Origin of the sequence: Terribacillus sp. 7520-G, assembly GCF_002271665.1 — a bacterium.
Lineage (GTDB): Bacteria > Bacillota > Bacilli > Bacillales > Amphibacillaceae > Terribacillus.
The window spans coordinates 115343-173013 of sequence record NZ_NQFP01000001.1 but is presented as its reverse complement, the minus strand read 5'-3'; the positions used below and the strand labels follow the sequence as shown (position 1 = coordinate 173013).

Annotated in this window: 64 protein-coding genes (2 of these 64 running past the window's edge); 54 read left to right on the top strand and 10 right to left on the bottom strand. The window is 47.6% G+C overall.

All coding sequences use genetic code 11. From position 1 onward, the window contains the following. On the bottom strand, positions 1-646 hold the 5' end (the start) of the coding sequence (gene ligD / locus CHH53_RS00825; RefSeq protein WP_095214224.1) for a DNA ligase D. It extends 1139 nt beyond the left edge of the window; 646 of the gene's 1785 nt are visible here — the first part of the coding sequence; it begins with the start codon at positions 644-646; the stop codon falls past the left edge of the window. Between the two features lie 96 nt (positions 647-742). On the opposite strand from ligD, the gene ku reads away from it, so the two are divergent. Both ku and CHH53_RS00815 read left to right on the top strand, forming a co-directional pair. Further along, complete coding sequence (gene ku / locus CHH53_RS00820) at positions 743-1591, top strand: non-homologous end joining protein Ku (RefSeq protein ID WP_095214223.1); 849 nt, start codon at positions 743-745, stop codon at positions 1589-1591. A 148-nt stretch (positions 1592-1739) separates the two neighbouring features. After that, complete coding sequence (locus CHH53_RS00815; RefSeq protein ID WP_095214222.1) at positions 1740-2705, top strand: acyltransferase family protein; 966 nt, start codon at positions 1740-1742, stop codon at positions 2703-2705. Between the two features lie 31 nt (positions 2706-2736). On the opposite strand, the gene CHH53_RS00810 is transcribed toward CHH53_RS00815, so the two are convergent. Further along, positions 2737-3474 carry a helix-turn-helix domain-containing protein gene (locus CHH53_RS00810; protein WP_095214221.1) on the bottom strand — a complete coding sequence of 246 codons (738 nt, stop codon included), beginning with the start codon at positions 3472-3474 and terminating at the stop codon, positions 2737-2739. 224 nt (positions 3475-3698) lie between these two features. On the opposite strand from CHH53_RS00810, the gene CHH53_RS00805 reads away from it, so the two are divergent. The 7 genes from CHH53_RS00805 (at position 3699) to CHH53_RS00785 (ending at position 8568) form a co-directional block, all read left to right on the top strand. Further along, positions 3699-5348 carry an ABC1 kinase family protein gene (locus CHH53_RS00805; protein WP_095214220.1) on the top strand — a complete coding sequence of 550 codons (1650 nt, stop codon included), beginning with the start codon at positions 3699-3701 and terminating at the stop codon, positions 5346-5348. Positions 5349-5350: 2 nt separating this feature from the next. Next, positions 5351-5656 carry a phasin family protein gene (locus CHH53_RS00800; RefSeq protein ID WP_095214219.1) on the top strand — a complete coding sequence of 102 codons (306 nt, stop codon included), beginning with the start codon at positions 5351-5353 and terminating at the stop codon, positions 5654-5656. A gap of 114 nt (positions 5657-5770) precedes the next feature. Beyond that, positions 5771-5911: a hypothetical protein gene (locus tag CHH53_RS17215; protein ID WP_158221440.1), complete on the top strand. Its 141-nt coding sequence runs from the start codon at positions 5771-5773 to the stop codon at positions 5909-5911. 446 nt (positions 5912-6357) lie between these two features. Then, positions 6358-7419 (top strand): tetratricopeptide repeat protein, encoded by a 1062-nt coding sequence (locus tag CHH53_RS00795; RefSeq protein WP_095214218.1) that lies wholly within the window; start codon positions 6358-6360, stop codon positions 7417-7419. Between the two features lie 14 nt (positions 7420-7433). Continuing rightward, complete coding sequence (locus tag CHH53_RS17210) at positions 7434-7571, top strand: hypothetical protein (RefSeq protein ID WP_158221439.1); 138 nt, start codon at positions 7434-7436, stop codon at positions 7569-7571. A 313-nt stretch (positions 7572-7884) separates the two neighbouring features. Continuing rightward, positions 7885-8181: a YwdI family protein gene (locus CHH53_RS00790; protein WP_095214217.1), complete on the top strand. Its 297-nt coding sequence runs from the start codon at positions 7885-7887 to the stop codon at positions 8179-8181. Between the two features lie 18 nt (positions 8182-8199). After that, positions 8200-8568 carry a DUF423 domain-containing protein gene (locus CHH53_RS00785; protein ID WP_095214216.1) on the top strand — a complete coding sequence of 123 codons (369 nt, stop codon included), beginning with the start codon at positions 8200-8202 and terminating at the stop codon, positions 8566-8568. Between the two features lie 28 nt (positions 8569-8596). Here the strand turns inward: CHH53_RS00785 and gerQ are convergent, their stop codons facing one another. Both gerQ and hemQ read right to left on the bottom strand, forming a co-directional pair. Beyond that, the gene (gene gerQ, locus CHH53_RS00780) at positions 8597-9085 is read right to left on the bottom strand and encodes a spore coat protein GerQ (protein ID WP_095214215.1); all 489 of its coding nucleotides are present in this window, start codon (positions 9083-9085) and stop codon (positions 8597-8599) included. Between the two features lie 256 nt (positions 9086-9341). Then, on the bottom strand, positions 9342-10088 hold the full coding sequence (gene hemQ / locus CHH53_RS00775) for a hydrogen peroxide-dependent heme synthase (RefSeq protein WP_095214214.1): 747 nt from the start codon (positions 10086-10088) through the stop codon (positions 9342-9344). A gap of 260 nt (positions 10089-10348) precedes the next feature. Here hemQ and pta point away from each other — a divergent pair, with 260 nt between their 5' ends. Together pta and ytvA are read left to right on the top strand one after the other, a co-directional pair. Next, on the top strand, positions 10349-11323 hold the full coding sequence (gene pta / locus CHH53_RS00770) for a phosphate acetyltransferase (RefSeq protein ID WP_095214213.1): 975 nt from the start codon (positions 10349-10351) through the stop codon (positions 11321-11323). A 114-nt stretch (positions 11324-11437) separates the two neighbouring features. Beyond that, positions 11438-12238, top strand: a complete 801-nt coding sequence (gene ytvA / locus CHH53_RS00765; protein ID WP_233134732.1) for a YtvA family blue-light photoreceptor — start codon at positions 11438-11440, stop codon at positions 12236-12238. 23 nt (positions 12239-12261) lie between these two features. On the opposite strand, the gene CHH53_RS00760 is transcribed toward ytvA, so the two are convergent. Continuing rightward, the gene (locus CHH53_RS00760) at positions 12262-13086 is read right to left on the bottom strand and encodes a lipoate--protein ligase family protein (RefSeq protein WP_233134731.1); all 825 of its coding nucleotides are present in this window, start codon (positions 13084-13086) and stop codon (positions 12262-12264) included. 182 nt (positions 13087-13268) lie between these two features. On the opposite strand from CHH53_RS00760, the gene CHH53_RS00755 reads away from it, so the two are divergent. The 3 genes from CHH53_RS00755 to CHH53_RS00745 all read left to right on the top strand — a co-directional run bounded on the left by CHH53_RS00755 (position 13269) and on the right by CHH53_RS00745 (position 15756). Further along, entirely contained in the window at positions 13269-14564 is a 1296-nt protein-coding gene (locus CHH53_RS00755) for an HD domain-containing protein (RefSeq protein ID WP_095214210.1), read from the top strand. A 12-nt stretch (positions 14565-14576) separates the two neighbouring features. Continuing rightward, positions 14577-15080, top strand: a complete 504-nt coding sequence (locus CHH53_RS00750; protein WP_095214209.1) for a YwgA family protein — start codon at positions 14577-14579, stop codon at positions 15078-15080. A 175-nt stretch (positions 15081-15255) separates the two neighbouring features. Beyond that, positions 15256-15756: a YwhD family protein gene (locus CHH53_RS00745; protein WP_095214208.1), complete on the top strand. Its 501-nt coding sequence runs from the start codon at positions 15256-15258 to the stop codon at positions 15754-15756. 42 nt (positions 15757-15798) lie between these two features. On the opposite strand, the gene CHH53_RS00740 is transcribed toward CHH53_RS00745, so the two are convergent. Continuing rightward, entirely contained in the window at positions 15799-17832 is a 2034-nt protein-coding gene (locus CHH53_RS00740; protein WP_095214207.1) for a transglycosylase domain-containing protein, read from the bottom strand. A gap of 183 nt (positions 17833-18015) precedes the next feature. Between CHH53_RS00740 and speE the strand changes: the two genes are divergently transcribed. The 3 genes from speE to argS are packed head-to-tail and all read left to right on the top strand — an operon-like array spanning position 18016 to position 21008. Then, complete coding sequence (gene speE, locus CHH53_RS00735) at positions 18016-18843, top strand: polyamine aminopropyltransferase (RefSeq protein WP_095214206.1); 828 nt, start codon at positions 18016-18018, stop codon at positions 18841-18843. Positions 18844-18900: 57 nt separating this feature from the next. Then, positions 18901-19341 (top strand): YwiB family protein, encoded by a 441-nt coding sequence (locus CHH53_RS00730; protein ID WP_095214205.1) that lies wholly within the window; start codon positions 18901-18903, stop codon positions 19339-19341. After that, positions 19338-21008 carry an arginine--tRNA ligase gene (argS, locus tag CHH53_RS00725; RefSeq protein ID WP_095214204.1) on the top strand — a complete coding sequence of 557 codons (1671 nt, stop codon included), beginning with the start codon at positions 19338-19340 and terminating at the stop codon, positions 21006-21008. Before CHH53_RS00730 ends, argS begins: the two co-directional genes overlap by 4 nt. 37 nt (positions 21009-21045) lie before the next feature. Here argS and CHH53_RS00720 read toward each other — a convergent pair whose 3' ends face one another. Next, entirely contained in the window at positions 21046-22233 is a 1188-nt protein-coding gene (locus CHH53_RS00720) for a phospholipase D-like domain-containing protein (protein WP_095214203.1), read from the bottom strand. Positions 22234-22503: 270 nt separating this feature from the next. On the opposite strand from CHH53_RS00720, the gene rsgA reads away from it, so the two are divergent. The 15 genes from rsgA to CHH53_RS00645 all read left to right on the top strand — a co-directional run bounded on the left by rsgA (position 22504) and on the right by CHH53_RS00645 (position 36999). Next, the gene (rsgA, locus tag CHH53_RS00715; RefSeq protein WP_095214202.1) at positions 22504-23562 is read left to right on the top strand and encodes a ribosome small subunit-dependent GTPase A; all 1059 of its coding nucleotides are present in this window, start codon (positions 22504-22506) and stop codon (positions 23560-23562) included. A gap of 110 nt (positions 23563-23672) precedes the next feature. Then, entirely contained in the window at positions 23673-24194 is a 522-nt protein-coding gene (rpoE, locus tag CHH53_RS00710) for a DNA-directed RNA polymerase subunit delta (protein WP_095214201.1), read from the top strand. Between the two features lie 180 nt (positions 24195-24374). Then, on the top strand, positions 24375-25982 hold the full coding sequence (locus tag CHH53_RS00705) for a CTP synthase (RefSeq protein ID WP_095214200.1): 1608 nt from the start codon (positions 24375-24377) through the stop codon (positions 25980-25982). 143 nt (positions 25983-26125) lie between these two features. Then, positions 26126-26503 (top strand): response regulator, encoded by a 378-nt coding sequence (locus tag CHH53_RS00700; RefSeq protein WP_158221438.1) that lies wholly within the window; start codon positions 26126-26128, stop codon positions 26501-26503. A 123-nt stretch (positions 26504-26626) separates the two neighbouring features. Next, the gene (locus tag CHH53_RS00695; RefSeq protein ID WP_095214198.1) at positions 26627-27490 is read left to right on the top strand and encodes a class II fructose-bisphosphate aldolase; all 864 of its coding nucleotides are present in this window, start codon (positions 26627-26629) and stop codon (positions 27488-27490) included. A gap of 383 nt (positions 27491-27873) precedes the next feature. Further along, positions 27874-28485 (top strand): fructose-6-phosphate aldolase, encoded by a 612-nt coding sequence (gene fsa, locus CHH53_RS00690; protein WP_095214197.1) that lies wholly within the window; start codon positions 27874-27876, stop codon positions 28483-28485. Between the two features lie 92 nt (positions 28486-28577). Beyond that, on the top strand, positions 28578-29864 hold the full coding sequence (locus CHH53_RS00685; protein WP_095214196.1) for a UDP-N-acetylglucosamine 1-carboxyvinyltransferase: 1287 nt from the start codon (positions 28578-28580) through the stop codon (positions 29862-29864). A 449-nt stretch (positions 29865-30313) separates the two neighbouring features. Then, entirely contained in the window at positions 30314-31600 is a 1287-nt protein-coding gene (gene rho, locus CHH53_RS00680; RefSeq protein WP_095214195.1) for a transcription termination factor Rho, read from the top strand. Between the two features lie 133 nt (positions 31601-31733). Next, positions 31734-31979 (top strand): type B 50S ribosomal protein L31, encoded by a 246-nt coding sequence (locus CHH53_RS00675; RefSeq protein WP_095214194.1) that lies wholly within the window; start codon positions 31734-31736, stop codon positions 31977-31979. A 184-nt stretch (positions 31980-32163) separates the two neighbouring features. Further along, on the top strand, positions 32164-32736 hold the full coding sequence (locus CHH53_RS00670) for a thymidine kinase (protein ID WP_095214193.1): 573 nt from the start codon (positions 32164-32166) through the stop codon (positions 32734-32736). Between the two features lie 63 nt (positions 32737-32799). Next, positions 32800-33870 (top strand): peptide chain release factor 1, encoded by a 1071-nt coding sequence (prfA, locus tag CHH53_RS00665; protein WP_095214192.1) that lies wholly within the window; start codon positions 32800-32802, stop codon positions 33868-33870. Continuing rightward, positions 33851-34732, top strand: a complete 882-nt coding sequence (prmC, locus tag CHH53_RS00660) for a peptide chain release factor N(5)-glutamine methyltransferase (RefSeq protein WP_233134730.1) — start codon at positions 33851-33853, stop codon at positions 34730-34732. Before prfA ends, prmC begins: the two co-directional genes overlap by 20 nt. Before the next feature lie 119 nt (positions 34733-34851). Further along, a complete protein-coding gene (spoIIR, locus tag CHH53_RS00655; RefSeq protein ID WP_095214191.1) occupies positions 34852-35478 on the top strand; it encodes a stage II sporulation protein R in 627 nt (208 codons plus the stop codon). Positions 35479-35541: 63 nt separating this feature from the next. Beyond that, positions 35542-35910: a hypothetical protein gene (locus tag CHH53_RS00650; protein ID WP_095214190.1), complete on the top strand. Its 369-nt coding sequence runs from the start codon at positions 35542-35544 to the stop codon at positions 35908-35910. Between the two features lie 72 nt (positions 35911-35982). Then, positions 35983-36999, top strand: coding sequence for an L-threonylcarbamoyladenylate synthase (locus CHH53_RS00645; protein ID WP_095214317.1), 1017 nt, complete (start codon positions 35983-35985; stop codon positions 36997-36999). A gap of 37 nt (positions 37000-37036) precedes the next feature. Here the strand turns inward: CHH53_RS00645 and CHH53_RS00640 are convergent, their stop codons facing one another. Continuing rightward, a complete protein-coding gene (locus CHH53_RS00640) occupies positions 37037-37231 on the bottom strand; it encodes a hypothetical protein (protein ID WP_095214189.1) in 195 nt (64 codons plus the stop codon). Positions 37232-37358: 127 nt separating this feature from the next. Here CHH53_RS00640 and CHH53_RS00635 point away from each other — a divergent pair, with 127 nt between their 5' ends. From CHH53_RS00635 to CHH53_RS00615, 5 genes are read left to right on the top strand one after another with little or no spacing between them, the layout of a single operon-like run. Then, positions 37359-37964, top strand: coding sequence for a low molecular weight protein arginine phosphatase (locus CHH53_RS00635; RefSeq protein WP_095214188.1), 606 nt, complete (start codon positions 37359-37361; stop codon positions 37962-37964). Between the two features lie 49 nt (positions 37965-38013). Continuing rightward, the gene (locus CHH53_RS00630; protein ID WP_158221437.1) at positions 38014-39390 is read left to right on the top strand and encodes a methyl-accepting chemotaxis protein; all 1377 of its coding nucleotides are present in this window, start codon (positions 38014-38016) and stop codon (positions 39388-39390) included. Continuing rightward, positions 39344-39784: a ribose 5-phosphate isomerase B gene (rpiB, locus tag CHH53_RS00625; protein WP_095214186.1), complete on the top strand. Its 441-nt coding sequence runs from the start codon at positions 39344-39346 to the stop codon at positions 39782-39784. Before CHH53_RS00630 ends, rpiB begins: the two co-directional genes overlap by 47 nt. A gap of 14 nt (positions 39785-39798) precedes the next feature. Then, positions 39799-40338, top strand: a complete 540-nt coding sequence (locus tag CHH53_RS00620) for a TIGR01440 family protein (protein WP_198946005.1) — start codon at positions 39799-39801, stop codon at positions 40336-40338. Positions 40339-40384: 46 nt separating this feature from the next. After that, complete coding sequence (locus CHH53_RS00615; RefSeq protein ID WP_095214184.1) at positions 40385-41620, top strand: serine hydroxymethyltransferase; 1236 nt, start codon at positions 40385-40387, stop codon at positions 41618-41620. A gap of 95 nt (positions 41621-41715) precedes the next feature. Here the strand turns inward: CHH53_RS00615 and CHH53_RS00610 are convergent, their stop codons facing one another. Both CHH53_RS00610 and CHH53_RS17205 read right to left on the bottom strand, forming a co-directional pair. Beyond that, on the bottom strand, positions 41716-41925 hold the full coding sequence (locus CHH53_RS00610) for a hypothetical protein (protein WP_143594445.1): 210 nt from the start codon (positions 41923-41925) through the stop codon (positions 41716-41718). Positions 41926-42162: 237 nt separating this feature from the next. Beyond that, the gene (locus tag CHH53_RS17205) at positions 42163-42333 is read right to left on the bottom strand and encodes a hypothetical protein (protein WP_158221436.1); all 171 of its coding nucleotides are present in this window, start codon (positions 42331-42333) and stop codon (positions 42163-42165) included. A 65-nt stretch (positions 42334-42398) separates the two neighbouring features. On the opposite strand from CHH53_RS17205, the gene upp reads away from it, so the two are divergent. From upp to CHH53_RS00525, 17 genes are all read left to right on the top strand, one after another. Beyond that, positions 42399-43028 (top strand): uracil phosphoribosyltransferase, encoded by a 630-nt coding sequence (gene upp, locus CHH53_RS00605; RefSeq protein WP_095214182.1) that lies wholly within the window; start codon positions 42399-42401, stop codon positions 43026-43028. Beyond that, complete coding sequence (wecB, locus tag CHH53_RS00600) at positions 43015-44169, top strand: non-hydrolyzing UDP-N-acetylglucosamine 2-epimerase (RefSeq protein WP_095214181.1); 1155 nt, start codon at positions 43015-43017, stop codon at positions 44167-44169. The genes upp and wecB overlap by 14 nt, the downstream gene beginning before the upstream one ends. A 67-nt stretch (positions 44170-44236) precedes the next feature. After that, positions 44237-46420 carry a S8 family serine peptidase gene (locus CHH53_RS00595; RefSeq protein ID WP_095214180.1) on the top strand — a complete coding sequence of 728 codons (2184 nt, stop codon included), beginning with the start codon at positions 44237-44239 and terminating at the stop codon, positions 46418-46420. A 440-nt stretch (positions 46421-46860) separates the two neighbouring features. Further along, a complete protein-coding gene (locus CHH53_RS00590) occupies positions 46861-47238 on the top strand; it encodes an ATP synthase subunit I (protein WP_369819850.1) in 378 nt (125 codons plus the stop codon). 21 nt (positions 47239-47259) lie between these two features. Continuing rightward, positions 47260-47988 (top strand): F0F1 ATP synthase subunit A, encoded by a 729-nt coding sequence (atpB, locus tag CHH53_RS00585; protein ID WP_095214178.1) that lies wholly within the window; start codon positions 47260-47262, stop codon positions 47986-47988. 34 nt (positions 47989-48022) lie between these two features. Next, positions 48023-48229 (top strand): F0F1 ATP synthase subunit C, encoded by a 207-nt coding sequence (atpE, locus tag CHH53_RS00580; RefSeq protein ID WP_095214177.1) that lies wholly within the window; start codon positions 48023-48025, stop codon positions 48227-48229. A gap of 128 nt (positions 48230-48357) precedes the next feature. Then, positions 48358-48867, top strand: a complete 510-nt coding sequence (atpF, locus tag CHH53_RS00575) for a F0F1 ATP synthase subunit B (protein WP_369819849.1) — start codon at positions 48358-48360, stop codon at positions 48865-48867. A 3-nt stretch (positions 48868-48870) separates the two neighbouring features. Then, positions 48871-49416: a F0F1 ATP synthase subunit delta gene (locus tag CHH53_RS00570; protein ID WP_095214176.1), complete on the top strand. Its 546-nt coding sequence runs from the start codon at positions 48871-48873 to the stop codon at positions 49414-49416. A gap of 18 nt (positions 49417-49434) precedes the next feature. Next, complete coding sequence (atpA, locus tag CHH53_RS00565) at positions 49435-50940, top strand: F0F1 ATP synthase subunit alpha (protein WP_095214175.1); 1506 nt, start codon at positions 49435-49437, stop codon at positions 50938-50940. 61 nt (positions 50941-51001) lie between these two features. Further along, complete coding sequence (gene atpG, locus CHH53_RS00560; protein ID WP_095214174.1) at positions 51002-51868, top strand: ATP synthase F1 subunit gamma; 867 nt, start codon at positions 51002-51004, stop codon at positions 51866-51868. 23 nt (positions 51869-51891) lie between these two features. After that, a complete protein-coding gene (gene atpD, locus CHH53_RS00555; RefSeq protein WP_095214173.1) occupies positions 51892-53286 on the top strand; it encodes a F0F1 ATP synthase subunit beta in 1395 nt (464 codons plus the stop codon). Positions 53287-53324: 38 nt separating this feature from the next. Then, entirely contained in the window at positions 53325-53729 is a 405-nt protein-coding gene (locus CHH53_RS00550; RefSeq protein WP_143594444.1) for a F0F1 ATP synthase subunit epsilon, read from the top strand. A 190-nt stretch (positions 53730-53919) separates the two neighbouring features. Next, positions 53920-54153: a DUF1146 family protein gene (locus tag CHH53_RS00545; RefSeq protein WP_095214171.1), complete on the top strand. Its 234-nt coding sequence runs from the start codon at positions 53920-53922 to the stop codon at positions 54151-54153. A gap of 76 nt (positions 54154-54229) precedes the next feature. After that, a complete protein-coding gene (locus CHH53_RS00540) occupies positions 54230-54937 on the top strand; it encodes a YwmB family TATA-box binding protein (RefSeq protein ID WP_095214170.1) in 708 nt (235 codons plus the stop codon). Between the two features lie 33 nt (positions 54938-54970). After that, the gene (gene murA, locus CHH53_RS00535) at positions 54971-56281 is read left to right on the top strand and encodes a UDP-N-acetylglucosamine 1-carboxyvinyltransferase (RefSeq protein ID WP_095214169.1); all 1311 of its coding nucleotides are present in this window, start codon (positions 54971-54973) and stop codon (positions 56279-56281) included. A gap of 165 nt (positions 56282-56446) precedes the next feature. Then, complete coding sequence (locus CHH53_RS00530) at positions 56447-57271, top strand: M55 family metallopeptidase (protein ID WP_095214168.1); 825 nt, start codon at positions 56447-56449, stop codon at positions 57269-57271. Between the two features lie 13 nt (positions 57272-57284). Then, positions 57285-57671, top strand: partial view of an ABC transporter permease gene (locus CHH53_RS00525; RefSeq protein WP_095214167.1) — the start only. Its footprint extends 549 nt past the window's final position; the window shows 387 of its 936 coding nt (coding positions 1-387); it begins with the start codon at positions 57285-57287; its stop codon lies beyond the right edge, outside the window.

Here is a 57671-nt window from a genome sequence, read left to right as displayed (position 1 = left end):
TTTCTTTATCGTATGCTGTCAGCACTGCTGTGATCGTGCGCCAATTCTTTATTTTGTACCAATCGTGATGCTGTTTGCCTGCCTTATAAGTACTGGAAGAGCGCTTGGCGATGATGCCTTCCCCTTGATGCAGGATGACAGATTCCAAAAGCGTCCCAGGTTCTGAATGATAAGCTACATATTTTACAGCTGCCGGCTGTCCTTCGAATGAATGGATGAGTTCTTGCAGTGCTTGCTTGCGCGAAGTGAGCCGCCGTCTTTCCTGCTTTTTGCCGGCATCGATAAGTAAATCGAAAGCCATCAGCACAGCAGGGCGTGCAGCTGCAATCCGTTCGATTCGATCGGCTGATTTCAACCGTCCGCGAGTTTGCAGCAAACCAAAGTCCCCGCTCAATATGTTTTTCGGTACGATTAATTCCCCATCGATTGTGAAAGGGATATGTGCATCCACTGCATGCCTTTGCTGTTCGCAGTAGGTGATGATCTCCGGGAATTGGGCGGTCAAATCGATGCCATTTTTGCTTGTCAGCGTCACGCTGTCCTTGGTGACGTTCAGTACAGCCCGGAAACCGTCATATTTGACTTCATATATCCAGTCTTCCCCGACAGGATAGGTATCCTGATAGATCGGTTTCATTACCTCCATTGATATTCTCTCCTTTTTCTCTAGTTTGAGAGCATTCTGCCGGAATTAAACATAGAACAGACGTACAAACTAGGCTAAAAAGGAGTGAAGAGTTCAATGCATACGATGTGGAAGGGAACAATCAGCTTCGGACTTGTGAATATTCCAGTGAAAATGCATGCTGCCACGGAAAATAAAGACGTGAAGTTGCGGCAGCTGCATAAAGAGTGCAATACACCGGTCAAATATGAGAAAGTATGTCCGCATTGTGAGAAGGAACTGCAGGCAGAAGATATTGTCAAAGCCTATGAATACACGAAAAATAAATTCGTCGTACTTGATGAAGAAGAATTGCAGGCATTACAAAAGGAGCAGGAAGACAAAGCGGTGGAAATCGTTGACTTTGTCAGCTTGGAGGAAATAGATCCCATTTATTTCGAACGCTGCTATTACCTGTCTCCGAATGAAGGAGGGACCAAGGCGTACAGTTTATTGCGAAAGGCACTGGAAGAGACGGGCAAAATAGGGGTAGCCTCGATGATCATCCGTTCCAAGCAGCAGCTCGCCGTCATCCGGGTATATCAGAATGTGCTGGTCGTTGAGACGATTCATTATCCGGATGAGGTGCGGAGTGTGGCTGATGTGCCGAATATCCCGGCGGAAGACAGCATTGCCGAAAAAGAGCTCACAACAGCCAAGCTGCTCATCGAACAGCTTACAGCTACCTTCGATCCGGACAAATATAATGATGAATATCGTGAGGCCTTGCTCGATCTCATTCAGGCAAAACGCGATCATGAAGACGTTCATATCCCGACAGCGAAGAAACAGCCGAGCAATGTCACCAATCTGATGGATGCCCTGCAGGCATCACTGGATAAAGCGAAGAAGGATAAACCAGCCGCCAAGAAGACGACAAGGCGAAAAACTTCGGCACGGGCAAAAAAGAAGCCTGAAGCTGGATAATCTTTCCCGTCATTTTACGCTTGTATTTCGTAGATGACAGTCTTTTGACAGCTAGCTAACAAGTCGATGAAGAATGGGCATAAGCTATAGCGTTTCTGCTGTTTGCTCCTTACGATGGAAGGAATACATCCTAGAAGGAAGCGATAGTATGGAACGAAAACGCGATGCGCATTTTGATAATGCAAGACTGCTTATGATTACCTTTGTCGTGTTCGGACACTTGATACAGCCTTATCAGGACATGTTATTCCTGCAAATGAGCTATACATGGATATATACCTTTCATATGCCTGTTTTCATCTTCCTGGCTGGATTTTTTGCCAAGGGGGCCGCGAACAGGGCCGCCATCGAAAAGCTGGCGAAAAAGCTCCTGTTGCCGTTTCTTTTCTTTCAATTCATTTACACGATTTATTACTTTACCATCGGAAAAGAAAATTGGCTGGAGTCCATCCTTGTGCCGCAGTGGGCACTATGGTTTTTGCTGAGCTTGTTCTGCTGGCATATGCTGCTTATTCCATTCAAGAAAATCAAGCCAGCGCTGGGAATTCCACTGGCTGTTTTCATTGGCTTGCTGGCAGGATATATTGATGAGATCGGAGCAGCATTAAGCCTCTCCCGAACATTTGTATTCTTCCCATTTTTCTTGATTGGGTATTGGGTGACAAAAGAGCAGCTGCACGTACTGCGACATACGCCGATTCGAATAGGGGCGGCAGTGCTGCTCCTGGCTGCAGCTGTCATGCTGTATCTGTACCCTGACCTACCGACAGATTGGCTGCTTGGATCGAAATCCTATGCCATGCTTGGTGCTGGCGGAAGCGGCGGAGTGATCCGTTTGTTTATTTATCTTGTGTCGGCGTTGATGATGCTGAGCATTCTGACGCTGGTGCCCGATAAAGAGATGCCTTTTACAAAGTATGGGCAGCGGACATTGTATGTTTATCTGCTGCATGGTTTCTTCATCCAGTGGATCCGTGTGGACGATGTATTCGAAGTGAGCAATGGCATGGATATTGCAGGACTCCTGATAGTCACTGTCGGTATCGTACTTGTCCTTTCCCAGCGCTGGATGCTGCGTTTATGGAAACCATTGATCGAGTTGAAAAGCCCATGAAAAAGCTGCACAGGATGACCTGTGCAGCTTTTTAAATTGGACGAGAGTCGCGAAATTGCTTTGGCGTCATTGATGTATAGTACTTGAATTGAGCTGTAAAGTAGCTTTGGTTGCAGAAGTTGAATTTTTTGGCTAAGTCAGCAATGGATTGATTCGTATGAAGCAAGAAATATTTGGATTCCTCGATCTTTTTCTGGTTGATGAACTGTACCGTGGATACGCCGACTTCTTTTTTGAATAGATGGGAAAGATAGCTCGGGTTCACTTTGCAGTGGGAGCTGATAGCCTGTAAGCTCAGATCCTCCAGAATATGCGATTGTATGTACGCAATCGCTTCATTGATGATATTGGAGTATTGCGTCGCGCGGCTTTTGTTCAAGCCTTCGATGAAACGGACGAGCATATCATATTCCAAATCGGAAAGCTCCTGCTCTGTCTGGCAATTTTCGATTTCCAGCATGTAGGTCATATTCAGAGTGGAAGCTACCTCCTGTGAAGCACCGCCGCGCAGGATGGCACGTGTGTATAAGGTGCAGATGCTGATCAATTGGTTCTTGGCGGATCGCAGCGGTTGAAAGGCATACTTCGGGCGTTCAGAAGTGGACAGGCTTTCAATGATCGATAATGCCTCGTTCAAATCTCCATTCTGTACAGCATCCATCAGCTGGTTTTCCAGCAGGTAGGAAGGGTATAAAAACTGTTTGTTTGACTTCATATCTTCAGAGGGACGTTTCTCAGGCAGAACAGCATTTTTAGATATGGTAGACATACTATACCTCCGTTAAGGAATATTGGTTTTATCATCAGTCTTATATATCAATATTGTAAGCGTTTTCCGATAAAAAATAAACTGTTTTAATAAAAAATATTTATAAAACGGTTATTTTAACATTTTTCGACACGTTGGCAGGTTAATAGACAAGCAGGAGAAAGACTAGCTATAATGGGAATAGCAAGAAAGAAGGCAATTGTCTGAAAAAAAGAGGTGTGCACATGCGTGTCAGATCCACTCGGCGTATTCTGCCTATTGTTTGGATGGTCATCCGGTTCATGCTGCAGATTTATTGGTTTTATTTCCTGCATAGCCGTGTATGGGATGAACAGGATAAACAGGAATGGGAAGCATTGCTGACGAAGCAGGCGAGGGAGTATCGGAAGACGGCCGAAAAGAAGGGCGGGTTGCTGGTCAAGTTAGGGCAGTTTCTCAGTTCGCGCGCAGATTTACTGCCCAAGGTATTCATCCGGGAAATGGAAGGACTTGTGGATAAAGTAAGGCCGATGCCGTTTGCCTATTCGGAAGCAATATTACGAGAAGAACTTGGCAGCCATTATGAGTCAGAGATCAGGGATCTGAATCCTCACCCGATAGCTTCTGCTTCTATCGGCGATGTGTATGAGGCACGCCTGAAGAATGGAAAAAAGATAGCTGTGAAAGTCCAGCGTCATAATGCCAGGCAGATTTTTCACATGGACTTCAAAGCGCTTCGGATCATTTTCTTCCTGCTCCGAAAGTTCACTAGTATCGGCAAAAAATCGGATATGAAGGCGTTGTATGCCGAAATCGTGACAATCATCAGCAGGGAATTGGACTTTCGGAAAGAACTGGAGCATGCGGATTATTTCAAGAAACGCTACAAAGGGAATACGGAGATCAACATGCCGAATTATTATCCAGAGCTCTGCACCGGAAGAGTGCTGGTGATGGACTGGATAGAGGGCAGGAAGGTGACGGACACCGACTATCTTGATGCACAGAAGATTCCGCGTGAGCAAGTGGCCAGGGCGCTTTTTCAGTTCTTCGCCGATCAGTTCCTCAACAGCGGGATGTTCCATGCGGATCCCCATGCAGGCAATATCATGGTACAGCCGGACGGGAAGATCGTACTGCTCGATTTCGGTATGGTCGGGGAAATCAGGGCAACGGATACCGACTATTTAAGGGAAGCCATACAAGGGGTGGTTCTGGATGATTATGAAGCGGTCATCCAGGCGCTTTACAAAATGGAATTCCTGCTCCCTTCCGCCGATTCCGAGAAGGTGAAGCGGATCATCCGGAAGACGGTGGATTTATACAAAGGCGGACAGCTTGATGTAGGGGACACGGACTCCTTCCTTCAATTGATGGAAGAGCTGCAGGTGATCGTGAAGGAACAGCCGATCCAGCTGCCGGCCGATTTTGCTTTCCTTGGCCGGGCAGTTTCCCTGGCAATTGGCCTGGTGGCCATCATTTATCCGCAGGCAGATTTGGTAGAATGGGGAAAACCTGTCATCCTCCGCTGGATGAGAGGATCGAAAAAACATAGTTCCATCTATACTGGTATCCTGACAAATTCGCTCCGACCCTTCTTATCCATGCCGCGGGCACTCGTTGATTGGCTGACGGACGGGGAGAAGCAGCGGAGCTGGGAGCGGGATAAGCAGAAGAACCAGTTGATGCACCAATTTTACTTCTTTTATACGGTGCTGCTGCTCACCCTGACAGCAGGCTCTGCATACATTGGCATTCATGGAATCATCCAGCATACATTAGGGCTGATCCTCGTCGGATTCATACTGACGTTCCTGTTTTTTGGGTTAAGCTTAATTCTTTTCATCAAGCATGTTCTGCTGCTTAGATCCATAAATAAGACTAGGAGGTTGTGAAAATGGCAGATTTATTACGTAAAGGATTTCTCTTAGGTGTAGGTGCTGCTTTGGCTGGAAAAGAGAAGTTGGATGCCAAATTGAAAGAGCTGGTGGAAAAAGGAGAGATTACGCCGCAGCAAGCGAAGGATTTGATTCAGCGCTTTGTTGAAAAGGGAGAAGCAAAATCCAATGAATGGAACGAGAAAAACCAGGAGAATATGCAAAAGAAAGCAAGTGAGCTGGGACTTGCGACGAAAGCGGATGTCGATGCCCTGAAGCAGCGAATCAGCCATTTGGAGCTTCGGCTGCACAATAAGGAAGATTAAGGGATTATGGGTTAAAAGATTAATTTGTCGTGAATATTTTGAAAATTTGTTGTCAAGCTTTCCTTTCTCTATTAGAATGATGGAAGAGGCTATAATCAGAGGAGGTAATTAGCAATGATCAGCTTTTTATCTTTAGTCGACCAAGTGGAGCAAGAATTGAAACGCCCTTCCACAGCCACGGAGTATGATTTTCTGAAATGGATGCATGAACAATATGTCGCCGAACAATTGGATATACTGAAGCAAGCGCAGTAACAGAACCACACCCCGCCAAATTTGGCGGGCTTTTTTATTTACCGGGAGCGCATGCTTATATGACCAAGAAGTTCATGTATGTACCGAAGGAAAGAAATAGCAGGATGAAATATTGGAATTCTGGTGAGGGAATTGACGAGAGGCGAGGGAGTTGTCGGTTTATATTTAGATGGAGCCGGCTATGGGACCGGCTTTTTATTATTGTGGTGAGTCTTGCATGTGTCACGAACCTTTCTGTGTTCAGGGGAAGCAGCACTGCTGCGGGAGTTTGTTTCATAGGCTGGCAAATCAAATAGAATGGAAAAATGATGAAATCTGACGGATTTTGTGAAACTCTGAGAGAATTCCAGGCATTTTAACGGCTCGTGTTCCCCTTGTATTCCCAATATATCATTTTCAAATAAATGGTAAAATGAAAGGGAATAGAGAAGGAAGGAGGTGAGGAATTGGATCGTACTATATTTTCTGAATCAAGTACGTTTCCAGAGCTGTTAGATACTTTTCATGTAAGCATTAAATTAGAAAAGAAGCATGCTGCGGAAAAAATGCTGCGAGAGATCCAGGAGCAGCGAAAAAGCATTCATGATCCAAACCTATTGATCAAATCCGCTCTGATGGAAATTAGATTCTCTTTGCTGGCTGGGGAGACGGAGCGAGCTGAAACGATGTTTGCTGATTTCGAGAACGCCAAAAAAGAGTTAAATGATGAAAATGCTTTTTATTATCATTGCTTCAAGGGTCATCTATTCTATGAAAAAGGCCATCTTCAACATGCGATCATTGCATATGAAAAAGCTGCAGAATATTTGGAGGAACTTTCGAATACTGCAGAGAAACCAGACTTTTATTATAAGCTGGCCAACGCATACTATCATGCCTATATCACTTCGCTTTCCGTTATCAATGCAACCTTGGCCATCCAGGAAGCCCAGGAGCAGAAACAGGATTATGTGCTTGCTAAAAGTAAACTGCTGCAAGGGTTGAATTACCTGGAATGGAAGGACTATGAGGGAGCAGAAGCACTTTTGCATGAAGCCTTGTCATATCGGCAGCAGGACACAGGCAGCGAGTTTAATCTGGTGTATATGATAAATCATAACCTAGGCTTGGTTTATTTAAGGAAAGGATTGCCGGATACAGCTGTCCATTACTTTAAAAGAGCGATCGAGGACCAGGAAAGCAGTCATTATATGAAAAGTCTTTATTACCTGGCCGAAGCGTTGTTTTACGCTGGTCGGAATGAAGAAGCATTGCGCTACTTTGATATAGGATTCTCCATCAGCAAGCGGGAAAATAACGAGCTTTATAAATGGATCTTTGCCATGCTGCATAAAAAGTTCATCGACAGGAGCAGCTTTGAAGGAGTTTGGCAGCAAGGAATCGAATATTTCATTACAAAAAATGACAAATTCAATGTAAAATATTATTCAGAGCGGTTCGTCGAATATTTTTTCAAGAAAGGCGAACACGTAAAAGCCAGCTATTATTATAGATTGGCCATAAAATAAAAGGAGTGGGGAAAATGAAGAAGAAAATCTTTGTTGGCACACTACTGGCAGCGATAATTGCAGGAGGATTTTTCGGCTTACAAGATAGCGGGCAGCACCAAGCGGAAAGACAAGGCGTCACTCCTAGTTCAAGTTATTTCGATCAATTATAAAAAAACTGTCCGATGCCAGGATAACTGTATTTTATGGCCAACACTCCATGTGTTGGTTTTCTTTATGTTTCAACCTCCAATATAGGAGCGTTCCTCGGTACACGCTGCTTCTGTCCATTCATCGAAATTTAATATGGATGATTCTGCTTTTGGATCATCCCACTTCATTTCCGCAGCCGCTCATTTATGTATAAGCTATGAACAGAATACTGTTTTTTGAAGAAAAAGAACATACGTTCCTTTTCAGGTGTTAAATTTTTTGATCTATATCTGTTATAATGCATGTAGCAGTGAAATGAGGGAGGTGTTCGGCTTGTTAAGTGAAGAAACAGTGCTGCGGCATATGAAAGAGGAACTGGAACAGGCCTTGGCCAATGGGGATGTCCAGAAGCAGCGGGAGCATGTTCGGGCGGTTCGTTCGATGTGCGATTTGTTTTTGCAAAGTGAACGATCCGAAAAGAAGGAGATGCCTAAACAGACTGAATCCCAATCGGGACCGTCCGCGGCGGAATGGGCAGCGATGACAGGGGAATGGCCGGTCCAGCAGCCCAGGAAGGCATTTGAAGATGATGATGATGAATCGAACGGCAAGTCCTTGTTCGATTTTTGATATAAAGGAGCAGAAAAAATGAAAGCATTACTTATAATCGGAGCGATCAGTGGTTTCCTTACGGTGGCACTTGGAGCATTCGGGGCACACGGATTGGAAGGAAAGCTCTCGGAAAAGGCAATCGCTACATGGGAAAAAGCGGTTCTATATCAGATGTTCCACACATTGGCGCTGGTCGGGGCAGCGTTGCTGCTTCAGAAAATCCAAGCAGGCAGTTTGGTGACGGCCGGCGGTTTCTTCATCGCAGGTATCCTATTGTTTTCGGGAACACTTTATATTTACGCGGTCAGCGGAATCACGGCATTTGCCTTGATCACACCAGTGGGCGGGGTGGCATTCCTGATCGGCTGGGTGCTGCTCGGTTATTCTGCAATCAAATATCTATAAAGAAAAACCTCTGCAGCTGCAGAGGTTTTTATCGCGGAGGGTAATTTGCCAAGCCGCCTGGATTTCCATAAGGGTAGTTATAATTGAGCGGTTCATCGAATGTGACATAATCGAGATACACCATCAATAACAGATAGCGGCGGTTGGTCTCGGGATCGCGCAAGATAAGGTGGTCACGTCCGGCAGCTTCGATTGTGCCTTTGAAGATCTTTGCATTCCAGCGGTCGTTGTTTTCGAATGTCATATAGACAGTAGCCAGCTTGCCGCGATTCAGACGCAATATGTTCTCGATATAGGACTGCTCAACCGGAAGGCTGGGTCCGCCCCCGCCCGGGCCGCCGCCTTGTACTTGTGAGGGTGCTTGCTGTTGCTGCTGGGGATAAAACGGCTGGTTTTGCTGGCGAGTCGGGTAACTGTAATTCGGGACTTGCGAATAGGTATAAGCCTGATTCTGTTCCTGGAATTGCGGAGTGCTCGGCGTCTGATTCTCTTGATTCGGGTTCTTACTCATATTCATTCCCCTTTCCTATATCCTTTGACTTGAAGACACTCGGGCAGCTGATGGTCCGGGAAGCAGAGTCGATACGTTCTGCCGAACATATTGACAAATTCCGGCTTAAGGAGGCGGGGGCTCTCCATCCCTGTACTCCTTAACCGCCATCGGCTTACCTCATGCAAAGGAACTCATGCCTGTTCTTTGACATGATATGTGATCGGAAAGCGGGGTAGAACCAAGGAAATAAAAAAAGCCGGACCATTTGGTCCAGCTTTCATCAAACATGGAAGTAGGAGGATGCTGCTTCTTTTGTCAGGATATTTCCGAAATAGAAGTCGCCGAATTCGCCATAGCGTGCGCTTACTTCATCGAATCGCATTTCGTAAACCAGCTTCTTGATTGGCAGCGGGTCGTGGGCAAATAGTGTAACGCCCCACTCCCAATCGTCGAATCCGAAGGAACCCGTGATGATCTGTTTGATTTGACCAGCATATTTACGGCCGGTTTTGCTGTGCTCATACATAAGTTTGGCACGTGCATCTTTTTCAAGTGAATACCAGTTGTCTTCATTCATCCGGCGTTTATCCATCGGGTAGAAGCACATATAATCCCAGCGAGGCAGGATGGGTTTCAAACGAGCCTGTACTTCCGGCTTTTGTTCGATGTCGACGCCAGGCTTGCTCATATATTTGGAGAGTTCAACGACCGATAAGTAAGAAAAGCTCTTTGTCATGTAAGAGGCTAACTTCGTTTTGTCGAATGTTGTTTCTATCTCCTGTAATTCATCCATTGTCGGCCGCAGGATCATGAACATCAAGTCTGCTTTGTGACCTATTATTTTGTAGGCAAGCTGACTGCCTTTATTTGCTTCTTCTACTTGTTCCATTGTCGAAAGCCAGTCCTGGAATTCCCCGATCGCCGCTTTACGCTCATCTTCGGATGCCAGTTTCCAGCTTGTCCAATCCATTACCCGGAAATCATGCAGGCAATACCAGCCGTCCATGGTTTCTACTGCTTCTGCCATGCCTAAACACTCCTTTTTCGTTCACATTCTTTGTATAGTGTAACACAAACGACATAAGACCATGCTTGTCGTTGCTTGCTAATCCCATCTCTATTATAACAACTGCCCTGCATGTCAGACGCGTATACTTTGACAGAAATGGGAACATCTAAGATGGTGATTATTTTAATTAAAAAAATCGGCGCAGCCTTATATGACTTTAAAAGTAAAACAAAAAGATTTACTATAGAAAAGCAGACATATTCTAGGAGGGTTTTAGGATGAGTGATTTATTTCAAACATTGCGGGAAAAAGTGACAGGACAGAATAAACGTATCGTCTTGCCGGAAGGATCGGATGAACGTATTTTGGAAGCGGCAGGAAAACTTGCGGAAGAGGGGATCATTGCACCGATTTTAATTGGCAATAAAGAGCAAGTGGAACAAAAAGCCAAGGAGCTGTCTATCGATCTTCATGGAGCAGCAATCATCGATCCCGATGCTTACGAGAAATTCGATGAGCTTGTGACAGCGTTCGTGGAACGCCGCAAAGGCAAAGCGACGGAAGAAGATGCAAAGAAATTACTAAAAGACGAAAACTACTTCGGTACGATGCTTGTTTATACAGGCGAAGCCGATGGGCTTGTGAGCGGAGCGGCACACTCCACTGCTGATACAGTGCGTCCAGCATTGCAAATCATCAAAACGAAGCCAGGATACAAAAAGACTTCTGGTGCATTCGTAATGGTAAGGGAAGATGAGCGTTATGTTTTCGGTGACTGTGCCATCAACATCGCACCTGACAGCCAGGATCTTGCAGAAATTGCTGTAGCAAGTGCTGAAACAGCAGCTATGTTCGGAATTGATCCGAAAGTTGCTTTGCTGAGCTTCTCGACTAAAGGCTCCGCTAAATCTCCCGAAACAGAGAAAGTAGCAGATGCATTGACGATTGCGAAAGAGAAAAACCCTGATCTTGTCATAGATGGCGAATTCCAATTCGATGCGGCCTTCGTTCCGTCCGTAGCTGCGAAAAAAGCTCCGGATGCTGTGCTGAAAGGTGACGCGAATGTATTCGTATTCCCAAGTCTTGAAGCAGGTAACATCGGTTACAAAATTGCACAGCGTCTTGGTAACTTCGATGCTGTGGGTCCGATCCTGCAAGGGCTGAATGCACCAGTGAATGACCTATCCCGTGGCTGTAATGCAGATGATGTGTACAAACTTACATTGATTACAGCTGCCCAGTCCGTAGAATAAGCATGACCCAGGAGACGTCTTTCTAAAAAAGGCGTCTTTTTCTTTGTTTGTTTTGTCTTTGCTGTCCAACTATAGTAGAATTGCCTTGTTTATATGCAAAAGGAGTGAGTATTGTTGGGCAAGGATATCCGCTATTCATCCGAAGTAACAGATCAGTTTGTGAAGCATGCCATCGATTACGTAGGAGCTGGAGTGGTAATCACAGACCCCTCACTTCCTGATAATCCGATCATTTATACGAACAAAGGATTCGAAGAACTCACCGGTTATCCCTCTGAAGACATAATCGGCCAAAATTGCCGATTCCTTCAAGGGGAAGATTCGGATAAGGAGGATGTCACCATCGTCCGGAACGCGGTTGAAAATGAAGAAACCGTCGTGGTTGAGTTGAAGAATTACCGGAAGGACGGAGAAATGTTCTGGAATGAGCTCGCTATTTATCCGATTTTTCTGGAAAGTGAGCAGAAGACATTTTTCGTCGGCGTCCAAAAAGATGTGACAGATCGGAAGAAAAATGAAGAACTGGTATCACATTATCTGGAAGAGGTATCCCGCTTATCCACACCTATTGTCCCCATCACGGATACGACCTCCATTCTGCCGCTGATTGGAGATGTCGATGATCACAGGCTGAATCAGATATTGGAACGAGTAGGCGAGCATGTCCAGCAGTCGGGAGAGCAGAATTTCCTTCTGGATCTGCAAGGCATCAGCCGCTTCCATAGCGCTGTCCATCATGGTGTGCTGCAGCTTCATCAGCTGCTGGATATGATGGGCACACGCTTGATCATTACAGGCTTCCATCCGAAGATGGCGATGGAAAGTGTGCGACAGGCAGATTTCAGTGATCAAAGCATCAAGTTCTTTTCGACCGTGAAACAGGCACTATCCTTTTTAGAGAGAGAAAACCGCTGAGCCGATAACCGGTCAGCGGTTTTTCATTGGAATTTTTCATTGCGCGTGCGCATCAGTTTCATCCGATCCTGCTGCAGTCCGATTTCCCGCTCTGTCATTTCGCTGGCAGGAATGATCTGCGTGATGGAAGCGAGTCCATCGGCGATTCGCTTGCAAACCTGCTCGCTTGTAAGCGGGATATGGAGTAATTCTTCCAATGATGCCATCGTTTCCGGCACTACTTCAGGAAATGAAAACCGGGTTTTTGCATCCTTTTTTGCCTTTTCATAAAAGCCGCGGACGATTTCAGCACGTGCGGCACCACTTCCATCGACGCATAAGTAAATTTGTACAGCAGAACCATCTTTGACACGGCGCTGGGAAATGCCGGCGAATTTCCGGCCATCTATGCTCAAATCATAAGTTCCGGGACAATAAGAACCTACGACCTCGAAGGCTTCGATTTTGTCTGTAAGATCACGGAATATATATTGGATGAAGGAAACCATTGCTTGATAACCATCATGGATTCCTATATGTTTGGCATCTGGAAAGATGAAGGACAGATTGACAACGCCCTGATCAAGCAAAACAGCGAGACCGCCAGAGTTCCGTACAACGGCTTTGTAGCCTTGTTCCCGTAAATAAGCCACTCCCTCTTCTATATAAGGGAGACGGGAATCCGGAATGCCAAGCATAATCGTGCGATCATGGATCCAAAGCCTTGCGGTTGGCGGCGCCAGATTCTCCCCGACAGAAATAGCCAGTGCATCATCAATTGCGAAGGAGGCCATGGCCTGCTCCGGCCCATCCTCACCGGAATGATCGATGATGCGGAATTCAGGTGCTCCGAGTAATGTATGCAACACGTAAAACGCGCTCCTTTTCAGCGATATGGCATAAAAACGCCAATACATAGTATAGCAAAAACAGGGTAGACAAGAAACGAGTAAAAATTACAATTGGTTATTTACGGGGGACCCGATATTTTATAAACTGAATCTATTGGACATAAAGTCGAGACAGATTGACATAAAGTGAGGCAGAGGAAATGGCATATCGAGACGAAAAGCTAGATGAAGAAAAAGTTTTCAAAGATCCTGTGCATCGCTATGTGCATGTCCGCGACCGGGTGATATGGGATTTGATAGCGACGCCTGAATTTCAGCGGCTTCGCAGGATCAAGCAGCTTGGGACCTCTTATATGACGTTTCATGGCGCCGAACACAGCCGTTTTAATCATTCTTTGGGCGTATATGAGATCGTCAGGCGGATCGTGAATAATTTTGAGAATCGGAAGAACTGGAAAAAGGAGCAGCGGCTGCTGCTGCTCTGTGCCGCCTTGCTTCACGATCTCGGGCATGGACCATATTCCCATTCCTTCGAGAAGGTTTTCGGATTGGATCATGAGGAGTTCACCCGCAAGATCATTCTTGGTGATACTGGTGTCAACCACGTGCTGCGAAAAGTGAGCACGAACTTCCCGAAAAAAGTAGCCGAGGTGATCAATAAGACATATGGCGACAAATTGATCGTCAGTATCATCTCCAGCCAAATCGATGCGGACAGGATGGACTATCTGCAGCGCGATGCCTATTTCACTGGTGTCAGCTATGGTCATTTCGATATGGAGCGTATACTCCGGGTGATGCGGCCGCGTGAGGATCAAGTCGTCATCAAGGAATCCGGCATGCACGCGGTGGAGGATTATATCATGAGCCGTTATCAGATGTATTGGCAAGTTTACTTCCACCCAGTGACACGAAGTGCGGAGGTCATCCTGACAAAAATCCTGCACCGGGCAAAGGCACTATATCAGAGCGATTATACTTTCAAGCTGCGCCCGCAGCATTTCATTTCTTTGTTTGATGGGAACGTCACACTGGAGGATTACATACGGCTCGATGAGAATGTTACGTCTTTCTATTTTCAGGCATGGCTTGAAGAAGACGATGATATACTCCGGGACTTATGTGAAAGATTCCTGAATCGCAGGCTCTTCAAGTATATCGAGTTCAATCCTCTCCTGCATGTGAAAGAGATGGTGGAGCTGTCCAAGCTCTTCAGTGAAGTCGGCATCGATCCCGAATATTATCTCATTGATGATTCTTCATCGGATCTGCCATATGATTTCTACCGTCCGGGCGAGGAAGAGGAGCGGCTTCCTATTCACTTGCAGCTGCCAAATGGGAAACTGAAGGAATTATCACGTCAATCGGATATTGTTGAAGCGATTTCGGGTAAGAAACGAACAGACCATAAACTATACTTCCCGCAGGATATCTTGGAAGCCCTGCCGGATGACAGCAAACAGAAACAGCGGATCTATGAGATTTTATTTCAATGAGGAGGAGCAGCTATGCTAGCCAACCACGCAAATCTACTGCAATTCTTTTCTTCCGTGGAAGAAGTGGTAGGAAGAAAAAAATTACAGAAGATGATTTACATACTGAAGAAAAATGGGATTCCGTTCGGTGAAAAATATGAATTCCATTTATTCGGTCCCTATTCAGAGGAATTATCCCTGCGTGTGGATGAATTGAGCAACCTTGGTCTGATCAGCGAGACGAAAGAAGATAAAAGCAGCTATATCCAATACCGGTACACCATTACGGAAGAAGGGCAGCAATTCCTTACACATTATGAAAATCAATTCCCGGACTATCAGGAGGCTGTGCGGCTGCTGAAGGATAAAAGCTCCCGATTCCTTGAATTGGTTTCCACGATGCTTTATTTCGAGGAGCTGCCGCAGGAGGAAGTGGAAGAAAAGGTACGGACTGTGAAGAAAAAACAAAATTATACGGATGAAGAGATGGGTGACGCTTGGGAATTCATCGCTTCATTGAGAAAGCTGCAAGCATGAGAAAAAGCGGGGGATCCAAAGTGATCCTTCGTTTTTTTAATGATAGCAGCCGTGGTACGATCAGCTGCGGACGCAGTGCCATCCAATGCCTTTCGCTTCCATGATAAAACAATAGAATTGAAGTGATATTCCGGCACATGCTACTATAGAGACAAAAGTCGAGGGAGCGGTTAAGGTGGAAAAGAAAAAGAATAATGCTTTCACGATCATGAAAGATGATTCAACGGATGGTCATGGCGGTTATGGCGTAGGGTCCATCAGTTTGGAAAATATGAGTCCAGTCATTGTCGATCCGAATGAGAAGACAGCATATGTCGATATGGCTGCAATGCATGCCCGCAGCCAGGTGGAGCGCCGGGTTCGTTTCCAGCATGAGAAAGACAAGGTGCCGGATGGAAAGCTGTATTGGATTGTCTGGGTGACAGTGCAAAATGGCGGGGATGGCCCATATTATCATGGGGCCGCAGCAAGTGAGATTCTCGTCGACCGTCCGAATCGGATTGCCTACAAATCGATGCCGGAGCATGTGAAGCATATGGAGCAATCCTTGAAAGGTATGTATGTGCTGGAGCATATGGATGATTTATCGAAGGGATTGCTGCTGGATTTCCTTAAGGAATATAAACCGGAATTCTGGGATCGGACACCGCAAGAGCTTAGTGAGCAATTGCAATAATAAAAAAGCCGCTGTCTCTCAAAAGGCAGCGGCTTCTTTGTGTCAGAACAGCCAATCGAACCAGCGCTTTCGCCTGGTCGGAGGCGCTTCCTGCTTTGGTGTCAGCGGATTTTCATCCAAATCGGGATGGCAGTACAGCTTTGGTTCTGTACCTCTTACAAAATAGGTGAACCGGCGTTTTTCGCAGTAGGAAGTGGCAAGAAGCCCCGAATCGGGATCAACGAACACGCCGCGCACACCAGCTGGCGGGCGGAACGCTTTGATCGGTACACCCTCATGGGCAGCTTCCATGAAGCCGGCCCAAATTTCCTTGCTGTAGCCCAATTCCTTCACTTTCTCCATCGGGCGGTTGTCGTCATAACCTGTCCAGACTGCTGTGACCAAGTCAGGACTGAATCCGACCATCCAGCTATCGGTGGCCGTCGTTCCGGATTTTCCGGCATAAGGCCTGCTCAGCTGATCCTTGATGCCTGCGCCTGTGACACGCATATAGCTGCTGAGTGAATCATCGAACATGCCTGTCATCAAGTCCGTGAGCACAAAAAGCCTCTTCTTATCCAAGCTGCTTTTCATCTTCGGCTGCTGATGGGAATAGATTATCTTTCCGTTACGGTCGACGATTTTCTCGATTGTATAACCCTCTATCGGTTTGCCGCCATTGGCGATCCGGCTGTAGGCAACTCCCATCTCTTCGACCGATACAGGTGAAGTCCCAAGGGCGAGAGAGGGGACTGCCTGCAAATCACTTGTGATGCCAAGCTTCCTGGCATCTGCTGCAACCTTTTCTGCGCCGACGATCAAGTTCGTCTTCACTGCGTAGATGTTATCCGACATCGCGATTGCTTCTGCCATCGTGATATCATCATTGGCATAATAGCCATGATAATTGCCTGGCGCATATTCTCCTCCGTTTGGAAGCTTGAAGGTCGTCTCTTCACTTTTTAATTGTGTCATTGGTGTAAAACCATTTTTCAAAGCTGTGTAATAGACAAAAGGTTTGAATGCAGAGCCAGGCATCCGCTTGGAAGTAGTGGCACGGTTATAGGTGCTGGTTTTATAATTGGTTCCGCCGACCATGGCCGTGATGGCTCCTGAATGCGGATTCATGGCAATTGCACCAGCCTCAAGCTCCGTATCTGCCGGAATGGTATCGGCTATTTGCATTTCCAGCTGCAGCTGCTGTTCAGGATCCATCGTTGTATGGACATGGTATCCGGCAGATACAGCTTCATCCTCCTCCATTCCAAGCACATCGGCTAATTCAGCCGTGATATAATCCTGGAAATAACCGGCACGCCTAATGGTATCCCGTTCCTGTTCTGTCGAGAGCGACACAGCAGGAAGAGTATCGGGCTCCGTGATGTAGCCTTCTTCCTGCATCAATCCGTAAATATATTCCTGCCGTTCATCAGCGAGTTCTTTATTCTGAAAAGGAGAGTAATAGGAGGGACCTTTCGGAATGCCTGCAAGCAGGGCCGCCTCAGCTGCTGTCAGGCTGCCGGGATCCTTATCCATATAATAATCACTGGCAGCCTGGATGCCATACATCCCATGGCCGTAATAAATCGTATTCAGGTAGCCTTCCAATATCTCCTCCTTCGAATAGAACATCTCCAGCCGGATACTGTATATGGCTTCCTTGAATTTTCGTGTCCACGTCTTATCATTGGTCAAATAGAGATTCTTGGCGTATTGCTGGGTGATGGTGCTGCCCCCTTCCACCTTGGCCCCTGCCCTGATATCCTGCAAAGCAGCCGCGAATATTCGTTTCCAGGCGAAGCCATGATGCTTGTAGAAGTTCTTGTCTTCTGCCAGGATGGTTGCATGAATCAAATGGGGAGAGACTTCCTCCAAGGATACCCAGCGCTTCGGTGTGTTGCCGTACTGTTCGCCGAGAATCGTATCATCATTTGCATAGAATGTCGTGCTCCATTTATTTGTCATCGGCGGCGGCCCCATCAGATAGCAGATGAGGAGCAGACCGCCAATGGCAGTCAATGTCCCTCCAAGGAAAAATGCCGCCAGTCTTTTCGGCCGGAGCCACTTCTGCCAGCGTGCTGTCGGAATCCGAATCAAATCTATCGCCCGCTTCCTTCATGGTGTCAAATACAGTATCGGCTTACAGTAGGATAATAAACGTCATAAAGGGTTGCTTTTTTTCGGATTTTCTCTATAATTTGATTGTTTAAAGCTATAAAAATGACCAACACTAGTTGCGAGATGATATAGGATTCTACACATAAGGAGTAATGACATCCAATGGAACTATGGTATACAGAAAAACAGACAGACAGCTTTGGCATCACGGCAAAAGTGAAGCGTTCCCTGCATAGCGAACAGACTGATTTTCAGAAACTGGACATGCTGGAAACGGAAGAATGGGGGAATATGCTGACTTTGGACGGGATGGTCATGACTACGGAACGCGATGAGTTCGTCTATCACGAGATGGTGGCGCATGTTCCGCTGTTTACGCATCCCAACCCGGAAAACGTACTGATCGTGGGCGGAGGAGACGGCGGTGTCATCCGCGAAGTGCTCAAGCATGACAAAGTGAAGAAAGCGACACTTGTCGATATCGATGGCAAGGTCATCGAGTATTCGAAAAAGTTCTTGCCTTCCATCGCTGGCAAGATGGATGATCCGCGTGCGGATGTCCGTGTCGGTGACGGTTTCATGCATATTGCCGAGAGTGAGAATGCCTATGATGTCATTATGGTCGATTCGACAGAACCAGTGGGACCAGCAGTGAATCTATTCACAAAAGGCTTCTATGCGGGGATTGCAAAAGCGCTGAAAGAAGATGGTTTGTTCGTTGCACAGACAGATAACCCATGGTTCAAAGCGGATTTGATTTCCCAGGTATATAAGGACGTGAAGGAAATCTTCCCGGTGACGGAGCTGTACACGGCGAATATCCCTACTTATCCGAGCGGTTTGTGGACGTTCACGATGGGAAGTAAAGTCCATCATCCGAAAAAAGTGGATACAGAGCATCTCCAGCCTATCGAGACGAAGTATTACACACCTGAATTGCATCAGGCTGCTTTTGTCCTGCCGAAATTCGTACAGGATCTATTGAAATAAAACCAGAGAGACGCTTCCGGAGGGAGCGTTTTTCTTGCTGAAAGGGAGGAAGCTGCAATGCATCGGACGAAGATACCGGTATGGATCGAAATGAATACGGCAATAACGGAGGAAGACGAAACCGAACACACGACGTTGCGGGCAGCGGGTACCTATTCCGAAAAAGGCGGATTGACGGTCGTCAGTTTTACGGAGGAATCACAAGAGGTCGGGGATACGAAGACGATGATCACGATTTCATCGGATAAAGTGAGCATCAAACGTTCAGGCGGCTTTGATATGAAGCAAGTTTTCGTAAAGAATCAGCCGACAGAGAATGTATACCGCCATCCTTATGGTACAATGCATATGGAAACAAGCACGCACGCGATGACGTTCTCGCCGCTGATGGCTGACAGTCCGGCAGAACTTACGTTAAGCTATACAGTGACGCTCAATCAGGTGCAGTCCAGGAAGCATGCACTGACGTTGCGTGTGCAGGAGGAGAGTAACGGATGAATATCGTACAACAAACAGAACAAAAATTGAAAACGGCAATCCAGGATGCGGTTTTGAAGGCGGGCTTGGCTGATAAAGAAACAATTCCTGCCATCATTTTAGAGCAGCCGAAGGATAAGGCGCATGGCGACTACGCTACCAATATCGCGATGCAGCTTGCCCGCGTTGCGAAGAAAGCACCTCGAGCCATTGCCGAGGATTTGCAGGATAACTTCGATTACGATCAAGCACCTGTGGAAAAGATTGAAATTGCAGGACCAGGATTCATTAACTTCTTTATGCGGAATGACTATCTAGGTGAGCTTGTGTCGACTATTTTGGAAGCGGGCGATAACTTTGGCCGCACGGATGCAGGCAAAGGGGAGAAAGTCCAAGTGGAATTTGTTTCGGCGAACCCTACAGGCGACTTGCACCTTGGACATGCCCGCGGAGCGGCCGTAGGGGATTCCCTTTGCAATATTCTCGATGCGGCAGGTTATGACGTTGCACGCGAATATTATATCAATGATGCTGGCAATCAGATCGACAATCTTGCCCGCAGTGTGCAGGCGCGCTATCTGCAAGCACTTGGCCAGGATGCTGAAATGCCGGAGGACGGTTATCATGGCAAGGACATCATCGGTATCGGAAAACAGCTTGCCGAAGAATATGGTGATAGCTATGCGGCGAAGCCGGAAGAAGAACGACTTGCTTTCTTCCGTCAGTATGGCTTGACTTATGAACTGAAAAAGCTGGAGAAGGACCTTGCTGATTTCCGCGTTCCATTCGATGTATGGTATTCGGAAACGTCCCTTTACCAAGATGGAAAGATCGATACGGCCTTGCAGACACTTCGTGACAACGACTATGTCTATGAGAAAGATGGGGCGGTTTGGTTCCGTTCGACTGATTTCGGTGATGATAAAGACCGTGTCTTGATCAAAAAGGACGGCAGCTACACCTATCTTACTCCGGATATTGCCTATCATAAAACGAAACTTGACCGCGGATTCACCAAGCTGATCAATGTCTGGGGTGCCGATCATCATGGCTATATCCCGCGGATGCGTGCAGCTATCCAAGCGCTTGGCTATGATGCCGATACACTGGAAGTGACCATCATCCAAATGGTCAATCTGTTCGAAAACGGCGAGAAAGTGAAGATGAGTAAGCGTACAGGAAAAGCAGTCACCCTGCGTGAATTGATGGAAGAGGTAGGCATCGATGCCATGCGTTACTTCTTTGTCATGCGCTCCAGCGACTCCCATCTTGATTTCGACATGGACTTGGCCAAATCCCAATCCAACGAAAATCCTGTATTTTATGTGCAGTATGCATATGCCCGCATCAGCACGATGCTTGCACAAGCTGCTGAAAAAGGATTCCAGACAGAGGGAGCATTCGATGCCGGCCTCCTGACGGCGGAGAAGGAATTGGATCTCTTGAAGCGCCTTGGGGAATTCCCGCAGGTGGTGGCAGATGCAGCTGCAAAACGCACACCGCATCGTATCACCCAGTATGCCTTTGACCTGGCTTCTGCACTTCACAGCTTCTATAACGCTGAAAAAGTGCTGAATCCGGATAATGAGGACTTGACGAAAGCGCGGATCGCGTTGATGAAAGCAGTACGTATCACCATTAAAAATGCACTGCGTCTCATCAGTGTGGAAGCACCAGAAAAAATGTAAAAAAACGCCCGCTGGCAGCAATGCCGGCGGGCGTTTTTCAAAGGTAATTCCGAAGCGGCCTGAAAAGGATGCCAGTAGCCTTGGCGATCCAAGGGCGTTTTTGCATATCGTGCACAGAGGCTGCGATGCTTGATTGTTCATCTTTCTTCCACAGTGCGAGCAGCTGGGCGTAAAATAGGTCATTCTGTCTGATGGTTATGGTAAGCTCCTTGTTTATCAGCAAACTCCGGCCATCAAGGTTGGCAGAGCCGACAGCACACCAGGAGTCATCGCTCAGCACGATTTTGGCATGGTAAAAGCCGTTCTGATACAAATTGATGCGTATCCCATGCTGGATCAAACGTCTGGCGAAATGAAAGGACACTTGATTGACGACATAATGATCGACTTTGGTCGGCACCATCAGCCTGACATCCACGCCCCTTTCCGAAGCGCGCTTGAGTGCAGCCTCCACACGGCGGGTCGGTACACAATAGGGTGTCCCGATATAAAGGTATTTCCTCGCATGGTGGATTTGATGCAGCAGCCAGTCTTCGTAGCCATCTGCTTCCGTTACGACAGCCTCTATCTGCGCGCCATCGAATGCGGGTGCTTGTTTCGGCAATATATGAAACGGGTCTCCCCAGTCGGATGCGAATACCTGTACGAATGTGTAGACAGCCTCTCCTTCAAGTTTTACGACACAATCGCGCCAGAAGCCAAAACGGGGCTCTTTGCTTAAATATTCTTTCCCGATATTGAATCCTCCGATATATGCGCTTTTTTGATCGATGATCGTCACTTTGCGGTGATTGCGCAGATTCAGGTTATAGAGGAAATATGGGAAACTGGGTATATTGGCGAATCGGAGCATGACACCGGAATCGCGCAGGAGCTGCCGTTCTTTTCGGGGCAGACGATAGCCGCCGATCCGGTCCAGCAGGAAACGGATTTTGATTCCTTCCTGTGCCCGCTGCTTCAAGAGTTCAACCAGCTGCTGGGTCGGTTCATCCCATTTTACGAGAAAGAATTGGATATCGACGGAATGCTGTGCAGCTTTTATATCACGGATCAGAGCTTCATAGAAGGTGACCCCATCATCGAATATGGAAGCAAACGCATGTTTATGGCCGATCAGACGATTGACGGCCCTTCTTTTGCTTTGTTTCCTGCCGAGCGCCAAGTCCACTCCTATCAGCACGACGAGGAGGAACAGGAGGGCCAGCAGGAGGAAGAAGACATACATATCCTGATCTCCTTTCCTGGATTAATAATAGGCTTTACAAAAATAGCCAATGTCATGTATCATAAAAACAAATCAAGAGCGAACGGCAAATGCCGGATTCGCGGAAAGGGATGATGACTATGTTGACAATCGCGATGAATGAACAGCTGTCCGTCACCATGCACATCCCTTCTGCGCGTCTGGGTTAGCGGGATTTTTCCATCCTGGTGGAAGGGCTGTGCAGACAGTCCTTTTTATTATGGCCAAAAATGGCATCACTAGGAGGAAAACATGAACGAAGCATGGAATCTATTAGGGTGGAATGATCGATTGGAAGCAGCGAGGCAGGTCTATGATAAGAAATGGACGCCTGCGCGAGTTGTATCGGAACATAAACATATGTATCGAGTGCTGGATGACCGGGGAGAGCTGCTGGCGACGCTGTCAGGAAAGTTTCGGCAAAAAGGGGAGTTTCCAGCTGTCGGGGATTGGGTGCTGATCGATGCCCGGCACGAAGAAGGGAAAGCGACGATTCGTGCTTTATTGCCGAGAAAGAGTAAATTCTCACGGAATGAGGCAGGTGCTGTGACCAAGGAGCAAATCGTTGCGGCGAATATAGATTATATTTATCTGGTGATGGCATTGAACCAAGAATATAATCTCCGCAGACTGGAACGCTATTTGCTGGCAGCTTACGATAGCGGGGCATTACCTGTCATCATTTTGAGCAAGGGAGACCTGTGCAGTGACGTGGAGGGGAGATTGCTCGAAGTGGAGGCGATTGCCCCTGGTGTGGACGTCTACGTCACAAGTGCCATTGACGGAAGGGGCGTCGATGCAATCGGCAATCAGCTTGCGGCTGGTGTCACAGCGGCTTTCCTCGGTTCCTCGGGAGCTGGGAAATCCACGCTTGTGAATATGCTGTATGGGAAGGAAGTGCAGCTTGCCGGGGACATTCGGGAGGATGACGGCAAAGGTCGGCATACGACGACGCACCGGGAGCTTATCCGGATTCCTGGCGGCGGGATGATTATCGATACACCAGGCATGCGCGAGCTGCAGCTGTGGAATCAGCAGCACGCTGGTATGTCAGCGGCTTTTGCTGATATCGAAGAATTGGCAAATGGATGCCGCTTCCGGGATTGCACACACCAAAAGGAGCCTGGCTGCCGCGTGCAGGAAGCGATGGACAGCGGCGGGCTGGAAGCGGAGCGGCTGCAAAGCTATTTCAAGCTGCAGCGTGAGCTCCGGTATTTTGACAGGAAAACATCAGCCAAGGCACAGCTGGAGCAGGGAAAACAGTTCAAGCAGCTGTCCAAACACGTCAAACAAGTCAAAAAACGCCGCTGATCCGAAGAAATATTGCATTTTGATAGGCCTGGCAATATAATGTAAGGTATGGTTCTAAAACGGTAGACGTGAACATAACCAACTTATTTGATAAAGGGAGTGCTGTGACAGTGGGTTTGAAAGAATACAGCCAAGAAGAGCTTGCTGACTTTTCCCTCGTGGAATTGACGAATTTGATCCTAGAGGATGAAAACAAAGCAACCGATTATAGAGAATTATTCGATAAAATAGCTGAAATCAAACAATTGAGCGATGATCAGCGTGAAGAATATCTGCTGCAATTCTACACGGACCTGAACGTAGACGGCCGTTTCATGACAGCAGGTTCCAATCTTTGGGGACTGAAGAGCTGGTATGCAGTAGATCAATTCGACGAAGACGTTACAGTCGAACCTACGAAGAAAAGGAAGAAACGTGTAGCAGAGGAAGATGAAGATCTGGATGATCTCGAGGAAGACTTCACTCTCGATGAGGAAGGCTTCGACGAAGATTACGGCGATGAAGATGATTTGGAAGAGGATATCGCGGAAGGTGATTACCAAAGTGATGATACTGACGATGATACCCGCGAAATCATCGGAGAAGATATGCATCTGACTGGCGACGAAGATGATGAGGACGAAGACCGCTGAGCGAATATTATTCGCTGAAATGTTATTGACTTTGCAGAAGAGAATCAGTAATATTTTATGTGGGCTCTTTAATTGTCCAAAGACGCGTTCCCTTAACAAAGGGAGCGCTTTTTATTTTTTCTCAAACTTTTTTAAGGACATGGGTATTCTATAAATAAATGCTAGAAATGAGGGATTACGTTGACAAAGTATATCTTTGTTACAGGAGGAGTAGTATCTTCTCTGGGTAAAGGCATCACAGCGGCATCACTTGGCCGTTTACTGAAAAATCGGGGATTACAGGTGACAATCCAAAAATTCGATCCATACATCAATGTGGATCCGGGCACGATGAGTCCATATCAGCACGGGGAAGTCTTCGTCACCGAAGATGGTGCGGAAACAGATTTGGACCTTGGCCATTATGAACGTTTCATCGACATCGATTTGAATAAATACTCCAATGTGACAACAGGTAAGATTTATTCCACTGTGTTGAAAAAGGAACGCCGCGGTGATTATCTTGGAGGTACTGTCCAAGTCATCCCGCATATCACGAATGAAATCAAAGACAAAGTCTTCCGTGCCGGCAAACAGACAAACGCTGATGTTGTCATCACGGAAATCGGGGGGACGGTAGGAGATATCGAATCTTTGCCGTTCTTGGAAGCCATTCGTCAAATCAAATCCGATATCGGCCGTGACAATGTGATGTATCTGCATTGTACACTTGTACCTTTTATCAAGGCCGCTGGTGAATTGAAAACAAAACCGACACAGCATAGCGTCAAAGAACTTCGCTCCCTCGGTATTCAGCCGGATGCCATTGTTTTGCGTTCTGAAAGATCCATCAGCAAGGATATGAAGGAGAAGATTGCATCTTCTTGTGACTTGGATATCAATGCAGTTGTGGAATGTATCGATGCCGATACACTTTACGATGTACCGCTTGCCTTGCAGAGCCAAAACCTGGATCAATTTGTTTGCGATCATTTCGGTTTGGAATGCCCGCCGGCTGATATGACGGAATGGTCTGCAATGGCTGCGCATGTGACGAACCTCAAAAAGACTGTCCGCATTGCATTGGTAGGGAAATATGTCGAGCTTCAGGATGCGTACATTTCCGTTGTGGAATCCTTGAAACACGCAGGATATCCTTATGATACCGATATTGATGTGAAATGGATCAATTCCGAGGATGTAACAGCCGATAATGCGGAAGAATTACTTGGAGATGCGGATGGCATCCTTGTGCCGGGCGGATTCGGCGACCGCGGTATCCAAGGTAAGATCGAAGCGATACACTATGCTCGCACCAGAAAGATCCCATTCCTTGGTATTTGCCTGGGTATGCAGCTGGCAACTGTCGAATTTGCTCGGAATGTCCTTCATCTTGAAGGTGCACATTCAAGTGAAATCGATCCATTGACACCTCATCCGGTCATCGATTTGCTTCCTGAGCAAAAAGATATCTCCGATTTAGGCGGTACCTTGCGTTTAGGCGTATATCCTTGCCGCTTGCAAGATGGTACGAAAACAAAAGAGGCGTATGGCAATGAGGATGTCATCTATGAACGTCATCGCCATCGTTTCGAGTTTAACAATCAATACCGTGTACAGATGGAAGAACAAGGCTTTGTCTTCTCTGGTACAAGCCCGGATGGACGCTTGATCGAAACGGTCGAGATCAAGGATCATCCTTGGTTTGTCGCTTCCCAGTATCATCCGGAGTTCAAGAGCCGCCCGAACCGTCCGCACGCGTTATTCCATGGCTTCATCGGTGCGTCTTTACAGCATAAAGAAAACTGATCGGTATGCTTATATATAATTAATTTGAGTGGAGAAGCAGGAATTTGGTGCTTTTTACTAGAAAAAGGTGTAACTGAGTCAGAGCAGTGAACATTATGTCGAAGCAAGCAGCAGCTTGCTTCGTTTTCTAGGGGGATATGCGGATGAGTAAGCGCGTGTTGATCGTGGATGACCAGCCAGGTATTCGGATTTTGCTGGAGGAAGTCATCCGGGAAGAAGGACATGAAGTGATTTCCGTCTGCACGGGAGCAAAAGCACTTGACCAAATAAAAAAACAACAGCCGGATCTTTTACTGATTGATTATAAGCTGCCGGTACTGGATGGGCCTGCAGTATTGGATGAGCTCAAAGACCAGGGACTTTCCATCCCGACAATCATGATGAGCGGATTGGCGGAGGAAGCAGGAGCATTCCGACAGGATTATGACTTCCTGATTGATGTGCTTGCCAAGCCTTTCGATATACTCAATGTTCGAAAAATGGTGAATCAAGTATTGAAAGAAGGGTCGAATCAGGTATAAAAGAGCGGGAAATGTTGCACCATGACGGGCGAGTTGGTATTCTTATGTATGGAAGCGATAAAATACACGACTTCACTTACATAGTTGCCGACCGTCGTGCAAATTTGAAGGAGGATTTTTGTTATGCCTTTAGTATCAATGAAAGAAATGCTAGATGTAGCTAAAGAAAATCACTATGCTGTAGGACAGTTCAACATCAATAACCTTGAATTCACACAAGCGATCCTGCAAGCAGCTCAGGAAGAAAGCTCTCCTGTCATCCTTGGTGTATCCGAAGGGGCAGCGAAATATATGGGTGGCTTCAAAACAGTTGTATTGATGGTGAAAGGTCTTTTGGAAGACTATAACATCACTGTACCTGTAGCTATTCACCTTGACCATGGTTCCAGCTTCGAAACATGTGCGAAAGCGATCCATGCCGGCTTCACTTCCGTGATGATCGATGGTTCCCACCATCCATTGGAAGAAAACATCGCGCTTACGAAAAAAGTAGTTGAGCTTGCACACTTGCACGGCGTATCTGTCGAAGCAGAACTTGGACGCATCGGCGGACAAGAAGACGATCTTGTCGTAGAAGATGCAGATGCAGCTTACGCAATTCCTTCCGAATGCAAGCAGCTTGTGGAAGAAACTGGCGTTGACTGCTTCGCACCAGCACTTGGTTCTGTTCACGGTCCTTACAAAGGCGAACCAAACCTTGGTTTCGATCGCATGGAAGAAATCTTCAAAACAACTGACCTTCCATTGGTATTGCACGGCGGTACAGGTATCCCGACAAAAGATATCCAAAAAGCAATCACGCTTGGTACTTCTAAAATCAACGTGAACACTGAAAACCAAATTTCTTCTGCTAAACGCGTTCGTGAAGTATTGGCAGAAAAACCAAACGAATACGACCCACGTAAATACCTAGGACCAGCTCGCGAAGCAATCAAAGAAACAGTAATCGGCAAAATGCGCGAATTCGGCTCCTCAGGCAAAGCGTAAGCAAAAAACATAACAAACTGCCCCTCGGGGCAGTTTTCTTTTTTTATAAGAACGAAAAGCGGAAAAAGCCGGTTAGAAACGAAGAAGCAAGCGAGAAAGCCGGGAGAGAGGCACTTTACCTCACGCAGGGATTCATCGCTTGCGGCGCAGTTTCTGGATTTCGCAGCTAGACATCAAATGAAAAGCGGATCCCCCAGAAACGAATCCTTCAAAAGAACAAAAAACAGTTTAAAAAAACAGGAATCGGTGAAAAAACTGTACAGTGCTATTATGGAATAGGGATTGAAAAAGAGAGTGGAAATCGAAGAATTTGATGTAAACCCTTTGCCATATACAGGGAGTCCTGCATAAACTACTTCGGAACTGCTTAAGGGGTGGAAAAGATGAAATTCTTTTTGGAGACTGCCAGCCTGGAGGAAATCAAGCTTGCCGATGCACTTGGTGTATTGGCGGGGGTGGCGATAAAACCGATGTCGATGGTTGGCGGGAATGTGTCGTTTCATGATAGGATCCGGGAGATGACCGAAGAGGTGTCAGGCCCTGTCGATGCAGCGGTTGTTTCGGAGCAAGCGGACGGAATGGTGGCAGAAGGCAAGGCCCTTGCCGGGATTTCTCCGAATGTCACGGTGAGAATACCGATGACAATAGAAGGTCTGAAAGCAGTCAAAATCTTATCTGGATTGAATATAAAGACGCATGTGACACAGATCTTTGATATGAATCAAGCGCTGCTGGCTGCCCGTGCCGGGGCTACATATGTATCGCCATGCATCGGGAGGCTCGATGATATCGGTCATAGCGGAATGGAACTGCTTGATGTCATAGCGGATGTTTTCAACCGGCATCAGATCAAGACAGGGATCATTGCTGCTTCCATCCAGCATCCCATCCATGTAACAGAGGCTGCGAAGCAGGGAGCGCATATCGCGACCGTTTCTTTTGAGGTTCTGAGGAAATTGGTCGAGCATCCGTTGACAGATGCTGGAATCGAATGATTTCTTGCAGACTGTAACAGTTGTATATAGTATAATTATGGTAAAATAGAGGAAACTAACGTTGCTGTTATCCTAAATGTGAGGAGTTCCTTATGCAGAAAATATTAGTAGAGGGCGGAAACCTTCTTAAAGGAAGAGTAAAGATCAGCGGAGCGAAAAACAGTGCAGTCGCACTGCTTCCTGCTGCTATACTGGCTGAGTCTCCGGTAACAATAGAAGGGCTGCCCGAAATTTCAGATGTTGAGACGTTAAGTCACTTGCTTGAAGAAATCGGCGGCAAAGTATCCAATACCGATCACGGTCTTACGATCGATCCATCTGCCATGACGTCCATGCCTCTTCCGAACGGAAAAGTGAAGAAACTCCGGGCTTCCTATTATTTCATGGGAGCGATGCTCGGACGATTCAAGCAGGCAGTCATCGGCTTGCCTGGCGGCTGTTATCTGGGCCCTCGACCTATCGACCAGCATATCAAGGGCTTTGAAGCATTGGGAGCAAAGGTGACAAATGAGCAAGGGGCGATCTACCTGCGAGCGGATGAACTGCGCGGAGCACGTATTTACTTGGATGTGGTGAGTGTTGGTGCGACTATCAATATCATGCTTGCTGCAGTGCGGGCGAAGGGTAAGACAGTGATTGAAAACGCGGCAAAGGAGCCGGAAATAGTCGATGTGGCCACCCTTTTGACCAGTATGGGAGCGAAAATCAAAGGTGCCGGCACCGACGTGATTCGCATAGAGGGTGTGGATCATCTTCATGGCTGCCATCATACGATCATCCCTGACCGGATCGAGGCGGGAACCTATATCATCCTTGCAGCTTCCCAAGGGGAAGAGGTTGTCATTGATAATGTCATCCCTGAGCATTTGGAGTCCTTGCTGGCAAAATTGCGGGAGATGGGCGTGGAGATCGCAGAAGGCGAGGAACAGCTGACTGTGCGCCCAGGGGCAAGGCTGAATAGTGTGGACGTGAAGACTCTGGTTTATCCTGGTTTCCCGACCGATCTGCAGCAGCCTTTTACAGCTTTATTGACCAAAGCGCATGGGACGGGTGTCGTAACGGATACCATTTATCAAGCTCGCTTCAAGCACATCGACGAACTGCGGCGGATGAACGCGCAGGTGAAAGTGGAGGGCGGAGCCTCCATCGTCACTGGTGCTGTACAGCTGGAGGGAGCCAAAGTGAAAGCCAGTGATCTTCGGGCCGGAGCGGCATTGATCATCGCTGCATTGATGGCTGAAGGTGTGACGGAAATCACAGGCGTGGAGCATATAGATCGCGGCTATGAACATATCACGGATAAACTCCATGCACTGGGTGCCAACATATGGCGGGAAGATATGAGTGAACAAGAAGTCGAACAGTTTCAGAATTCCTGATCATGCAGAAAACAAAAGGCTGTACAAAGCAGGTGATGAGCAGCTGGTCTGTCCCATACGTGTCCTGCTTGAAAATCGAATTTTGTCGTCTGAACTTCATGATGAAAAGACTGGCGCGAGCCAGTCTTTTTTGAATCCCTCATTCAACTGAAAAATACAGTTGAATATTCAAGTGCGAAAATGTATTATTAGTTATGCTAAAAAACGCAGCAAGTTTAAAAAAGCTGTATTGTGGTAAAAAATGATAGTTATAATCTTCTATTCTAGTTATACACTACCATCCTTCCTTTTCTTCCAGAGCTATGCGGGGACTCAAGCAAAACCTTGCACCTCTCTCGGTCCAAGATTGAATTAGATTCCACCAGTTTTGAAGCACCAATGAAGGATCATGATTTATACAGCCAAATAGATAAGGACAAGTCCTTAAATACAATAGGTGTGGTGATTTTGTGGCTGAACTATCCATTTCTCATCTAGAAACATTGACATTGAAAGAATTATACGCGATGGCACGTGAATACCGTGTTTCCTATTATGCGAAACTGACAAAACGCGAATTGATCTTCGCTATCCTGAAAGCGCAGGCAGAAAAGGATGGTTTTCTTTTCATGGACGGTATCCTGGAGATCATTCCATCAGAAGGTTTCGGATTCCTGCGGCCGATCAATTATGCTCCGAGCGCGGAGGATATCTATATCAGTGCGTCACAAATCAGACGCTTTGATTTACGTAATGGGGATAAGGTTTCCGGCAAGGTCCGTCCGCCGAAAGAGAACGAGCGTTATTACGGTCTCCTGCATGTGGATGCAGTGAATAACGAGGATCCGGAAGTGGCGAAGGAGCGTGTGCATTTCCCTGCGTTGACAGCTTTGTATCCGGATAAGCAGATGAAGCTGGAAACCGAGACCCGTAAAATTTCAACTCGCATCATCGATTTGATGACACCGGTTGGTTTCGGTCAGCGCGGATTGATCGTAGCTCCGCCAAAAGCAGGTAAAACAATGCTGCTGAAACAGATTGCAAATAGCATTACAACCAATCATCCCGATGCCAAGCTGATCATCCTGCTTGTGGATGAACGCCCGGAGGAAGTGACGGATATCGAACGCTCCGTTCATCCCGATGTCGATGTGGTCAGCTCCACATTCGATGAAGTACCGGAAAACCATATCAAGGTTTCGGAGCTAGTATTGGAACGTGCGATGCGCTTGGTCGAGCACAAAAAGGATGTCATCGTGCTGATGGACAGCATCACGCGCCTTGCCCGTGCATATAATCTGGTCATTCCGCCGAGCGGACGCACGCTTTCCGGCGGTATCGACCCAGCAGCCTTCCACCGTCCGAAACGTTTCTTCGGTGCCGCCCGTAATATCGAGGAAGGCGGCAGCTTCACGATCCTTGCAACGGCACTTGTCGATACAGGATCCCGGATGGACGATGTCATTTATGAGGAATTCAAAGGGACAGGCAATATGGAGCTGCATTTGGATCGTTCCCTTGCCGAAAGACGTATCTTCCCGGCAATCGATATGCTTCGTTCCGGTACACGGAAAGAAGAGCTGCTCGTACCTAAGGGACAGCTGGATAAGATGTGGGCGATCCGTAAAACCATGCAGGATTCCCAGGACTTTGCCGAACGCTTCCTGCGTCGTTTAAGGGCATCCAAGAACAATGAGGAGTTCCTTGCAAATATGGAAGAAGAAATGAAACGAAAAGGCACGAATAAGCGCGCCTGATTACATTGATTTCCTCTTGCATTGGAATGGGGAGACTGTTATAATCACGTTATGTGAGCTTTCACGACAGTTATCGGTCTCTCACAATAAACTCTGTTTCCTAGGGATTCAGGGCAAAAAGGAGTGCTAACGAATGAAAGAACAAATCCATCCGAAATATAACAAAGTTGTATTTCTAGATACTAGTTCTGACTACAAATTCTTGACTGGTTCTACTCAAACTTCCGACGAAACAATCGAATGGGAAGATGGCAACACTTACCCATTGATTCGTGTGGAAATCAGCTCAGCTTCTCACCCGTTCTACACTGGTAAACAAAAAGCTGATAAAGCTGGCGGCCGCGTAGATCGCTTCAAGAAGAAATACAACTTGAGCTAATAGCTTGAGATATGAAGAAGAAACAGGCAAACACCCTTTGCCTGTTTTTTCTGCTTCTAATGCCTTTCCAAGTTACCATTGCATGTACACTGATCATCCAGATATACATAAGTGGGATAGATATAGTATGGATAAAGATAGTGTACTTCGGCACTATCTTTTTTATTTGACAAGGAGAAATGACATGGCACAATTATTTTTCAAATATGGCGCAATGAACAGCGGGAAGTCGATCGAAATACTGAAAGTGGCCAATAATTACGAGGAGCAAAACAAGTCGGTTCTAATATTCACTTCCGGCATCGATACAAGGGATGAAGTCGGATATGTTTCAAGCCGAGTCGGGTTGCGCCGTAAGGCCATTCCGATTTTCGAGGAAACCGATATCTTGAAAATCGTGAAAGAGCATGAACCGACACCGCATTGTGTATTGATCGATGAAGTGCAGTTTTTAAGCAAGGAGCATGTGCTTCAGCTGGCCGCAATCGTCGATGCATTCGATATTCCCGTCATGGGCTTCGGTCTTAAGAATGATTTCCAGAATGAGCTGTTCGAGGGAAGCCGATATATGCTCATTTATGCAGATAAGATCGAGGAGATGAAGACCATTTGCTGGTTCTGCGAACGGAAAGCAACCATGAACCTGCGGGTGGATGACAATGGCAAGCCTGTATACACAGGAGATCAGATACAGATCGGCGGCAATGACTCTTATTATCCTGTCTGCCGCAGATGCCACAGCAACCCGCCGCTTTGACCTTTACTCGATTGCCCAAGACCCGGGGAGAAGCTATAATAAAGCAAGGAAAGAGGTGTCGATATGCTAGATCGTTTACAAGCACTGGAAGACCGATATGAGAAATTGAACGAATTATTAAGTGATCCGGATGTGATCAGTGATACGAATAAATTGCGCGAGTTCTCCAAAGAGCAAGCTGGGCTGACAGACGTCGTGCAGGCTTATCGTGAATACAAAGATATCAGCGCACAGGTGGAAGACGCCAAAACGATGCTTGCCGAGGAAAAGGATCCGGAAATCCTGGAAATGGCAAAAGCAGAGATTGCCGAATTGTCACCGCGCCTGCCGGAATTGGAAGAGCAGATGCGTATTTTGATGCTGCCGAAGGATCCGAATGATGATAAAAACGTCATCATGGAAATTCGCGGCGCAGCTGGCGGAGATGAAGCAGCGCTGTTCGCGGGCGATCTGTATCGTATGTACAGCAGATTCGCAGAAACACAAGGCTGGAAAACAGAGTTGATGGAAGCGACTTCTACTGGAGTAGGCGGCTACAAGGAGATCATCTTCATGATCAACGGCGCAAATGCCTATTCCAACCTGAAATTTGAAAACGGTGCCCATCGCGTCCAGCGTGTGCCGGAAACGGAGTCCGGCGGCCGTATTCATACGTCGACAGCGACAGTGGTGGTGATGCCGGAAGCGGAAGAGGTCGAAGTGGACATCCACGATAAGGATATCCGGGTGGATACATTCGCATCCAGCGGTCCCGGGGGACAAAGCGTAAATACGACGATGTCCGCGGTCCGGTTGACGCACATGCCGACCGGGATCGTCGTGTCGATGCAGGATGAGAAATCACAGATCAAGAACAAAGAAAAAGCCATGAAAATCCTGCGTGCCCGGATATATGATAAGTTCCAGCAGGAAGCCCAGGCTGAATATGATGATGCACGGAAATCAGCTGTAGGTACAGGTGACCGATCGGAACGTATCCGGACATATAATTTCCCGCAAAACCGGGTGACGGATCACCGGATCGGGCTTACCATCCAGAAGCTGGACCAAATCCTCGAAGGAAAGCTCCATGAAGTCATCGACGCATTGATCATGGAAGAGCAGGCAAGAAAACTTGAGCAAATCGGAGAATAACCAGCCAAGCCTCATGGAGGCGCTGCAGGAAGCGGCGGCGTATTTACAAAGCCACAGCCGGGAGGACAGGGTGGCGGAGCATTTACTGTTATTCCATCTTGGAATCGATAAGACTGCGCTGTTGATGAAGCTGAGGGAGCCCATTGATCCAGTCCTCTATGCCGCCTTCCGGAAAGATGTTGAAGAGCATGCCAAAACAGGCATTCCGCTGCAGCATCTGACTGGAGAAGAGGAATTCCTTGGCAGGCGCTATTATGTGAACCGGGATGTGCTCATTCCGAGGCCGGAAACGGAAGAGCTGGTACTGGGTGTCGAAGCCATGATCAAAGAGCGTCTTGCCGGGCGTGATTTGACAATTGCCGATGTCGGTACAGGAAGCGGAATCATCGCCACTTCTTTGAAGCTTGCTTTTCCGGAGGCTTCCGTCATTGCCACGGATATTTCCGAGCGCGCTTTGCTTATAGCAAAGAGCAACAGCTGTACATTGGGAGCTGACCTTACGTTGAAGCTCGGAAGCTATTTGGAGCCGCTGCGGGAGCTTGGCAAACGCGTCGATGTGCTTGTTTCGAATCCTCCTTATATTGATGAGGCGGATAAGGAACATATGACAGACACGGTGAAAAACTTTGATCCGGGTCTTGCTTTGTTTGCAGACGACAAAGGGCTTGCCGCTTATAAGGAAATCATAGCTGGGCTCCCTGAAGTACTCGCTTTTCCGGCTGTCGTCGCCTTTGAAATCGGCTGGCAGCAAGGAAGGGCAGTCCGTGACTTGCTGGCAGGGAGGTTCCCGGAGGCGGAAGTGGAAGTAAGACAGGATATCAATGGCAAGGATCGTATGGTATTTGCTTGGATACAAAAATAAGGGACCGTCCTTTTTGGGGCGCGGTCCTTTTTTGTATGCAAAAAGATAGATTCATAGGTTTAAATTGGGCCAAGCTGTTCATACTGGTACCATCAAACAAAAGGAAAGAGGTACCAATTATGAAGAAGCTTTTATTTTCCCTGACTGCAATCGTTCTATTATTCCTATATATCTTCTATCCGGGGAATGGTACAGAGGCTCAGGTGAGCAATGATTCCCAAGCAGTGAAAGAAATACCGGATGAAGCGATTCGTCTCCGCATCCTGGCTAATAGTAATTCCGATGAAGATCAGGAGCTGAAGCGACTCATCCGCGATGAAGTGAATGCCCAGATCAATAGCTGGGTAAAAGATATGACGGATATCGAAGAAGCTCGGAAGCTTATAGAAGAGCAGCTCCCAGAAATCAAGAAGACTGTTGCCCGTGTGTTGAATGAGCAAGGGAAAGCCCAGGGATTCAATGTGGAATATAGTGACAGGATTTCTTTTCCGGCAAAGCTTTATGGTTCCTATTTGTATCCGGCTGGTCAATATGAAGCTGTATTGATCACCCTTGGAGAAGGAGAAGGCGAAAACTGGTGGTGTGTGCTGTTCCCGCCCCTTTGCTTTCTGGATTTCTCAAGCGGTACGAGTGTGGCGGAGGCAGAAGGAAATGCCGATGCAGAGCCTGTGGATGTAGCTGCGGAGGAGACGCCCGAGGAAGAAAAGCCGAAGGTGAAGTTTTTCCTATTGGAATGGTTCAGCTAGATTCATATCGTGTTCCTCCCGTTCATATACTCTATCAGCCAGAAGTAGACGGGAGGAATTTTTGTGCAGTTGATACCTGCAAAAGCATTCGAGCTTTCCGAACTGGATGTTTTTTTCGGAAACAGTCTGCCCCGGTGGGAAATGGAGCAGCAGAAGCTGTATGAAGAAGGCTATATCATAGACACGGCGAATGGGTGGCGCGCTTTTTTCTGCTTGGAACAGCAGGACAAGGCTGTCCGGATCCACTCCATGTACGTCAGGCCGCCAGCCAATGGAACCATCATTTTGACTTGCATGGAGCTTGCCAGCATGGAAGCTAGGAGGCGTGAGGCCAGCAGCTTGCGGCTGATCAGTCATCATGAATCGCTGGATCAGCTGATGGATCTATACGGTTTTGAACCGAAGCAAGGCTGGTGGGAGAAAACGCTCTGACATTGGGGAATGGCATTCCATGTGGTATCATAGCTCATAGTGATATTTAGCAGAAGGAGCATCTGATCCATGATGGAAACGAAGCATTGGACTGTTTCGCAGCAGTCTCTCGACACAAACGCAATGGAGGAGGCAGCAGCCCTTCTTAGGAAAGGGGAAGCTGTTGCTTTTCCGACCGAGACAGTTTATGGCCTTGGTGCTGACGCAACGAATGAACAAGCTGTCCGGAAAATATTCGAAGCCAAAGGACGTCCATCTGATAATCCGCTCATCGTCCATGTAGCGGATAAACATCAGCTGAAGGATCTTGTCGAAGACGTTCCGGAAGTGGCGTACAAACTTTTGGAAGCATTCAGTCCGGGCCCGATTACACTTATATTGAAGAGTAAAGGAGCAGTGGCGCCGAATGTCAGCGCCGGTCTTGGTTCCATCGGTGTCCGGATACCAAGTCATCCGGTGGGCTTGCGTCTTTTGCAGGAAGTGGCTTTGCCGATTGCCGCGCCGAGTGCGAATATCTCTGGCAGGCCGAGTCCGACCAAAGCGGTGCATGTGACCCAAGATCTGGATGGACGTATTGCCGGAATCATGGATGGAGGCCCGACAGGTATCGGCTTGGAATCTACCGTGGTAGACTGTACGGAAGCAGTGCCGGTGATTCTCCGGCCAGGCGGTGTAACGGCGGAAGCAATCCAGGAGGTGATCGGGACGGTGATGGTGGATCCGGGACTGGCAGGCAATGAAAAGGAGAAACCAAAAGCACCCGGGATGAAATATACGCATTATGCGCCGGAGGCCCCGCTGTATCTGGTGGATGGGAATATGCAGCAGCATGTGGAAAAGCTTACTGCAGCTGGTGAGAAAGTCGGTATCATTGCCACGGAGGAGCTTGCGCAGATGCTGAAGGATGAGCAGGTTCAAATCTGCGGGACAAGACAAGATCTTTCCACAGTGGCGGAACATCTTTATGATGCACTCCGACATTTCAAAAAATCGGATGTATCGATAATCCTTTGTGAAAGCTTTGAAAAGACAGGGGTCGGCACAGCTATCATGAATCGGTTGGAAAAAGCCGCGACAGGATGGATATAAGGAAAAGGGAATGTGCCTGATGGTCACGTTCCTTTTTTTATTCCAATACAAGGAGGGAGATGATATAGCCGGATGCCGGCATAATCTGGTCAGTTTCTCTTACTTTCCTAAAGGACTTATTGCCATAATGGCCGATTGAGGAAGAAATAATATCATTTCGATATAGAATGGAGATTGCACTTACACAATAAAATAGCATGATGCTTATCAAGACGGCTGTTTTTCCTCGCATTCCTTCCCACCTCCACTTCCCGATCACGATTAAAAAGCAATAAAGGTTCCATTCCCATGACATGTAAGAATGCTTCACCTGTTGTATACTACTAGTAGCACCATTTTAGAAGCAAGGAGATATCTGGATGAAACTATTATTTGTTTGTACTGGCAATACGTGCAGAAGCCCGATGGCAGAAGCACTTGTACGGAAACGGCTTCCGCAGGTGGAGGTACAGTCAGCTGGTATATTCGCCCATGACGGATCCCCTGCTTCCCATCAGGCGGTGACAGTCATGGAAGAGGCGGGAGTGCTGTTCGACCACCAATCCAAGCCTGTCACGAAAGAACGAGTGGATTGGGCAGATTTGATCCTGACGATGACAGAACAGCATAAGCAGCTGTTGCTGGAGCAGTACCCGCATGCTGCCGGGAAACTGTACACATTGCCGGAGTATGCTTCCCAGGAGGCTGCCGGATCCTGGAAATCCCTGCAGGAAGCCTATGCCGACTTGGAAACGAAGCGAGTCCGTTTCGCCAGCAGCTACCAAGGGGATCCTGATGATTTCCAAAGTGATTTCATGCACGCCCATCAGCAGGAGATCCAGTATATCCAGGAGCTTGAGGCAAGTATGCCGGCGGCCGATATCATGGATCCTTTCGGACGGTCCGTGGAAGTTTATCGGGATACGCTGCATGAATTGGAATTCTATGTTGATAAATTGGCAGAAAAGATTCACAATGAGAAGTAGGTAAAAAGACTCTCATACCAAAATATCAGCATGGATGGTGGATTATGTCATGAAAAGCTTCAGTCTGCGTTTCAAACTGGCGATTTTCGCCACGGTTTTGGCATTGGTGACGTATAGTGTCAGTGCATTATTCATTTATATCGTGCACCCCTTTGTACAGCGATATTGGGATGTCGCCGCCCCAGTGCTCGTCCTGCTCACCCTTTTTCTAGGTGTGGTGTGGACCGGGATACTTGCCTTTTCAGCAGCGCGTTTCATTACGAAACCCTTGAAGGATTTGGAGAGGGTTGCAACAAAGGCGGCGGATGGCAGCCTGGATGAAGAATGGGAGGTTGTCCATTCCAATGATGAGATTGGTGCATTGGCAAGTGCTTTCCAAAAAATGCTCCATAACCTGAAAACGGTGATCAGTGACATCGATGCAAATGCAAAGGCGAATGATCAGTATGCCAAGCGGATTCAAAATGAAACATTGACTGCGTCTGAAAAGGTGATCGAGATCGATGAGATCATGCAGACTATGGCCGAGGGAGCTCAGTCTACCTCCGGGGCAGTCGGCAGTATTGTACAGTCTCTTGATAACGCTACGGCTTTGTCCGAGGATGTGCGTACAAAAGCGGACCATTCCCAGGATTTATCCAATGGCATGGTTGGGAAATTACACAGTTCGCAGGAAGTGGTAATGGATTTGGTGCATGGTATTCAGCGTATTGCCAAGAAGCAGGAGCATTCGATCGGGAATGTGAAGCAGCTTGAGAAGAATGCGTCGCAAATCGAGCAGATCATCCTCCTTGTCAGTGACATCGCAGAACAAACGAATCTACTTGCACTCAATGCTTCCATCGAAGCGGCGCGTGCAGGCGAGCAGGGCAGGGGCTTCGCAGTCGTGGCCGAGGAGGTCAGGAAACTTGCTGATGAAAGCAGGCAGGCAGCACAGGACATTTCCGTCAACATCAAGGAAATCCAGCAGAATATCGGACAGGTCGTGACGGAGATCGATGAACAGTTGGCGCTGGCCCGGAGTGAAGCAGAAAAAGGCTCCCAAAGCAGCGTAGTCATGGAGGAAATGACAGCTGCCATCACGCAGGTCGCCTCTTCGATCCGGGAGATAGGGAAGCTTACCCAGCAGCAGCGGGAAGAGATCGCTTCGGTTACGGAACAGTCCAAGGATGTGGCGCAGTTGGCAGAACAGGCATCCGCCGGTGCGCAGGAAGTGAGTGCATCTGTACAGGATCAAGCGTCCGTCATGCACAATCTTGAACAATTATCAGCATCGCTTGAGGAACAGGCAGGCAAGCTGAGGAATCAGATGAAACAGTTCCAGTTATCAAAACAAGCATCCGTACAACATGCGGAATTCGGAAGGAAGGATGAACAAAATGAAAGTGATTCTGACATCAGACCACGGTGGAGTAAATCTTCGTAAGGAAATTGCAGATCTTTTGACGGAGCTTAATATCGAATTTGAGGATACCGGCTGTGATTGCGAAGGTTCCGTAGACTACCCTGATTACGGGATACCGGCAGCGGAGAGAGTTGCAAGCGGCGAGTTCGATCGCGGTATCCTGATTTGCGGTACAGGAATCGGTATGAGTATTTCGGCAAACAAAGTACCAGGAATCCGGGCAGCTCTTGTACACGATGTTTTCAGTGCCAAAGCCACCCGCGAACATAATGACAGCAACATGTTGGCAATGGGTGAACGAGTGATCGGTCCTGGTTTGGCACGCGAAATCGTTCAAACATGGCTGGGAACGGAATTCACGGCGGGACGGCACCAGAACCGCGTGAATAAAATCACCGAATACGAAAACAAGTAAAAGCGAGGATGTACATGAAAGCAATCGCAGATCACACCAGGATCGTTGTAAGAGAGCTTGCATCATGCGGACATTTACATGAAGGGGATTTATTCCTGGTCGGGTGTTCGACAAGCGAAGTCGCCGGGGAGCGGATCGGCAGTGCCGGCAATATGGAAATTGCAGAACTGCTTTACCAGCAGCTGGAATGGCTGAAAAAAGAAACTGGCATAAATCTCGTATTTCAGTGCTGTGAACACTTAAATCGTGCTATTGTAGTAGAGAAGCATATCAGTCGGCAATACGGTTTGACCGAAGTTTCCGCGAAACCTGTTGCAAGAGCCGGTGGAAGCATGGCTGCTTGCGCTTATGAGCAGTTCGAGGACCCTGTATTGGTCGAAGATATCCGGGCGGATGCAGGAATGGATATCGGGGAGACGATGATAGGGATGCATCTGAAGCCTGTGGCAGTACCATTCCGTCTGAAACAGCGCTATATTGGCGGTGCCCGGATCAATACAGCCTATACAAGACCTAAACTGATCGGCGGCGCAAGGGCTGTGTACCCTGACTGACATCGGCGACGACATACATCAACAATACACGAGGAGGCATGTTTCGATGAAACATATTCAAGCGAATGATCCAGAACTATTCCAAGCTATTGAAGACGAGAGAGGACGCCAGCATGACAAAATCGAGCTGATCGCATCCGAGAACTTCGTATCCCAGGCTGTCATGGAAGCGCAAGGCTCCGTACTTACGAACAAATATGCGGAAGGCTATCCTGGCCGCAGATATTATGGCGGCTGTGAATATGTTGATGTAGCAGAAAATCTGGCAATCAACCGAGCCAAGGAAATCTTCGGTGCAGAACATGCCAACGTACAGCCGCACTCCGGGGCACAGGCGAATATGGCTGTTTATTTTGCCTTTTTGGAGCCAGGTGATACAGTTCTGGGCATGAACCTCAGTCATGGCGGCCATCTGACTCACGGCAGTCCAGTGAACTTCAGCGGTAAGCTGTATAACTTCACGGAATATGGTGTGGATCAGGAAACAGAGCAGCTGGATTATGAAGCAGTGCGTGCCAAAGCGCTCGAAGTGAAGCCGAAGCTGATCGTAGCTGGTGCCAGTGCCTATCCGCGTGTCATCGATTTTGCGAAATTCCGTGAAATCGCTGACGAAGCCGGTGCGTATCTTATGGTTGATATGGCGCATATCGCTGGTCTTGTGGCAGCGGGCGTACATCCTTCGCCAGTTCCTTATGCAGATGTTGTCACGACAACGACGCATAAAACATTACGCGGGCCGCGCGGCGGTATGATCCTGACAAAGGAAAAGTATGCTAAACAGATCGATAAAGCAGTTTTCCCGGCAATGCAGGGCGGTCCGTTGATGCATGTCATCGCAGCAAAAGCAATGAGCTTCAAGGAAATCCTCGATAATGATTTCAAAGCTTACGCACAGCAAATCGTCGATAATGCACAGAGGTTGGCGGAAGGTCTGACAAAAGAAGGCATTCGTCTCGTATCAGGCGGTACAGACAACCACTTGCTGCTGCTTGACGTGAGCAAGCTGGGTCTAACGGGCAAAGATGCTGAGCATGCCCTGGATGAAGTCGGTGTGACAACGAATAAAAACACGATTCCATTCGACAAAGAGGGTCCATTCATCACAAGCGGTGTCCGCATCGGTACAGCAGCCGTCACTACCCGCGGATTTGAGCTTGCGGAAATGGATGAGCTTGCCGGTATCATTGCCGATACATTGAAACATCATGATGATGAAGCCAAACTCGAAGAAGTGAGAGGCCGCGTCAAAGCGTTGGCTGATCGTTTCCCGCTTTATAAGTAAGCGAAAAAAGACAGCCGTGCACGGCTGTCTTTTTTTGTATGTGAATAAAAATTTGCTGGAGCAAGGAGCATGGGAGGATATTTTTGCAGAAGTTTTCATTCCATCGCTTTTGTATCTTTCAGACCTTTACGCAATAAAAATAGGGAAATGCCGTAGACTATGATTGTGATTGGCAATAACATCGTCATGAAATTACGGTAAACCTCCAATGAAAGAGATGGGGCGAATCGCCCATAGACTTCCATGACGGACCATCCGATAGGGAAAATAACTGCTGAGAAGCTCATTGCTTTATAATTTGCCATTTCACCTTTCGTACTTTTAGATTCCTTCCTTTTGAAAGAACTGAAAATGATAGATAGAGCAATAAAATATAAAGGAACTACAATCAGCGCACTCATATAGCGGTGGACCCTCCCTCCTCATTTGTACAATCCAAATCATCAAAGTGATTCATGAATTCCATTTATCTGGAATTGGCTATGCACTCCCAATATAACATAAAACCCTTCTATATTATGAAAATTTTACTTCATTATCACTCAACGCGTTCCTGCCCGGCATTTTCCGCTTTTCGGTAGATGTCCAGCTCCAAAAGCCAGGAACTGCGCCGGAAGCGATAAATCCCTGCGGAAGGAAAATGCGCCTACCTCCGAGCTTTCTGGCTTCCTTCTCCGTTCCTTACCGGCTTTTTCCGCTTTTCGGGTTTTCATTGCGTTCCTTATTCTCTTTCTGTATACTATTAAAGATTTGAATATTTTTAGAGGGAGTGTTCGGAATGGGTAATGTTTTTGTTTTGGATCATCCGTTAATTCAGCATAAGCTTACGTACATACGCGATAAGAATACAGGCACGAAGGAATTCCGCGAGCTGGTGGATGAGGTCGCGGCGCTTATGGCGTTTGAAATCACGCGTGATCTGCCGATGGAAGAGACTACGATCCAGACACCTGTCGTGGAAACGAAAACGAAGGTACTTGCTGGGAAGAAAATCGGTCTTGTGCCGATATTGCGTGCCGGTCTTGGGATGACAGAGGGTATCCTGCGTCTGATTCCAGCTGCTCGTGTGGGGCATGTCGGTTTGTATCGTGATCCGGAGACACTGCAGCCGGTGGAGTACTATATCAAGCTCCCTTCTGATATTGAAGAACGTGAATTGATTGTCATCGATCCGATGCTTGCAACGGGTGGATCTGCCAATGATGCTATCCACTCCCTGAAGAAGCGCGGGGCGAAACAGATTCGGCTGATGTGCCTGATTGCAGCACCTGAGGGCGTGGAAGTGATCAAGAAGGAGCATCCGGATGTGGATATCTATTTAGCTGCTCTGGATGAAAAGCTGGATGATCATGGCTATATCGTACCAGGTCTTGGCGATGCAGGGGACCGTCTGTATGGCACCAAGTAAAAAGAAAGTCATGCTAGTCTTCGGGACGCGACCCGAAGCGGTCAAGATGGCTCCGCTTGTGCTTGAATTGAAAAAGCGGCCGGAGCAGTTCGAGACGATTGTGACGGTGACGGCGCAGCAGCGTGAGATGCTCGATCAAGTCCTGGATATATTCGATATCAAGCCAGACCATGATCTGAATATCATGAAAGCACGGCAGAGCCTGGCGCATATCACAACCAAGGTGATGGAAGGACTGGAAAAGATTTACCAGGAAGCAAAGCCGGACATCGTTCTCGTCCATGGTGATACGACTACGAGTTTTGCGGCATCGCTGGCTGCTTATTATAACCAGATTCCAGTCGGTCATGTCGAAGCAGGCTTGCGTACATGGAATAAATACTCACCATTTCCAGAGGAGCTCAATCGGCAGCTGACCGGTGTGATTGCCGATTTGCATTTCTCCCCGACTGCCCAAGCCCGAAAAAACCTGCTTGAGGAAAATAAGGACGCAGAAACCATTGCGGTTACAGGAAATACGGCGATAGATGCTTTGAAGACTACCGTTGCACCGGATTATCGGCATCCCATCCTGGAGCAGGCGGATGGCAGACGCTTGGTGCTTGTCACGGCTCATCGGCGGGAGAATCTTGGTGAGAATATGGAGCATATGTTCACTGCAATCAGAAGAATTGCAGATGCACATCCGGATACACTGATCGTCTATCCGGTGCACTTGAATCCGGCTGTACGTGAAATAGCGGATCGGATCCTTGGGAACCATGAACGGATTCAGCTGATCGATCCGCTTGGGCTGATCGATTTCCATAACTTTGCTTCCCGGGCATACTTGCTTCTGACGGATTCCGGAGGCGTACAGGAAGAGGCGCCGTCCCTTGGGGTTCCTGTGCTTGTATTGCGGGATACGACAGAACGTCCGGAAGGAATTCAAGCCGGAACGCTGAAGCTTGCCGGAACGGATGAAGAAACGATATTCGATATGGCTGATCATCTGCTGACAGATGAACAAGCCCATGAAGAAATGTCACAAGCATCCAATCCTTATGGGGATGGACAGGCTTCGATACGAATCGCAGATTATCTCCAATATTATTTCGGGTTGCAGGCGGAACCTCCTGCACCTTTTGAACCAGCTGACTGAGTCAGCTGGTTTTTTTGTATAGGGAGTCATCACTCGTGCATCCTAATGGCACAGGGGGGGAGAGGCTGTGAAACGATTCAGCTTGTTGTTTATATTCGTATTCATCATGACAGGTTTCCAGCCGATTCAGGCAGCTGAGCAAAGGACAGTGATCATTGAACTGGATGAGGATGCAGCTGCCTATCGCAAGTATGTGGAACTGCATCACCCATTCATTGAAATCGTGGAAGAATTCGATACCCTGTTCCAGGGATTGGCACTCCGCGGGACAGATGCGCAGCTGCGTGTATTGTTTCAGAAGGGTCATCTCCTGCATATCCATCCTGTACAAACCTATGAGGCAACCTCGAGGGAAGGAGATATTCCTTTTGTGACAGAGGAGTTCCTCGGATCAAAAGAAGCGGGTGTGACCGGCAAAGGGGTGAAGGTCGGCGTAATCGATACCGGCATCGATTACAAGCATCCTGATTTGAAGCGAAATTATAAAGGCGGCTTTGATGTGGTGGATTGGGATGATGATCCAATGGAGACAACGCCAAAAGAAGGGGAGGCAACCATCCATGGGACGCATGTCGCTGGTATAATCGCGGCAAATGGCCAAATGAAAGGCATTGCCCCCGATGCCGAGATATATAGCTATCGAGCATTGGGACCGGGCGGAACCGGAACATCGGTCCAAGTGATCGCAGCCATCGAGAAAGCCGTGGAAGACAAAATGGATATCATCAATCTATCCTTGGGAAGTTCCGTCAATGGACCGGATTGGCCGACAAGCCTTGCGGTGAATAAAGCGGTGGAAATGGGAGTGAGTGTCGTGACAGCCAATGGCAATGAGGGGCCAGCCAATTGGACGGTGGGATCCCCGGCGACTGCGACCAAGGCATTGTCTGTCGGTGCCATCACAACTCCCCAAAAATCAGCCGTTTTACATGAAAGCTTCCATAAGAAACTGATTCCGATAGTGCCGCTTCAAGGATCGGAACCGTGGCAGCAGCGCCGATCTTTGCCTATATTGGATGGCGGTACAGGAGAAAAAGAGCTTCCCGATGCAGCAGGAAGGATTGTCCTATTTAAAAGAGGGAAAATTCCATTTGCAGAAAAAGCCAGGGCGGCCGAGCGTGCAAATGCAGCTGCTGTCCTTATTTATAATGATGGAAGCGGTCCTTTGGAAGCTTCGATTGAAGATGGGAAGGAGCCGATATCCATTCCGGTTGCCGCTGTGACAAAAAAAGACGGCCAATGGCTCCTGGAAAATGAGGGGACTGTCCAGTTGGCGGCGAGGCAGATAGAGCTTCAGAACCGGATGGCCGCATTCAGTTCGAGGGGTCCTGTCACCAGGAACTGGGCAATCAAGCCGGAGATAGCGGCACCTGGGGCACCGGTTTGGAGTACCGTACCTGGCTCCGGCTATCAGGCACTGCAAGGTACCAGTATGGCTGCCCCTTATGTGGCCGGCGCGCTCGCACTGGTCAAGGAAGCACATCCGGAATGGACAGACGCGCAGCAAATCGGTGCGTTGCTGACAACAGCCCAGAAGCTCCTGAAGCCTGATGGGACACCCTATGACCCCATCGAGCAAGGCATGGGAAAAATGCAGCCGGCAAAAGCGATTGCCGCACCGTTGATCATCGAAAATCCATTGCTTCGGTTTGGAAAGTTCGATTCAAAGCAGGAAGCTGAGTATACACTGGTTGTCCATAATGTCAGTGACGTCCAGCAGCAGCTGCAGTTCGATCCTCCAAAAGCGGAGAGCGGAATCCGCTGGCAGCTGCCAATGAACGTTAAAGTGAATCCGCATGAAACAAAACGAATGAAAATCGGTCTTTCTGTCAATCCTGATATTCAGAAGGCTGGTTTGCATCAAGGCTATCTAGCGGCCAAGTATGGTAAACTGGAGCTGCAGCTGCCTTATTTATTTCTTGTGAAGCAAGCGGATTATCCGAAGGCGATGGGGCTCGAGATGGAATGGAAGCCTCTCGACCGGAAAGGTGAATATCGTTATCAGATCTATTTGCCGGAAGGTGCTGCTGAACTTCGGATAGACTTGTATGATCCGGATACACTTATCCATGACAGGCGGCTTCTGATTAGAAAACATGTGGATGCAGGGCTGCTGAAAGGAAGCATGAGTAAAAGGGAGGCCGGGAAGCCCGGTGTCTATCTGGCAATGGTCCAGCTTCGCACAGAGGATGGAAAGTATGTGAATATCGAGCTGCCATTGTATTTGTCAGACCAGATGCTCGGTAAATAGTACAGACAAGTGAAGTATGTGTCACAGAATTGTCATATATGAGCTGTCGATAATCCTATATAATAGTAAGCGAAGCCCTATGCGTTTGAAGACGGATAGACCTTTGCTTATACGCCATAGTGGAAGCGCATCCAATGTTGTCATGGAAGGTAATTATTAACTTTGTAATTTATTTCACAATCTTGTATTGACACCATGAATAGGCCTATTGTATTCTATACATTGCGTGTGGTGGGCAGCTTGTATGATAAGTGAGGCGTGATTTGCGCGCAGCGTCCCTGTCGATCAGGCAATACACCGGCGCAGTAGAAGAATAATGGTGGACTAGCTATTATTATATACTTTTTATGGTTCGCAGGTTTATCCATCCTTCTTGTATTTGCCGCTTTCCATACATAAGTATCAAAGCAGTGAATGTATGTCTTAGACGCATGGGAGTAATGAAGATGCAGCAAGTCAATAAGATGATCCGTGCACGACAATACAAATGGATGCTATATCTACTGGCACTTTTGATGCTTGGGGCGGGCTTCACCCCGTACCAGCGCATTTTCCTCGGATTGTTTCTGGGGACCTCCGTCAGCTTCTTCTCCATGTGGCTTCTCCAACGGAAAGTAAGGCAGTTCACTGAAGCTGCCGCTACACATGGCAGAATACCGACCTTAGGCACCTTATCCCGCATGGCAGCGTCTGTGCTGGCAGTGATGCTTGCACTTCGTTTCGACGCTTATTTTCATCTTACTGCAGTGGTTATTGGTTTAGCTGCTGGCTACATCATTATCTTTATAGATAGTTTCTTCACGAGTTTAAAAGACTAGTAACGAAAGAGGTGAATTTAATTGAATCACGGATCACCAATGTGGAATAATGCATTCGGTATCGAATGGCTCGACTTCAACTTGTCGACATCTCTGATGACCATCATCTCCTCTGTAATAGTCTTTATCATTTGTGTACTGGGCAGCAGGAACCTGCAGCGCAGGCCTCGTGGATTCCAGAACGTGATGGAGATGCTAGTCGACTTCGTAAAGAAAGTGATTGGCGACGCAATGGACTGGAAGACAGGACAGCAATTCCTCCCGTTGGGTCTGACGCTTTTCATGTACATTTTTGTCAGTAACATGCTTGGTGTCATCGTCATGGTTGTAGTAGGCCACGATCTTTGGTGGAAATCACCCACATCCGATGCTGCAGCCACTATCACATTATCCACGATGGTCATCTTGCTCACCCATTTTTATGGAATCAAGATGCAAGGTGGAAAAGGGTACCTCAAGGGCTATCTCCGGCCGGTGCCATTCCTGCTTCCTATGAATTTGATCGAGGAAGTAGCGAATACATTAACGCTTGGATTGCGTCTTTTTGGTAACATTTTTGCAGGGGAAGTATTGTTATCCCTGATTGGGGAGTCCCTGGCTGGTTCCTATCCGCCATTTACGACGATCGCGGCAGTTGTGCCGATGGTCGCATGGCAGGGCTTCAGTTTATTCATCGGGACAATCCAGTCTTATATATTCCTTGTGCTGACGATGAATTACATGTCGCACAAAGTATCAAAAGCACATTAAAACAGTTTTCTTAAATATAAGGAGGAAATTTAACATGAGTTCATTAGCAGCTGCAATTGCAATTGGTTTAGCCGCACTAGGCGCAGGTATTGGTAACGGTTTGATCGTTAGCCGCACAGTAGAGGGAATCGCTAGACAGCCAGAACTTGCTGGAAGACTGCAAACTACAATGTTCATCGGTATCGGACTAGTAGAGGTCATCCCTATCTTCGCTCTAGTTATCGCGTTCATGGTAATGTAATTCACTTATCGCAAGTACTCTATAATTTGAATGAATGGCGAAATTCTATGTCTTGAATATTCGCCATTCTTTTTGTAAAGCCCGAAGGATCGGGAAAATGACAGTTCAGCTCGAAAGGAGTGGCACAGTTGCAAACACTTACGATTGGTGCTGCAGTAGGTGGATTACCTATCGGTAGCATGTTGGTTCAACTTATCAGCTTTATCATCCTGCTTTTGCTTCTGAAGAAGTTTGCATGGAAACCATTGATGAAAGTCATGCAGGACCGTCAGGAGTACATATCGAATGAAATCGATATGGCGGAAACAAGCCGCAAGGATGCTGAAGCAGCAGCAAAAACGGCTGCGGAAGAATTGAAACAGACGCGTGCTGAAGCACAGTCCATTATAGAAGAAGCCAGAAAAGCGGCTCAGCAGCAGGAAGAGAATATCATCGCTGCAGCACGCCGCGAGGCTGAGCGCCTGAAAGAGGCGGCGGTCGAAGATATCGCCAACGAAAAGGAAAAAGCGATGCAGGCATTGCAGGCACAAGTGGCCTCCCTTTCCGTACAGATCGCAAGCAAGATCATCGAGAAGGAAATTTCCTCCGAAGATCAGGATAAGCTTATCAGTGACTATGTGAAAGAATTGGAGCGATAAGCCATGCGTGATGTGACCATTGTAAAACGATACGCAGAAGCGCTATTCGAAGTGGCAGAGAACCGTGATATCGCGGAAAGCGTGAGAACGGAATTGCACACAGCGAAACAAGTGGCACAAAACGATGCTGCCTTCCTCCGTTACCTGTCAGAGCCAAAGATAAGCTTGGATAAAAAGAAAGCATTGATTGAATCCAGTTTTGCCTCTGCAAGTATCGAAATTCGCAATACCCTGAAACTGTTATTGGATGCTGGACGCATCAGCAGCATCCCGCAAGTCGCGGATGCTTACGAAGCGCTGTATGAAGAAAAGCAGGGTACTGTCCAAGCAACAGTCCATTCCGTACGGGAGCTTTCCGAAGAAGAGCGCCGGACAGTGGCAGAGACTTTCGCGAAGAAACTCGGGAAGAAAGCCGTTTCCATTGATAATAAGATCGATCCGGCACTGCTTGGCGGATTGAAAGTACGGATCGGCAATACCATCTACGACAGCTCGATTAAGAATAAGCTGACTCGTATCGAACGAAATTTAGTAAATGTGAGCAAATAAGGATAGAGGTGAGACCGCATGAGCATGAAAGCTGAAGAAATCAGCGCGTTGATCAAACAGCAAATCGAGAATTATGACGCTGAAATAGAAGTAAGTGATGTTGGCACTGTCATTCAAGTTGGTGACGGTATCGCACGTGTCCATGGCCTGGATAATGTAATGTCCGGAGAACTTATCGAGTTCGCAAACGGTGTCATGGGACTTGCACAGAACTTGGAAGAATCGAATGTCGGTGTCGTCATTCTGGGAGAATACAAAGGCATTCGCGAGGGTGATGAAGTTCGTCGTACAGGACGCATCATGCAGGTTCCTGTCGGACAGGAACTCATTGGCCGTGTCGTGAATCCACTTGGACAGCCTATCGATGGCAAAGGCACGATCGAAGCGAGCAAGACACGCCCGATCGAATCCCCGGCACCAGGCGTAATGGATCGTAAATCTGTACATGAGCCGCTTCAGACCGGTATCAAAGCAATCGATGCCCTGGTACCTATCGGCCGCGGTCAGCGTGAGTTGATCATCGGTGACCGTCAGACTGGTAAGACTTCCGTTGCAATCGATGCAATCCTGAACCAGCATGACCAGGATATGATTTGTATTTATGTGGCAATCGGCCAGAAGGAATCGACTGTACGCGGTACAGTAGAAACCCTTCGCAAGCATGGTGCCCTTGACTACACCATCGTAGTTGCAGCAGGTGCTTCCGATCCTGCACCATTGCTTTACTTGGCACCTTATGCAGGTGTGGCAATGGGTGAAGAGTTCATGTATAACGGCAAGCATGTCTTGATCGTATATGATGACCTTTCCAAGCAAGCAGCAGCATACCGCGAGCTTTCCTTGCTTCTTAAACGCCCGCCGGGCCGTGAAGCATTCCCGGGGGATGTATTCTACTTGCACTCCCGTCTATTGGAACGTGCGGCTAAGCTAAGTGACGCCAAAGGCGGCGGTTCCATCACAGCCTTGCCATTCGTAGAGACGCAAGCTGGCGATATTTCCGCTTATATCCCGACAAACGTCATCTCCATCACTGATGGACAGATTTTCTTGCAATCCGATTTATTCTTCTCCGGTGTACGTCCTGCGATCAACCCAGGTCTTTCCGTATCCCGTGTAGGCGGATCTGCACAGATCAAGGCGATGAAGAAGGTTGCCGGGACATTGCGTCTTGATTTGGCTGCATTCCGCGAGCTTGAATCATTCGCACAATTCGGATCTGACTTGGATGCTTCCACACAAGCTCGCTTGAACCGCGGGGCACGCACAGTGGAAGTTCTGAAGCAAGGCCTGCATGAGCCGCTTTCTGTTGAAAAACAAGTGACGATCATCTATGCGCTCGTAAATGGCTACTTGGATGATATCCCTGTTGAGCAGGTTGTCCGTTTCGAGAAGGAATTCCATACGTGGTTCGCAGCTAATAAAGCGGACTTGCTGAAAGGTATCAGAGAAACCGGGAACCCGGCTGATCCTGAGCAGCTGAACAATGCTATCGAAGAATTCAAGAAGACATTCGTCGTAAACTAACATTTTCTATAAATTCCGGAATGCTGCACGTATTCCTTAGCGAAGGGAGGCTGCATGCGCCTTGGCATCCTTAAGAGATATCCAGAGCAAGATAAACTCTACCAAAAAGACGAAACAAATTACGAAAGCGATGCAGATGGTTTCAGCTTCCAAACTGACTCGTGCTGAGCAGAATGCAAAAGCTTTCGTACCATATAGTGAAAAAATGCAGGAAGTCGTGTCGCAGATCGCCGCATCAGGTGATGCGACACATCCAATGCTGCAGACACGCGCAGTCAAAAAGACAGGTTATTTTGTCATCACGGCTGACCGCGGTCTTGCTGGCGGTTACAATAACAACGTCATTCGTGAAGTGTATCGTACCATCCAGCACCAGCATGCTTCTGCGGATGAATATACGGTGATAGCTGCCGGACGATTCGGCCGTGACTTCTTCAGGAAGAATGATATGCCGATCGCCAAAGAAATCATCGGATTGCCTGATCAGCCTGATTTTGCTGATATCAAGCAGATTGCATCCGAAGCGGTGGAAATGTTCCTGGAAGAGGAAATCGATGAATTGGTATTGTTCTATAACCATTTCAACAGCGCCATCTCCCAGGAAGTGACTTCCCAGAAGCTGCTTCCATTAACAGATCTTTCTGCGGAAAACGGTCGTTCCGTACAGAGTATGTACGAATTCGAGCCGGATGCAGAAGGAATTTTAAAGGTATTGCTGCCTCAATATGCCGAGAGCTTGATTTACGGTGCGCTGCTAGATGCGAAAGCAAGTGAGCACGCAGCCCGTATGACAGCGATGAGAAATGCGACAGATAATGCCAACGAGCGGATTGATGAGCTGACACTTACTTATAACCGTGCACGTCAAGCAGCTATTACACAGGAAATCAGTGAGATTGTCAGCGGAGCGGCTGCGCAGCAATCTTAAGAATACAGATAGGAGGGATCCAGATGAGCAAAGGTATCATTACACAGGTTATGGGTCCGGTTGTGGATGTACGTTTCCCGAACGGCCACCTGCCTGCCATCTATAATGCACTAGTTGTCCAAGTGAACGAAACGACTTCTTTGACTTTGGAAGTGGCACTTCATCTTGGTGACGACAGTGTTCGTACAATCGCGATGTCTTCTACGGAAGGCGTACAGCGCGGAAAAGAGGTAGTGGATACAGGAGCGCCGATCAGCGTACCTGTAGGGGAAGCTACACTAGGACGTATTTTCAACGTATTAGGTGAAACGATCGATTTGGATGAGCCTATCCAAGGTGAAATCAAGAAGGATCCGATTCACCGGGAAGCTCCGGATTTTGAGAATCTGGCAACAGAAACGGAAATCCTTGAAACAGGTATCAAGGTTGTCGATCTGCTGGCTCCATACATCAAGGGTGGTAAAATCGGTCTCTTCGGAGGTGCGGGTGTAGGTAAAACCGTACTTATCCAGGAACTGATCAACAACATCGCGCAAGAACATGGCGGTATTTCCGTATTCGCTGGGGTTGGTGAGCGTACACGTGAAGGAAACGACTTGTACTTCGAAATGAAAGATTCCGGCGTTATCTCAAAAACAGCAATGGTCTTCGGTCAGATGAACGAACCGCCTGGAGCACGTATGCGTGTAGCCTTGACTGGTTTGACAATGGCAGAACACTTCCGTGATCAGGAAGGTCAGGACGTATTGCTGTTCATCGATAATATTTTCCGTTTCACACAAGCAGGTTCCGAGGTATCCGCATTGCTTGGCCGTATGCCATCTGCAGTAGGCTACCAGCCGACGCTTGCCACAGAAATGGGGCAGCTTCAAGAACGGATCACATCCACGAATGTCGGTTCCGTTACTTCCATCCAAGCTGTATATGTACCAGCCGATGACTATACAGATCCGGCTCCGGCTACGACATTCGCGCACTTGGATGCAACTACGAACCTTGACCGTAAGCTTTCCGAGCAAGGTATCTACCCTGCGGTGGATCCGCTGGCTTCCACTTCCAGAGCATTGGATCCGAATATAGTCGGCGAAGAGCATTACAATGTAGCGCGTCAAGTACAGCAAACATTGCAGCGTTACCGTGAATTGCAGGATATCATTGCGATTCTGGGTATGGATGAGCTTAGTGAAGAAGACAAACTTGTCGTTGCCCGTGCGCGTCGCGTACAGTTCTTCCTTTCACAGAACTTCCACGTTGCCGAGCAGTTCACCGGCCAAAAAGGTTCTTATGTACCTGTAAAAGAAACAATTGCAGGCTTCAAAGGAATCCTGGAAGGCAAATACGATCATATCCCGGAAGATGCCTTCCGCCTTGTTGGACGTATCGAGGAAGTGCTTGAACAAGCTGGCGTCAACCAGTAAGCAGCAATCATGCAATAGTAGGATAGGAGGGGCTCCTGATGAGTACCGTAACAACAAGCATTGTTACTCCTGATGGTCCTGTTCTGGAAGAAGACTATGAAATGGTTAGCTGTACAGCGGAAAATGGGGAACTCGGCATCCTGCCGGGCCACATTCCGTTGGTGGCACCATTGAAGGTTAGCTCGGTTCGTCTACAGATCCAAGGTCGTACGGATTGGGTTGCTGTCAGCGGAGGATTCCTCGAGGTCCGTCCTGACAGGATCACAATCCTTGCTCAGTCTGCTGAAAGAGCAAGTGACATTGATGTGGACCGTGCAGAACAGGCGAAGCAGCGCGCTGAGAAACGTCTGCAGGAAAAGCAGGCCAACTTAGATAAAATCCGCGCTGAACAAGCGCTTAACCGGGCAATCAATCGATTAGATGTCGCAACGCATGCCCGTTAAAGAAAAACAGCATTCCTGTCGGAATGCTGTTTTTTTTACTTGATTTCCTGGGCAATAATGATGGCGGACAATGGCATTTGCCGTTATAATTTGTAGGAAAAGCGTTTAATGGAACGGAAATTAGGATAAGAGGGTATTACATGTCTGACCTAGCAGCATGTACCTGCTTATCCGCAAAGGAGTGTAAGTTATGTTTGCTGTTTTAGGGCAGGACGCGCTGCTTGGGATAGCTTCCCATATTGCGTTCATGGCAATTACTTGGCGTATTTTGATGGGGATCAATGTAGATGCGTTGATAAAGAAGGGAAAAGTCTTCGAAGCAAGGATGCTGGTTATCTTCCTGACCATTGTCATCGGAACGACTGTCAGTAATGCGTTCCTTCAATTGGTCGGCTGGACCAAACAGCTTCAGTATCTATTCTAGTAATCTAGCAAGCATGTATAATCTCCATCCCCTGTGTTCATACTGTTTCTAAAATGGACGGACAGGGGAGAAAAAAATGAAACATTATCTTGCATTGATCGTAGTATTCATTATGTTGATCGGCAATGGTTTGGAGTCCCAAGGGGCGGGGATAGCTGAGGTATCAGAGGATTTGGATCGCATGTATACTGTCCTGGAAAGTGAAGGAACAGAGCTGCTTTCTTTTGAAATCACCATACGTGAGGCAATCTCCCAGGATGATTTGGAAGCCTATCTGGCAGACCTGGATGAAGCAGGTCCCATTTATGAACAAAAAACGGATAAAGCTTCTAAATTTATAGTACATACCCCCCATAAACAATACTCCATTGACGAACATATATTGTTGGTAGTACCTACAGATAAGGAATACCAGGCTGAACTCATCTACACAATTTCCGGTTCGGATTGGACGGATAAGGTACACCATTATGTCCAAGACAAGACGGCTGCTGCAGAATCACGATTTTTCACCCAGGATGCGACAAAATTCGCTTGTCTCAAAGCGGGTTTCGATGATAAAATAAGCGGTGGTATTTTGTTTCAGAATGTCATGGAAAAATTAGATGTTCAACCACTAACGAATATGCAAGATAACGTTTACACTACGACAACAGGGCATACAACACAATTGAAGGCCAGCCGTTCCTTGGCAGACAACATGAATATCCAGCTTGCGCTGCATGATGGGAATGGGCAATCAACCGTAACTGTAGGAACGCCTATCATAACGACTGAATATTAATATAGTGAAATTGGACGCGGAGGAGAATGAAACTTGGAAAAAATCATCGTCCGTGGTGGAAGGCAGCTTAAGGGATCTGTTAAGATCGAAGGTGCGAAGAATGCCGTACTGCCTGTCATCGCAGCAAGTATAGTTGCTAGTAAAGGAAAAAGTGTTATTCATAATGTTCCGGCTTTAGCCGATGTTTTTACGATCAATGAAGTATTGCGCAGCATGGGCGCAGAGGTTGTATTCGATAATGGAACGATCTCTGTCGATGCCGCCAAGGAGATGACGACGGAGGCACCTTTCGAATATGTTCGGAAGATGCGGGCGTCTGTATTGGTATTAGGCCCATTATTGGCTCGTTTCGGTCATGCGAAAGTGGCACTGCCGGGCGGCTGTGCAATCGGTTCCCGGCCTATCGATCAGCACCTGAAAGGTTTCGAAGCGATGGGTGCGAGTGTGCAAGTAGGCAACGGTTTTGTTGAATTACGCTCTGAAGGACGCCTGCAGGGCGCTAAAATATATCTGGATGTGCCTAGTGTAGGTGCTACAGAGAACATTATCACAGCAGCTGCATTGGCTGAAGGAACGACTATCCTGGAGAACTGTGCGAAGGAGCCTGAGATTGTCGATCTGGCAAACTATCTGAACAAGATGGGTGCAAAAATCATAGGTGCTGGTACGGAAACAATCCGCATCGAGGGTGTCGAAGAATTGACTGGCGCTGAGCATACGATGATTGCCGACCGTATCGAAGCCGGTACTTTCATGGTTGCTGCAGCAATCACACAAGGCGATGTCTTGATTGAAGGCATTGAGATTGAACATGTGCGTGCTGTTGTAGCCAAGATGGAAGAAATGGGTGTCATCATCAAAGAAGAAGCGAATGGCATTCGCGTCATCGGACCTGAGAAGCTGACTGCGACAGATGTCAAAACACTGCCTCATCCAGGCTTCCCAACCGATATGCAGTCGCAGATGATGGCTTTGATGCTATGTGCAGAAGGTACCAGCATCATCACTGAAACGGTATTCGAAAACCGTTTCATGCATGTGGAGGAATTCCGCCGCATGAATGCGAAGATCAAGATCGAAGGCCGCAGTGTCATCATGGAGGGCCCGACAGATTTGCAAGGCGCCGAAGTGGCAGCAACAGATTTGCGTGCCGGAGCAGCCCTTATTCTGGCAGGATTGATCGCAGATGGTTATACTCGCGTAACCGAGTTGAAGCATCTGGATCGCGGATATGTGAATTTCCATGGCAAACTGCAAGCGCTTGGTGCAGATATCGAACGGGTGAATGACGAAGTGTTCGAAGAAGCAGCCGCAGCCACAGTGGAAGAAACAACAACATATTAAGTGAAAACCGATAAGTCTCTTTGTTAAAAAGAGGCTTATTTTTTTTATCTTTTGTCAGAAGATCTTACCTACAAATTGGTAATTCTTCTTCCTAACAGTATAGGGCTATGCTATAATTATTTTGAAAATTCACCTAATATAGAAATTTTAAAAGAGGGGGATGGGATGAAGATATATCTGTCGGTAGACATGGAAGGGATCGTTGGTTTACCGGATCATACATATGTGGACAGCTCCAAACATAATTATGAACGGGCAAGGCGGATAATGACAAGAGAGGCAAATGATATCATCCAAGCAGCCATGGACGCCGGTGCAGAATACGTCCTTGTCAATGACAGCCACTCTAAGATGAACAATCTATTGGTGGAGGAGCTGCACGAAGAGGCTTATTTGATATCTGGAGAAGTGAAACCGCTTTCAATGATACAGGGATTGGATGCAACATTTTCGGGAGCGATGTTTACCGGCTACCATGCACGGGCAGGTCAATTCGGGGTCATGTCCCATAGTATGATTCACGGGGTCCGCAACTTCTTTTTGAATGATGAGCCAATCGGCGAGCTTGGGTTCAATGCATATGTTGCAGGCCATTATGGTGTTCCGGTCCTCTTGGTCGCGGGTGATGATCAAGCATGCCTGGAAGCAGAGCAGCTCATTCCTCAAGTGGTGACTGTCCCGGTCAAACAGTCATTGTCGCGCTCTGCAGTCCTGACGCTGACACCAAAAAAAGCCGGGAAGCTTCTTCGGGAGAAGGTGAAAGAGGCGATGGGGAAAGCGGCCGCTGCACAGCCGCTCGTCCCGCCGGAGAAAATTGTCCTGCGGATCGAATTCACCAATCATGGACAAGCGGAATGGGCACAGCTGATGCCTGGCACGTATTTGGAGCCGGGAACGACCATTGTCGCTTTTCCTGCCGCAGACATCATCGAAGCGTATCGCGCCATGCTCGTCATGACGGAGCTGGCAATGCATACGACCTTCAGTTAGGAGTGGAGAGCTTATGGGAATGTATCTGATTCGCCGTTTTTTTATCATGATTGCGACCATTCTCGTCATCGCGACATTGACATTCATCCTGATGCACAGCATACCGGGCAATCCGTTCACGACCCAGGATCGAAGCACCAGTGAAGCTGTCCAGGAGAATTTGAATGCGCATTATCATCTGGATGAGCCGATGATCGTCCAATATGGTATCTGGCTCAAATCACTGGCAACTTTTGATTTCGGTCCCTCCATCAAGCAGCCGACTGAAACAGTGAACGATTTGCTGGGGCGCGGGTTTCCGATATCGGCAGAGCTTGGCATGTGGACAATCACGATTGCGCTTATTTCCGGTATTACATTGGGCGTCCTGGCAGCATTGAAACATAATGGCATCATCGAT

Bases quoted from the DNA above. Each gene is read 5' to 3' on its own strand.
- ku (WP_095214223.1), top strand. From the start codon at position 743: ATGCATACGATGTGGAAGGGAACAATCAGCTTCGGACTTGTGAATATT.
- CHH53_RS00815 (WP_095214222.1), top strand. From the start codon at position 1,740: ATGGAACGAAAACGCGATGCGCATTTTGATAATGCAAGACTGCTTATG.
- CHH53_RS00810 (WP_095214221.1), bottom strand. From the start codon at position 3,474: ATGTCTACCATATCTAAAAATGCTGTTCTGCCTGAGAAACGTCCCTCT.
- CHH53_RS00805 (WP_095214220.1), top strand. From the start codon at position 3,699: ATGCGTGTCAGATCCACTCGGCGTATTCTGCCTATTGTTTGGATGGTC.
- CHH53_RS00800 (WP_095214219.1), top strand. From the start codon at position 5,351: ATGGCAGATTTATTACGTAAAGGATTTCTCTTAGGTGTAGGTGCTGCT.
- CHH53_RS17215 (WP_158221440.1), top strand. From the start codon at position 5,771: ATGATCAGCTTTTTATCTTTAGTCGACCAAGTGGAGCAAGAATTGAAA.
- CHH53_RS17210 (WP_158221439.1), top strand. From the start codon at position 7,434: ATGAAGAAGAAAATCTTTGTTGGCACACTACTGGCAGCGATAATTGCA.
- CHH53_RS00785 (WP_095214216.1), top strand. From the start codon at position 8,200: ATGAAAGCATTACTTATAATCGGAGCGATCAGTGGTTTCCTTACGGTG.
- gerQ (WP_095214215.1), bottom strand. From the start codon at position 9,085: ATGAATATGAGTAAGAACCCGAATCAAGAGAATCAGACGCCGAGCACT.
- hemQ (WP_095214214.1), bottom strand. From the start codon at position 10,088: ATGGCAGAAGCAGTAGAAACCATGGACGGCTGGTATTGCCTGCATGAT.
- pta (WP_095214213.1), top strand. From the start codon at position 10,349: ATGAGTGATTTATTTCAAACATTGCGGGAAAAAGTGACAGGACAGAAT.
- CHH53_RS00755 (WP_095214210.1), top strand. From the start codon at position 13,269: ATGGCATATCGAGACGAAAAGCTAGATGAAGAAAAAGTTTTCAAAGAT.
- CHH53_RS00750 (WP_095214209.1), top strand. From the start codon at position 14,577: ATGCTAGCCAACCACGCAAATCTACTGCAATTCTTTTCTTCCGTGGAA.
- speE (WP_095214206.1), top strand. From the start codon at position 18,016: ATGGAACTATGGTATACAGAAAAACAGACAGACAGCTTTGGCATCACG.
- CHH53_RS00730 (WP_095214205.1), top strand. From the start codon at position 18,901: ATGCATCGGACGAAGATACCGGTATGGATCGAAATGAATACGGCAATA.
- argS (WP_095214204.1), top strand. From the start codon at position 19,338: ATGAATATCGTACAACAAACAGAACAAAAATTGAAAACGGCAATCCAG.
- CHH53_RS00720 (WP_095214203.1), bottom strand. From the start codon at position 22,233: ATGTATGTCTTCTTCCTCCTGCTGGCCCTCCTGTTCCTCCTCGTCGTG.
- rsgA (WP_095214202.1), top strand. From the start codon at position 22,504: ATGAACGAAGCATGGAATCTATTAGGGTGGAATGATCGATTGGAAGCA.
- CHH53_RS00700 (WP_158221438.1), top strand. From the start codon at position 26,126: ATGAGTAAGCGCGTGTTGATCGTGGATGACCAGCCAGGTATTCGGATT.
- CHH53_RS00695 (WP_095214198.1), top strand. From the start codon at position 26,627: ATGCCTTTAGTATCAATGAAAGAAATGCTAGATGTAGCTAAAGAAAAT.
- fsa (WP_095214197.1), top strand. From the start codon at position 27,874: ATGAAATTCTTTTTGGAGACTGCCAGCCTGGAGGAAATCAAGCTTGCC.
- CHH53_RS00685 (WP_095214196.1), top strand. From the start codon at position 28,578: ATGCAGAAAATATTAGTAGAGGGCGGAAACCTTCTTAAAGGAAGAGTA.
- CHH53_RS00675 (WP_095214194.1), top strand. From the start codon at position 31,734: ATGAAAGAACAAATCCATCCGAAATATAACAAAGTTGTATTTCTAGAT.
- CHH53_RS00670 (WP_095214193.1), top strand. From the start codon at position 32,164: ATGGCACAATTATTTTTCAAATATGGCGCAATGAACAGCGGGAAGTCG.
- prfA (WP_095214192.1), top strand. From the start codon at position 32,800: ATGCTAGATCGTTTACAAGCACTGGAAGACCGATATGAGAAATTGAAC.
- spoIIR (WP_095214191.1), top strand. From the start codon at position 34,852: ATGAAGAAGCTTTTATTTTCCCTGACTGCAATCGTTCTATTATTCCTA.
- CHH53_RS00645 (WP_095214317.1), top strand. From the start codon at position 35,983: ATGGAAACGAAGCATTGGACTGTTTCGCAGCAGTCTCTCGACACAAAC.
- CHH53_RS00640 (WP_095214189.1), bottom strand. From the start codon at position 37,231: ATGCGAGGAAAAACAGCCGTCTTGATAAGCATCATGCTATTTTATTGT.
- CHH53_RS00635 (WP_095214188.1), top strand. From the start codon at position 37,359: ATGAAACTATTATTTGTTTGTACTGGCAATACGTGCAGAAGCCCGATG.
- CHH53_RS00630 (WP_158221437.1), top strand. From the start codon at position 38,014: ATGAAAAGCTTCAGTCTGCGTTTCAAACTGGCGATTTTCGCCACGGTT.
- rpiB (WP_095214186.1), top strand. From the start codon at position 39,344: ATGAAAGTGATTCTGACATCAGACCACGGTGGAGTAAATCTTCGTAAG.
- CHH53_RS00620 (WP_198946005.1), top strand. From the start codon at position 39,799: ATGAAAGCAATCGCAGATCACACCAGGATCGTTGTAAGAGAGCTTGCA.
- CHH53_RS00615 (WP_095214184.1), top strand. From the start codon at position 40,385: ATGAAACATATTCAAGCGAATGATCCAGAACTATTCCAAGCTATTGAA.
- CHH53_RS00610 (WP_143594445.1), bottom strand. From the start codon at position 41,925: ATGGCAAATTATAAAGCAATGAGCTTCTCAGCAGTTATTTTCCCTATC.
- CHH53_RS17205 (WP_158221436.1), bottom strand. From the start codon at position 42,333: ATGAAAACCCGAAAAGCGGAAAAAGCCGGTAAGGAACGGAGAAGGAAG.
- upp (WP_095214182.1), top strand. From the start codon at position 42,399: ATGGGTAATGTTTTTGTTTTGGATCATCCGTTAATTCAGCATAAGCTT.
- wecB (WP_095214181.1), top strand. From the start codon at position 43,015: ATGGCACCAAGTAAAAAGAAAGTCATGCTAGTCTTCGGGACGCGACCC.
- CHH53_RS00590 (WP_369819850.1), top strand. From the start codon at position 46,861: ATGAAGATGCAGCAAGTCAATAAGATGATCCGTGCACGACAATACAAA.
- atpE (WP_095214177.1), top strand. From the start codon at position 48,023: ATGAGTTCATTAGCAGCTGCAATTGCAATTGGTTTAGCCGCACTAGGC.
- CHH53_RS00570 (WP_095214176.1), top strand. From the start codon at position 48,871: ATGCGTGATGTGACCATTGTAAAACGATACGCAGAAGCGCTATTCGAA.
- atpA (WP_095214175.1), top strand. From the start codon at position 49,435: ATGAGCATGAAAGCTGAAGAAATCAGCGCGTTGATCAAACAGCAAATC.
- atpD (WP_095214173.1), top strand. From the start codon at position 51,892: ATGAGCAAAGGTATCATTACACAGGTTATGGGTCCGGTTGTGGATGTA.
- CHH53_RS00550 (WP_143594444.1), top strand. From the start codon at position 53,325: ATGAGTACCGTAACAACAAGCATTGTTACTCCTGATGGTCCTGTTCTG.
- CHH53_RS00545 (WP_095214171.1), top strand. From the start codon at position 53,920: ATGTTTGCTGTTTTAGGGCAGGACGCGCTGCTTGGGATAGCTTCCCAT.
- CHH53_RS00540 (WP_095214170.1), top strand. From the start codon at position 54,230: ATGAAACATTATCTTGCATTGATCGTAGTATTCATTATGTTGATCGGC.
- CHH53_RS00530 (WP_095214168.1), top strand. From the start codon at position 56,447: ATGAAGATATATCTGTCGGTAGACATGGAAGGGATCGTTGGTTTACCG.